The sequence below is a fragment of the Allobosea sp. GW821-FHT03A12 genome (assembly GCF_058986765.1).
This window is the reverse complement of the sequence record NZ_JBYSVZ010000004.1, coordinates 270893-326256: the sequence shown is the minus strand read 5'-3', so window position 1 is coordinate 326256 and position 55364 is coordinate 270893. Positions and strand designations below refer to the sequence as shown.

The following is a 55364-nucleotide window of genomic DNA, read 5'->3' as shown; positions in this document are numbered from 1 at the left end:
GATAGCGAACCATCGCCCTGATAGTAGCCGAGGATGCTTCGATAGTCGTGCTGGCCGAGCTCGAGCCATTTGCCGATCTCGTCGAGCGCCGAAACGGTGAAGGCGCTGCGGGCCTGGACTGCCAGTTCGGCACGCAGCTGCAACCAGCGCCGCTCGATGGCGCGGACATGGCTCTCGGCCAGCGCGTGCATGCGCTCGCGTACGGCGCCCTGCGCCCAGCTGGAGACGGCGAGATAGGCGGACGAGCCCACGGCCAAGGCGGCCAGCAGGGCCAGGGCCAGCATGGCGACCGGAAGCCTGATCCTGAGACTGAACACGAATCAGGTCTCCGCCCGATGTCGACTGGGTCGGAACAGCCAACACGAGCGCGGTTAACGTTGCTTGAAGCGCGGGATGCGCCGCAACGGCCCTACAAGACGCCGGGCAGCGGCGCCAAGGCGGCGAGCGCGGCGGCGCCGCCGAGGACGAGAGCGAGCAGCGCGACGTTGGCGGCTGCGAGCGACACCCGGCGCGGGCGCCGGGCCAGAGAGTCGAACTGCATGGGTGCTCTTTGCGAATCAGTGCGTTACCCTGCCCTCTGCATGGCGGAGGCGCCCGGCCATGCCGTGACGGAAACATGGAGAAACCATGGCCCTGCCCCAGGGGCAGCCATGACCGCTCCGGCCGATGCCGACGAATTCCCGCATCCGGCGGTTTCCAGTGACGGCGAAAGCGCGCTAAACCCCGCCCGCCATGCTGACCCTCAACGACATCACCTATCGCCTCGGCGAACGCCTGCTGCTGGACAAGGCCAGCGCCTTCCTGCCCACCGGCTCGCGCGTCGGCCTCGTCGGCCGCAACGGCACCGGCAAGACGACGCTGTTCCGCATCATCACCGGCGACCTTTCGCCCGAGGGCGGCAATGTCGCCCTGCCCAAGGGCATGCGCATCGGCGGGGTGGCGCAGGAGGCTCCGAGCGGCCCAGAAACGCTGATCGAGGTCGTGCTGGCCGCCGATACCGAGCGCGCGGCGCTGATGAAGGAAGCGCAGAGCGCGACCGATCCGATGCGGATCGCCGAGATCGAGACGCGGCTCGCCGATATCAGCGCCCATTCCGCCCCGGCGCGGGCTGCGACCGTGCTGTACGGGCTCGGCTTCGACGAGGAGGCGCAGCAGCGCCCCTGCTCCGATTTCTCCGGTGGCTGGCGCATGCGCGTCGCGCTCGCGGCCGTGCTGTTCTCCGAGCCCGATTTGTTGCTGCTCGACGAGCCGACCAATTATCTCGACCTCGAAGGCACGCTCTGGCTCTACGACTATCTCGAGCGCTACCCGCATACCGTGCTGGTCGTCAGCCACGATCGCGAGCTGCTCGACACCTGCGTCGACCACATCCTCCATCTCGACCAGGGCAAGCTGACGATCTATCGCGGCGGCTACAGCGATTTCGAGAAGCTGCGGGCCGAGAAGCAGGCCCATCTCGCCAAGGCGCGCGAGAAGCAGGAGGCCGAGCGCAAGCACCTGCAGGCCTTCGTCGACCGCTTCAAGGCCAAGGCCTCGAAGGCGAGCCAGGCGCAATCGCGCGTCAAGCGGCTGGAGAAGATGCAGGAGATCGCGGTCATCCAGGATCGCGACGTCCAGCCTTTCAACTTCCCCGCCCCGGAGCGGCCGCTCTCGCCGCCGATGATCGTGCTGGAGAGCGCCAGCGCCGGCTATGGCGAGCGCAAGGTGCTGCAGCGGCTCAACCTGTCACTGGCGCCTGACGACCGCATCGCCCTGCTTGGGGCCAACGGCAACGGCAAGTCGACCTTCTGCAAGCTGATCGGCGGGCGGATGGCGCCGCTCTCGGGCGAAATGCGGCGCTCCTCCAAGCTGGAGACCGCCTATTTCGCCCAGCACCAGCTCGACGAGTTGCGGATGGAAGACACGCCGGTCGGCCATATCCGCGAGTTGATGCCGGATGCACCGGAAGCGCGCGTCAGGGCGCGGACCGCGCAAGTCGGCTTTCCCGCCAACAAGGCCGACACGCCGGTGAAGAACCTCTCCGGAGGCGAGAAGGCGCGCCTGATGCTCGGGATCGCCACCTTCGGCGGCCCGCATCTGCTGATCTTGGACGAGCCGACCAACCATCTCGACATCGACAGCCGCACCGCGCTGGTCAAGGCGATCAACGACTATCCCGGCGCCGTCATCCTGGTCAGCCACGACCGCTTCCTGATCGAGGCCTGCGCCGACCGGCTCTGGCTGGTCGGGGACGGCACGGTGAAGAGCTTCGACGGAGACATGGACGACTATCGCGACTACGTGCTCGGTCGCGACAAGCCGGCCCAGCGCAAGGCGGAAGCGGAAGGCTCCAGCAAGGCCGAGGAGCGCAAGGGCGCGGCAGCCAAGCGCCAGGCGCAAGGACCACTCAGGCAGAAGCTCAATCTCGCCGAAGCGCGCATCGCCAAGCTGACTGGGCTGATCGAGAAGGTCGACGGCGCGCTCGCGAACGGCGCCTTCTCGCGCGAGCCCGAGAAGGCGCTCCAGCTCTCGCGCCAGCGCGGCGAATTGACCGAGGCGCTGGCCGCGGCCGAGGAGGAATGGCTGATGCTGAGCGAGGAGCTGGAGAGCGCCTGAGGCGCTCTCAGGGCAGCGGCGCGAGCTTGAGGCCGAGCTCCCTGACCTGCGTCGGAGTGAGCTTCTTGATTGCGACGCGGGTGGTGTAGCTGCCGTGCATCTGCCCGCCCGACATGTAATTCCAGTCGCTGACCATCGCGCTGCCGGCGCGGTAGCTGTCGCCCCGGTTCAGATTGTCGAGATGGACGGGATCGTTGGCGATCTTGCCGATGAAGACATCGCCTTCGACGGCGGTCAGGTTCATCCAGATATGTTCTCGCCCGCGGTCATAGGGAATCGCGACCTTCACGGCGTGACGCTCGCCGGTGCCGGCGCGATAGAGCGCGACGAAATCCGGCAGCGTCTTGCGGGCTTCCGCGATCGCGCGGTTCATCTCGCGATCGGAAGAACGAAAATCGATCACCTGGGCCGTTACAGGCAAGGCCATGAGCGCGGCGCCCAAAAGCCCCAGGCCACCGAATACCGTCCGGCTCAGCCGCTGAACCTGCATCTCGACACTCCCGTCTCTGCGCGATCGCCCGTTCCGATCACCTCATCAACGAGCCAATCGATCGAACGGTTGCCTTGGTCACGTCAGAGGCGGATTCCTCGGCCGATGGACTTCGGCGTCAGCCCTGCTGTTCGGGCTGGCCTGGCTTGACGATCCGGCCCAGGCGGTTGTCGGTGAACATGTAGATCTCGCGATTGCCCGGCTCGGAATAGAGCACCTGCACCTCGCGCTGGCCCTTGCCATTATCGCCGATCAGGACGTCGGTCGGCCGCTTGTTCTTCAGCCTGACGAGCTCGCATTCGGTGATGCCGACCGCGATCTCCTTCGGCAGTGGGCGGGTAGAGGGATCAAGCGAAACGTCGGCGCTGCACTCGCCCTCCGGCGTCAGCATCGCCTCCTGCGTCGAGACGCGGGCCGAGGCGCTGCTGGTGCGGGTGCCGCGCTCGTTCGAGACGAAGGAAAACCCGCCCATGTCGACGGAGCAGCCGGCAAGCGTCGCCGCCAAGACAGGGACGGCGACCAGGGCAACAGGAACTTTCACGCTTTCTTCTCCCAGCGGCCAGTCTCGTCCTGCTGCCAATAGGTGGCGGCAATGCCGAGCGTCCGCAGCTTTTTCCAGTCTTCACGAGCCGAGGCGAGCGCATCGGGATCGTCGCCATCGAACATCAGGATGACGCGCTCGTAGGCGTCCAATGCGTCGGGAATGCGGACACCGTCAACGCAGAAGCGCACCTGCGCGCCGTTCGGATTGTCGGCGGCCGTGGTGAGCACGATTGGATTGGCCGCCGCGTCCGGCTCTGCGGCCGTCGCATGCGGCAGGAAGGATTCGTCCGCATAGGTCCAGAGCCGGTCGTCGAGCCCGGCCAGGCGCTCGCGGCTCGACAACTCCACCACCGCCTTCCAGCCACGGGCGAGCGAACGCTCGAGCAAGGTCGGCAAGACCTGCTCGAGCGGGCGTCCCTGCAGATGGTAGAACAGAACTTCGGCCATAAGGTGAGCCAGTTCAACCCTTTGCGAGATTCGGCTGATAGGCCGAATCAGCTTTCGTAGTGATCCGCCACTAGCCGGTCGAGCAGGCGCACACCCCAGCCCGAGCCCCAGGACCGGTTGGTTTCGCTGTTCGGCGAGCCCATGCCGGTGCCGGCGATGTCGAGATGCGCCCAGGGCGTGTCGTTGACATGGCGCTGCAGGAACTGCGCCGCCGTGATCGAACCGCCATGACGGCCGGCCGAGTTTTTCATGTCGGCGAACTTGGAATCGATCATCTTATCGTAAGCCGCCGAAAGCGGCATCCGCCAGACGGTCTCGCCGGTCGCCTTGCCGGCGGCGAAGAGCCGCTCCGACAATTCGTCATTGTTGGAGAACAGGCCGGCATTCTCCTGCGCCAGCGCGACCAGGATCGCGCCGGTCAGCGTTGCCAGGTTGACCATGAAGGCCGGCTTGAAGCGCTCCTGCGTGTACCAGAGCACGTCGGCGAGAACGAGCCGGCCCTCGGCGTCGGTGTTGATGATCTCGATGGTCTGCCCGGAGAGCGAGGTGACGATGTCACCCGGCCGCTGAGCCTTGCCGTCCGGCATGTTCTCGACCAAGCCGATCACGCCGACGGCGTTGACCTTGGCCTTGCGGGCGGCCAGCGCCTGCATCAGCCCGGTGACGCAGGCAGCGCCGGCCATGTCGCCCTTCATGTCCTCCATGCCGCCGGCCGGCTTGATCGAGATGCCGCCGGTGTCGAAGGTCACGCCCTTGCCGACGAAGGCGACCGGCTTGTCGCCCTTGGCGCCGCCGTTCCAGCGCATCACCACGACGCGGCTCTCGCGATGCGAGCCCTGGCCGACGCCGAGCAGCGCCCGCATGCCGATCTTCTTCAATTCCTTCTCGTCGAGGATCTCGACCTCGACGCCGAGCTTCTCGAGCTTGCCGGCGCGTTCGGCGAACTCCTCGGGGAAGAGCACGTTCGGCGGCTCGTTCACGAGGTCGCGAGCGAGCTCGACGCCGCCGGCGATCGCCTCGCGCGCCTTCAGTGCCTTCCTGACCGCGGCCGGGTCATCGACGCGCAGCGTCACCGTCTTCGGCTCGGACTGGTCCTTGTCCCGGCTCTTGGTCTTGTAGCGGTCGAAGGCGTAGCTCCTGAGCCGCAGGCCGAGCCCGATCTCGGCGACCTCGCCCGCCGACAGTTCGCCCTCGGGCAGCGCGGCGATGACGTCGGCGCTGCGGCCATGGCCGAACCGGCCGGCAATGGCGCCACCGAGCGCGGCGAAATCGAGCTTGCTGCGCTCCGATTCCGGGCCGGTCCCGACCAGGATCAGGCGCTCATAGCCCGCATCCTCCGGGGCGAGCAGCGTCAATCCGGACAGCGCCTTGCCCTTGAAGCGCTCTGCGGCGGCTGCACGGGCGATCAAGGCATGGGCCCCCGAGCCGATCCAGTCCTCGGCTATCTTCGGCGACGACAGCCTGTCCGAGACGAGGATGACCAGATCCTCCCCGGCAATGGCGTTCAGGGCTTTGACCTCAAGCTTCAGGCGCTGCGACATCGACGGCTCACGAGTTGCGGAAAAGTGACTTGCGGGGCGCCGACCCCGGAAGGCCAGCAAAGGCCACAAACGATTCCCGTTTGCGCCATGATCGAAGCTATACCATAGGGAGTTCGAGGCGAGCCGTCCAAGGGAAGCGCCTTCTGCAAGGATCATTGGGCCCTAGGATCGTCACCCTCGTGCGCTTCGGACTTCTCGACCGCTACATCCTGAAGATCGCCGCCGGTGCGGCGGTGATTCTGCTCGTCGGCCTGACCAGCGTCATCTGGGTGACGCAGGCTCTGCGCGAGGTCGATCTGATGACCGGCAAGGGTCAGACGATCCTGATCTTCTTCACGGTCACGCTGCTCTCGCTGCCGGCGCTGATCGCCGGCATCGCGCCGGTCGCGCTGTTCATGGCGACGCTCTACACGCTCAACAAGCTCAACAGCGATTCCGAGCTGATCGTGATGAACGCGGCCGGCGTCGCGCCGCATCGGCTGACACGGCCCTTCATCGTGCTGACGCTGATCACCGCCGCACTGGTGGGCTGGATGTCGCTCGCGGTGATGCCCGCCGGCTTCCGGGCGCTGCGCGACCTGATTACCCTGATCCGCGCCGATTTCGTCGCCAACGTGGTCAAGGAAGGCCAGTTCGTCTCGCTCGATTCCGGAGTCACCTTCCATTACCGCGAGAAGCAGGGCCAGGCCCTGCTCGGCATCTTCATGCAGGACCGGCGCGACCCCAACCAGCCGGCCGTCTACATCGCCGAGCGCGGCCAGTCGGCCGAGGCCGACGGCAACAGCTTCCTGATGCTGGAGAAGGGCACGATCCAACGCGAGAGCCGCAACCAGAATTCGAGCTCGATCATCTCGTTCGAGCGTTATGCGCTCAATCTCTCGGCGCTGACCGGCGATACCGACGGCGGCGCCGGTGGCGGCGATGGCGACAAGGTGATCTACAAGCCACGCGAGCGCACGACCTGGCAATTGCTGACGCAGGACAAGAACGAGCCCTACTACAAGATCCAGGAAGGGCGTTTCCGCGCCGAACTGCACAACCGGCTGTCGGCGCCGCTCTATCCGATCGCCTTCATGCTGGTCGCCTTCGCCATCCTCGGGGAGGCGCGCACGACCCGGCAGGGGCGCGCCGCCGCGATCCAGATTGCCATCTTCCTGGTCGGCGCCATCCGGATCGGCGCCTACGCAGCCTGGACCGCCAGCGTGCGCTCTCCCATCGCGGCGGCCCTGCTCTATATCCTGCCGCTCGGGACAATCCTGCTGGCGGCCTTCGCGATCGGCTTCGGTTCGCGGACCCGTGTCCTCGTCGACAGGCTGACGGAGCCGCTGATCGCGCCCTTCGTCGCCCTCGCGGCCCGTTTCCGGCGCGCCTGATGCTGCTCTTCAAGACTTTCGGCCGCTATCTGACGCTGCGCTTCCTGCGCGCGATTCTCAGCGTATTCGGCACCTTCTTCTTCCTGATCGCGACGCTCGATTTCGTCGAGCTGATGCGCCGGGCCGGCGATTCGCCGACGGCGACGACGCCCAGCATCATCCAGCTCGCGCTCTACCGCGCGCCGTCCGTGGCGGAGCAGATCTTTCCGTTCGCGGTGCTGTTCGGCGGCATGTTCGCCCTGCTCACCCTCAGCCGGAAGCTCGAGCTGGTCGTCGCCCGCTCGGTCGGCATCTCCGCATGGCAATTCCTGCAGCCGGCCGCCCTGGTCGCCGGATTGGTCGGCCTAGTCTCGATCGGAATCTACAATCCGGTCGCCGCCGAGCTGAAACAGCGCGCCAGCGCGCTCGAAGCCTCGCTCTTCGTCAGGACGGGCCAGGTCGTCGGCAAGGAGATCTGGCTTCGCCAGCGCAGTGTCGACGGCCAGGCGATCATCCGGGCCGCCGCCGCGCTGGAGGGAGGCATCGGGCTCGCCCAGGTCGCGTTCTTCACCTTCTCGCCCGATGGCGGCTTCAGGGAGCGCATCGAGGCGAAGCAGGCGGTGCTCTATCGCGGCTATTGGGAATTGTCGGAGGTGCGCGTCACCTCGGCCACGGAAGAGCCACAGACGTACTCGACATACCTGGTCGCGACGACGCTGGAGCCCGACCAGGTGCGACAAAGTTTCACCCCACCCGACTCGGTCGGGTTCTGGTCAATGCCGGCGGTGCTCGATCGGACCCAGAAGGCGGGGCTCGACACGACGCGCTATGAATTGCGCTATGAATCCCTCAAGGCACGGCCGCTGCTGCTGATCGCCATGATCTTGGTGGCGGCATCCGTTTCCTTAAGATTTTTCCGGTTTGGTGGTGTGACCAGATTGGTGGTAGGTGGCGTCGCGGCGGGGTTCGTGCTCTATGTTGCGACACAGTTGTCTGAGGAGCTGGGCTCATCGGGGATCGTCAACGCCTCGGTGGCCGCTTGGCTGCCCGCGATCGTGGGCACGCTGCTTGGCGCGCTTGCCCTCCTCCATCAGGAAGATGGCTGAGAATACGGTGGCTATGGTTAATTTTGGATTGAGTTCATGGCTTCCGGCGTAAGACGCATCACGCGCCTTGCGGCTGCGACCGCGCTGGTGACGACGCTCGCCCCGGTCCTCGGCTGGACGAGCCTTGCCTATGCCCAAGCCCCTGCTGGCAGCAAGCCCGGGGAGCGCATGGTCGTCGACGCGCGCGAGCTCGTCTACGACAAGGACAACAACACCGTCTCGGCGGTGGGCGACGTCCAGATTCTCTACCAGGGCCGCACGATCGAAGCCGATCGCGTCGTCTACGACCGCCAGAGCAAGCGCGTGGTCGCGACCGGCAATGCCCGCATCACCGAATCCAACGGCACGGTGATCACCGGCGATCGCTTCAACCTGACCGACGATTTCCGCGACGGCTTCATCGACTCGCTGCGCGTGGTGAACACCGACAAGACCCGTTTCTCGGCGCCGCGCGCCGAGCGGACCGACGGCGAGGTCTTCGTCTTCGACAAGGGCATCTACACGGCTTGCGAGCCTTGCGTGGACCAGCCCGAGCGCCCGCCTTTCTGGCAGGTGCGCGCGGCTCGGATCATCCACAAGAAGGCCGAGCAGATGATCTACTACGAGGAGGCCCGGCTGGAGTTCGCCGGTGTCCCGATCGCCTATATTCCTTATATGTCCGGGCCGGACGCAACCGTTAAGCGCAAGACCGGTTTCCTGGCGCCGAAGTTCCTCAACACCTCGGCGTTGGGGTACGGCTTCAGCCTGCCCTACTTCATCAACCTCGCGCCGAACTACGACCTGACGCTGACGCCGACCTATCTGACGCGCCAGGGCTTTCTCGGCCAGGCCGAATGGCGGCACCGTTTCGTCAACGGCTCGTACAACATCCGCGCCGCCGGTATCTTCCAGCAAGACCAGAAGGCGTTCCTGGCAAGCCCGTTCGGCGCCGGCGACGACAAGTTCCGCGGCTCGGTCGAGACCTCCGGCAAGGTGTTCCTCAACCCGCGCTGGAATTTCAGCTGGGATGTCGCCGCCGCGACCGACCGGTTCTTCTTCAAGAACTACCGGATCCGCAGCGAGAGCATCACCGCCTCGACCTACCTGCAGGAATCGACCTCGACGGTCTCGCTCAACGGCCAGAGCGCCGATGCCTGGTTCGACATGCGCGGCTATTACTTCCAGCCGCTGACCTATTACGACTGGCAGAAGCAGCAGCCGATCGTCGGGCCGGTCGTCGACTACAACAAGCGCGTCCACAAGCCGTCGATGATCGGCGGCGAACTGTCGTTCACCGTCAACATCACCAACCTCACGCGCGAGGCGGCCTCCTTCAAGGAGTTGCCGGTCCAGAAGACCTATCAGATCGTTACGCCGAGCTACTCGCTGTTCGACGGCTGCGCGGTCTATCAGAAGGGCCAATGCCTGGTGACGGGCCTTCCCGGCTCGATCTCGCGCGCCACCGCCGAAGTCGACTGGCGGCGCAATTTCATCGATCCTATCGGCCAGGTCTGGACGCCCTACGCCTCGGTCAGGGCGGACGTGTTCTCGATCAACCCGAACACGACCAAGTACAACAACGCCAACGTCGCCACGATCGCCGACGCCTCCGACGAGGTGTTCGGGCGGGCGATGCCGGCGGTCGGCCTGATGTACCGCTTCCCCTTCGTCGCCTCGACATCGTGGGGAACGCACATCATCGAGCCCGTCGCACAGATCGTTGCACGTCCGAACGAAACCAACAGCCTGCGCGTCGCCAACGAGGACGCGCAGAGCCTGGTTTTCGACGACACCAACCTGTTCGAATGGAACAAGTTCTCCGGCTATGACCGGGTCGAGGGTGGCAGCCGCGCCAATGTCGGCCTGCGCTATAGCGGCACGTTCGGCAAGGAGTCTTATGCCAACCTGCTGGTCGGGCAATCCTACCATCTCGGCGGCCGCAACTCCTACGCCAGCGGCGATCTGGTGAATACCGGGCTCAATTCGGGACTGGATACCCGCCGCTCCGATTATGTCGCCAAGGTCCAGTTCCAGCCGTTCACGGGCCTGCTGCTGCAGGCTGGCGGGCGTTTCAACGAATCGACCTTCGAGACGCAGCGCGCCGATGCCTCGGCGGTCTTCAGCTACAAGTTCCTGTCGACCTCGGTCGGCTACAGCCGCTACGAACCGCAGCCGGATCTCGGCATTCCGCGCCGCCGTGAAGGCCTCAGCATCAGCCAGTCGATCTCGTTCGCCCAGTACTGGAGTATTCGCGGCAACGTGCTGTTCGACCTCGACAAGTACAAGTACGATCGCGAACGCTATCGCGACGCCCTGGCGCTCTACACGGCGAATCCCGCCAGCAATCCAAACCCGCTCTATCCGAACACCGGCCCGTTCCAGACGGCGGCGGCATCGGTAGGCCTGCGCTATCAGGACGAGTGCACGATCTTCGACGTGTCCTATTCGCAGTCCTATGCGGACCGGCAGGCGGGCTCGACCAAGGACACGCGGACGGTCATGTTCCGTCTGGAGCTGCGCACGCTGGGCGAGATCAGCTATTCGCAGAATCTCGGCGCGACCAGCACCGGCGACGGCGTTGCCTCCAGCAGCCGCTGAGCGGACTTGCCGCGCCTGCTCGCCCTGACGCAAGGCGACCCGGCCGGGATCGGGCCCGAACTCGCGCTGGCCGCCTGGCGGCAGCGCGAGGAGCGGGGCATTCCGCCCTTCGCCTATCTCGGCGATATCGCGATGCTCTCAAGGCTCGCGGAACAGCTTGGGCTCCCGGTTCTGCTGCGAAGCGTCGCCTGGGACGATGCGGAGGCGTGCTTTGCCGCTGCTCTGCCCGTGATCGAGCTCGACAATCGCTCGCCGGCCCAATCCGGACAGCCTGACCCCGCCAATGCTGCCGGCGTGATCGAGGCGATCGAGCGGGGGGTCGAGGCCGTCGAAGCAGGGCGGGCGGCCGCGCTCGTCACCAACCCGATTGCCAAGAGCGTGCTCTACGCCGCCGGCTTCCAGCACCCAGGCCATACCGAATTCCTGGCCGAGCTCGCCGGGCGCGGACACGAGGCGACGCCGCGGCCGGTGATGATGATCTGGTCGGAGGACCTCGCTGTCATTCCGGTGACCATCCATATCCCGCTTGAGGCCGTCCCGGGTCAGCTGACGACGGCATTGATCGTGGAGACCGCCCGGATCGCCGCCGCCGATCTCAAGCGCCGCTTCGGTGTCGCGCGACCGCGGCTGGCGCTGTGCGGCCTCAATCCGCATGCGGGCGAAGGCGGGGCGCTCGGCAAGGAGGATGGCGCGATCGTTGCGCCGGCAGTCGAGCGGCTGCGCGAGCTCGGCATCGAGGCGAGCGGCCCCTATCCGGCCGACACCCTGTTCCATGCGCGCGCCCGCGCCGGCTACGACGTGGCGCTCGGCATGTATCACGACCAGGCGCTGATCCCGATCAAGACGATCGCCTTCGACGAGGGCGTCAACGTCACGCTCGGCCTGCCCTTCATCCGGACCTCGCCTGATCACGGCACAGCCTTCGACATCGCCGGCAAGGGCATCGCCCGGCCGGACAGCCTGTGCGCGGCGCTGCGGCTGGCAGCCCGCATGGCTGCGGTCGAGCGCGGAGAGACGGTGTGAGCAACGCCACCGCCCAGGACGGATTGCCGCCGCTACGCGAGGTGGTGGAACGCCACGGGCTGATGGCGCAGAAGGCGCTCGGCCAGAACTTCCTGTTCGACCTCAATCTCACCGGCCGGATCGCCCGCGCCGCCGGCCCTTTCGAGGGCCAGACCGTCGTGGAGATCGGCCCCGGCCCGGGCGGGCTCACCCGCGCTCTGCTGGCGAACGGCGCCGGCCGTGTCATCGCCATCGAGCGCGACCGGCGCTGCATGCCGGCGCTGGCCGAGATCGCAGCCCATTATCCGGGACGGCTTGAGGTCGTCGACGGCGACGCGCTCGCGGTCGACCTGTCCAACCTGCTCGGCGGCAACTCGGCCCGCATCGTCGCCAACCTGCCCTATAATATCGGCACGCCGCTGCTGGTCGGCTGGCTCAGCGCCGAGCCCTGGCCGCCCTGGTGGAGCTCGCTGACGCTGATGTTCCAGCGCGAGGTCGCCGAGCGCATCGTCGCGACGCCGGAGCAGCGCGCCGCCTATGGCCGGCTCGCCGTGCTGGCCAATTGGCGCTGCGAGACGAAGATCCTGTTCGACGTGCCGAAGACCGCCTTCGTGCCGCAACCCAAGATCACCTCCTCGATCGTCCAGCTGGTGCCGCGCCCGCAGCCGGAGCCCTGCGACCGGCGCCTGCTCGAACGGGTAACGCTCGCCGCCTTCGGCCAGCGCCGCAAGATGCTGCGCCAGAGCCTCAAGGCCGTCCTTGCCGAGCCCGCACCAATCATCGAGGCAGCCGGACTGTCGCCGACAGCCCGGGCGGAAGAGATCCCCGTCACCGGTTTCGTGCGGCTCGCCAACGCGCTGGCTGCACATCTGTAGCGGCAGGCACCGTGCTACGCTGGGCATTCTCGACTTGGAAGGGTTCAGCATGCGCCTCGATCGCCGGCAAGTCATCGTAGCACTCGCCATTTCCGGTGCGGCCGGTCGCGAGGCCTTCGCTCAAGCCGACTATCCGGCCAAGCCGATCCGCATCATCGTCGGCTTCGCGGCCGGCGGCGCGCCCGACGCGCTCGCACGCATCTTCGCCGAGAAGCTGCAGCAGCGCTGGGGACAGCCCGTCATCGTCGAGAACCGCGTCGGCGCCCAAGGCAATACGGCGATGGCAGCCGTCGCCAAGGCGGAAGCCGACGGCTACACGCTGGCGCTGATGCCGATCGGCAATGCGGCGGTCAATCCGGCCCTCTTCCCCAGCCTGCCCTATGATCCGGTCAAGGATTTTTCCCCGATCTCCCAGCTCGCCAGCGTCGAGAACGTGCTGGTGGTGGCGGCGAGCTCGCCGATCCGGAGCATGGCCGAGCTCGTCGCGCTCGGCCGGGCGAAGACCACGCCGCTGACCTATGCCTCCCCCGGCGCGGGCAGCCTTGCCCATCTCGCCGCCGAGCTGCTGGCGCGCTCGGCCGGCTTCGAGATGACGCACGTCCCCTATCGCGGCGTCGCGCCGGCTCTGACCGACGTGCTGCGCGGCGACGTCACCATGATCGTCGCTCAGCTCTCGACGGCCAAGCCTTTGATCGACAGCGGCCAGTTGCGGGCGCTGGCCGTCGCCAGCCCCGAGCGCAGCAAGACACTGCCTGAGGTGCCGACGCTGACCGAAGCGACCGGCATTGCCGGGCTGGAGGCGGTCTCGTGGTATGCGCTGACGGCGCCGGCCGGAACCTCGGCCGCCATCGTCGCGAAGACGCAGCAGGCCATCGCCGAGGTGCTGAAGGCGCCCGACATGGTCGCGGCGCTGGAGGCCCAGGGCGCCCGCCCGATCGGCGGCACGCCCGCCGAACTCGCGGCGGTCATCGCCGCCGACATGGCGCGCTGGGGCAAGGTGGTCCGCGAAGCCGGCATCCAGCCGAACTGAGGCGACCCGGGCTTCAGCCGACCTGTTCGCCCAGCAGCGTCTCGACGAAGGCTGGCATGCCGGTGGCGCGGCTGCGCTTCAAGCGTTCAGCCGCCAGGATCGAGCGAACCGCCTCATAGGCAGCGCCGAGATCGTCGTTGATGATGACGTAGTCGTAGACGTGCCAGCGCGCGATCTCGTCGCGGGCATTGGCGAGCCGTCGCGCGATCACCTCCGGCGCATCCTCGGCGCGCCGAACCAGGCGCGAGCGCAGCTCCGCCATCGAGGGCGGCAGGATGAAGATCGCGACGACGTCCTCGCGCGCCTTCTCCAGGATCTGCTGCGTGCCCTGGTAGTCGATGTCGAACAGCACGTCGCGGCCGGCCTTCAGCGCCGCCTCGACCGGCTTGCGCGGGGTGCCGTAGCCATTGCCATGGACCTCTGCCGACTCAAGCAGGTCGTCGCGCTCGCGCAGCTGGTCGAAGGCCTCGCGTTCGATGAAGCGGTAGTGCACGCCATCGATCTCGGAGGGGCGCTTCTCGCGCGTCGTCACCGAGATCGAGAGGTCGAGATTGGTCTCCTTCTGCGACAGCGTCCGCGTCAGCGTCGACTTGCCGGCGCCCGAGGGCGAGGAGAGGATCAGCATGAGGCCGCGGCGGGCCGGGCGGATCAGATCGGCCATCGCCATCACTCCACGTTCTGGACCTGCTCGCGCAGCTGGTCGACCGTCGTGCGCAGCTCCAGTCCAATCCGCGAGAGGCCGGGATCGCCGGCCTTGGCGCAGAGCGTCGAGGCCTCGCGTCCGAACTCCTGGGCAAGGAAATCGAGCTTCCGGCCGATCGGCCCGCCTTGGGCGAGCAGCTCGCGCAACGCCGCGACATGTGCGTGGAGCCGGTCGATCTCCTCGCGGATATCGGCCTTCACCGCCAGCAGTGCCGCCTCCTGGTGCAGGCGCTGCGGCTCCAGCGCATTGCTGGCATCGAGCAGCGCGGCGACCTGCCCGGCAAGGCGGGCGCGGATGGCCTCGACGCTGCGGCCGGGATGGGCTTCAGCATCGGCAGTCAGGCGCGCGATGGTGTCGAGATGGCCGGCAATGATGGCTTCGAGCGCCCGCCCCTCGGCGAGCCGCGCCTGCTTCAGCGCGGAGATCGTGTCTGCCAGCGCTGCGAGCACCGGCTTCTCGAGCTCGGACAGCGCATCGCCGCTCTCCTCGGAAACCTCGACGACGCCGCGGATCGCCAGCAGGCCGTCGAGCGTCGCGGGGGCGATGCCGGTCGGGAGCTGCACCTGGCTCGCGGCTTCGATCAGGGCGGCGAGCGCCTCCTGGTTGATGCGCGGACGCGGGGCCGAGGCTTCGCTGGTGATGGCTAGGCTGACATGCAGGGTGCCCCGCGCGAAGGCGGCGGAGAACTGCTTGCGCGCCGCCTCGGAGAAGCTGTCGAAGCCCGTGGGGACGCGGACGCGGACATCGAGACCGCGGCCATTGACGCTGCGGACCTCCCAGGCGAAGGCGTGCGCCCCGGTCGTGTCGGCCGCGCGCGCGAACCCCGTCATGCTTTCGATCGCCATCAGCCGCCGTCTTCCTTCTCGCAACTCACATGCGGACGCGAATTCTGATCGCTCGACCGGAACGGCCGAGCGGAATGCGCGTTGCGCGCGGACCCTATTCAGGCCCGGCGAGCTCCACAAGCGCGAGATGTGGAAAGATCGATCAGGGCTTCAGTGGCGGGACCTGCTTGGGGCTGTTGAGATCGAAGCTCTTGTTCAGCAGCGGGTCGCGCGCTGTCCCTTCCGAGGCATCGAAGGCGCGCGCTCGCGTGCCGGCCGGGCCGTTCGCAGCACCGGCCTGAACCGGCTGGCCGGCGGCCGCGCGGCGATTGCCGGGAACCGGATACGTCTCGGGCTCGGACTGGTCAGCCGCCTGATTGTCGGGGCGGCCGGCGCCCGGCGCCTCGGTGCGCTGATCCGGTCCCGGCGGCGGCTCGGCCCGGTCGACGCCGCCATCCGCCGGCGGCTTGCCGGATTCGCGACGGGCCGACTCGACCTGGCGCCAGCGCACGACGTTGCGGTTGTGCTGCTCCAGGGTCTCGGCGAAGGCGTGACCGCCGCTGCCATCGGCGACGAAATAGAGATCCTTGGTCCGCGAATGGTTGACCACCGCCTCCAGAGCCGCTCGGCCCGGATTGGCGATCGGCCCCGGCGGCAGGCCGTCGATCACGTAAGTATTGTAGGGCGTCGCCTGGGTGATCTCGGGGCGGGTGATTCCGCGGCCGAGCGTGCCCTTGCCGCCGACGAGGCCGTAGACGATCGTCGGGTCCGACTGCAGCTTCATCTTGCGGTTCAGCCGGTTGATGAAGACGCCGGCGACGCGCGGCCGCTCGTCGGCGCGACCGGTCTCCTTCTCGACGATCGAGGCGAGGATCACCAGCTCCGCCGGAGTCTTGATCGGCAGGTCGGCCGGGCGCTTGGCCCAGACCTCGTTGAGGATGCGGCGCTGGTCGCGCGTCATCCGGTCGACGATGGCCTGGCGGGTCGAGCCGCGCTGGAACTTGTAGGTGTCGGGCAGGATCTGACCTTCGCGCGGCACCTGGATCACGTCGCCGGACAGCATGTCGTTCTGCTGCAGGCGGGCGATGATCTGCTCGCTGGTCAGCCCCTCGGGAATGGTGATCGAATGCTCGACCGCCTTACCCTCGGCGATGACGTCGAGGATGTCCTTCTGGCTGGCACGCGCCTTGAACAGGTATTCGCCGGCCTTGAGGCTGGCCGCCTTGCCCGAGGTATAGGCCGCGATCTTGAAGGCCCAGGGATGCTCGATCAGGCCCTCGCGCTGCAGCAGGTCGGCGATCTCGGTCACCCCGTTCTCCTTCGGGATGATCAGGACGCGATCAGCGGCGAGCGGGCCCGGTGCCTTGCTGCGGCTGTCGAGATACGCGATGCCGCCACCGACGGCGCCGGCCAGCACGAGGACCGTCGTGAACAGCCCGCTGAGCAGGGCGATGAAGGGCGAGCGCCGGCGCTTGCGCTGCTTCGGCGGCGGGGCCGGCGGCGCGACGGGCTTCAGCGCCTCGTTGGGACTCCGCGGCGCGACGCGAGGCGGCTGACTCATGATGCTTTCGCCTGATTCCCTGACATCGCGACCGGCGCTACCGGCGTCGATCCGATCTAGTGGCAATGCCGGCCGCATACTGGCACGACGGCGGCGACAGGCTAGCGAAAATTGTGGCGAAAGCGCGCTTGTCCTCAGTCGACGAGGCGGCGCATCACCAGCGAGGCGTTGGTGCCGCCAAAGCCGAACGAATTCGACAGGGCGATGTCGACCTTCCGCTTCTTGGCCTTGTGCGGCACGAGATCGAGCTCGGTCTCGACGGACGGGTTGTCGAGATTGATCGTCGGCGGCACGACCTGGTCGCGTATCGCCAGCACCGAGAAGATCGCCTCGATCGCGCCGGCAGCACCAAGCAGATGGCCGGTCGCCGACTTGGTCGAGGACATGGCCGGCCGGTTCGGCGCATTCGCGAGCAGACGCTCGACGGCGCGCAATTCGATCTCGTCACCGACCTGCGTCGAGGTGCCATGCGCGTTGATGTAGTCGACATCCGAGGCGCGCAGACCCGCGCGCTTCAGCGCCGCCTGCATGCAGCGATAGGCGCCGTCGCCATCCTCGGAGGGCGAGGTGATGTGATAGGCGTCGCCCGACATGCCGTAACCGACGATTTCGGCATAGATGCGCGCGCCGCGGGCCCTTGCGTGATCGAGCTCCTCGAGCACGACGACGCCGGCGCCCTCGCCCATGACGAAGCCGTCGCGATCCTTGTCATAGGGGCGCGAGGCCTTCTCGGGCGTCTCGTTGAAGCCGGTCGAGAGCGCGCGGCAGGCGCAGAAGCCGGCGATGCCGATGCGGTTGATCGCCGATTCGGCGCCGCCCGCCAGCATGACCTCGGCATCGCCGAGCGCGACCATGCGAGCCGCATCGCCGATGGCGTGCGCGCCAGTCGAGCAGGCGGTGACGACCGCGTGGTTCGGGCCCTTCAGCCCGTGCTCGATCGAGACATAGCCAGCGGCGAGATTGCTGAGGCGGCCGGGGATGAAGAAGGGCGAGAGCCGGCGCGGGCCGCGCTCCTTCAGCAGCAGCGAGGCCTCGTAGATGCCGCCGAGCCCGCCGATGCCGGAACCGATGGCGACGCCGGTCGCGATCTGGTCTTCGTAGCTCTCGGGTTTCCAGCCGGAATCGCGCAGCGCCTGCGTTGCCGCGGCCATGGCAAAGATGATGAAATCATCGACCTTGCGCTGCTCCTTCGGCTCCATCCAATCATCGGGATTGAAGGTGCCGTTCGAGCCGTCGCCGCGCGGGATGCTGCAGGCGATCTGCGCAGGCAGGTCGGAGACGTCGAAAGTAGTGATCGGGCCGGCGCCGCTTTCGCCAGCCAGAATGCGCGACCAGCTCGGCTCGACCCCGCATCCGAGCGGGGTCACCATGCCCAGTCCGGTGACGACGACACGCCGCATCGGTCTTCCTCAATTCAGCTCCGGCGCGCGGGAGCCTGCTCCAGCGCGCCGGGGCCAAGGCCTTGTCAGGCCGACTTCGACAGGAACTTGACCGCGTCGCCGACGGTCACGATCGTCTCGGCCGCGTCGTCCGGAATCTCGACGCCGAACTCTTCCTCGAAAGCCATGACCAGCTCGACCGTGTCGAGGCTGTCGGCGCCGAGGTCCTCGATGAAATTAGCGCCCTCGACAACCTTCTCCGGCTCAACGCCGAGGTGCTCGATCACGATCTTCTTCACGCGCTCGGCGACATCGCTCATGGGTCTTTCCCTCAAACCTCAAAAACACACCGCTGACAGCGACGCGTGGGTGAAACTGATTTCCCGGCCCGGATCCTTCGCCTATCGGCGGACCGCGCCGGGAGTTCATGGCTGCACAAACGCAACAACCGGGCCGGCGTCAAGTCCCAAGAGCACGCGCCGATCAGATTGCAATTCAATCTGATTGGATCACGCGTTCTCGAACAAGAGTTCAGAGACGGATTCACCAATCAAGTCGATTCGACCTGATCGGGTCCGGCTCTGGAACACCGATCGGCGCTTGGCCGGCTGGGTCATTAACACACTCGTAATGGGCTGGCGAGAGCGCAACCCAAACCTTTAAGTGTAACAATATTCCCAGCTAACCGGCTCAGATCATTGCCATTCCGCCATTGACGTGCAGGGTCTGCCCGGTGACGTAGCCCGCTTCCTCGCTGGCGAGATAGGCCACGGCCGCGGCGACGTCCGCTCCCTGCCCGAGCCGCCCCATCGGCACGTCGGCGAGGATGCCCTCGCGCTGCTTGTCGTTCAGCACATCGGTCATCGGCGACTCGATGAAGCCGGGGGCGACGACGTTGACAGTGATGTTGCGGCTCGCGACCTCCGCGGCCAGCGATTTCGACATGCCGATCAGCCCGGCCTTGGAGGCGGCGTAGTTGCCCTGCCCCGGATTGCCGCTGGTGCCGACGACGGAGCCGATCGAGACGATGCGGCCATAGCGCCGGCGCATCATGCTCTTCACCGCCGCGCGCGAGAGCCGGAAGGCCGCAGTAAGGTTGACGGCGAGGACGAGGTCCCAGTCCTCGTCCTTGAGGCGCATGAAGAGATTGTCGCGGGTGACGCCCGCGTTGTTGACGAGGATGTCGAGGCCGCCGAGCTTGGCCTCGGCCGCCGGCACAAGCGCCTCGACCGAGTCGCGATTCGACAGGTCGCAGGGCGTGATCTCGACCCGCTCGCCGAATTCCTTCGCCAGGGCCTCCAGCGCCTCGACGCGGGTGCCGGACAAGGCGACGGTGGCGCCCTGGGCATGGAGCCGGCGCGCGATCGCGCCGCCGAGGCCGCCGGTGGCGCCGGTGACCAGCGCCTTCTTTCCCGTCAGATCGAGCATGATGCCTCCCTTGTCCCCGGCTTTGGTGCCGGTCAGCCCTTCTGGGCCTTGTAAGCCGCGATGTCGTCGGGCGCGCCGATCGACGCCGCGGTCGTTCCCGCTGCGATGCGCTTGACCAGGCCGGCGAGCACCTTGCCCGAGCCGATCTCGTTGAACTGGGTGACGCCGGCGGCCGCCATCGCCTCGACGCATTCGCGCCAGCGCACGGTGCCGGTGACCTGGGCCACCAGCGAGGCGCGGATCGCCGCGGGATCGCTGAGCGGGGCGGCGCCGACATTGGCCATGACCGGCACGACCGGCGCCTGCATCGCGACCTCGGCGAGCGCCGCCTGCATGGCCTCGGCCGCCGGCTGCATCAGGGCGCAATGGAAGGGCGCGGAGACCGGCAGCAGCATGGCGCGGCGCACGCCACGCTCGCCAGCAAGTGCGATCGCCCGCTCGACCGCCGCCTTCGCACCGGAGAGCACGACCTGGCCGCCGCCATTATCATTGGCCGCCTGGCAGACTTGTCCTTCAGCGGCATCGGTCGCGATGGCGCGGGCCTGGTCGAGGTCGACACCGAGCAGCGCCGCCATGGCGCCCTCGCCGGCCGGCACCGCCTTCTGCATGGCGTCGCCGCGGATGCGCAGCAACCTTGCCGCGTCGCTGATCGAGAAGGTGCCGGCCGCAGCCAGCGCCGAGTATTCGCCGAGCGAATGGCCGGCGACAAAGGCCGCATCGTTCTTGAGCGAGAGCCCGGCTTCGGCCTCGAGCACGCGGATCGCGGCGAGGCTCACTGCCATCAGCGCCGGCTGGGCGTTGGCGGTCAGGGTCAGCTCCTCGCCCGGGCCTTCCCACATCAAGGAGGAGAGCTTCTGCGAGAGCGCGGCATCGACCTCGTCGAAGACGGCGCGTGCCACCGGAAAGGCTTCGGCGAGCGCCTTGCCCATGCCGACCGCCTGCGAACCCTGCCCTGGAAAGATGAAAGCCGTCGCCATGTCGCAATGGTCCTACAAAACGATGCTTGGTTAACAAGTTAGGGCGCAGTCGCACCGTGCAGCCGGCCAAGTCAAGGCGTTTACGCGACGAAAGTCGACTTGCATCAGCTTTTCGCGGTGTTTTCCGCTTGCATGATGGCCCGCCTCGCTGTAACGACCGCCTCGGTTTGTTCGGCCGGAGGCTGAACGGACGGCGAAGCGATTCCCACAAGGAAGCGTTTCGTAGGCTCCTCATCGAAGGGCCGCCGTCCCGTGTCTCCGCCTTCGAAGAAATCCTGTCGGGCCTTTATCCAGGGCTCGGAGGGCTCCGCGTCGAACGAAACCGGTGAACGAAGAAAGGCCAATCATGGCATTGTACGAGCACGTTCTGCTCGCGCGGCAGGATGTCAGCGCGCAGCAGGTCGAGGCCCTTGTCGAGCAGTTCAAGGGCATCGTCGAGGCGAATGGCGGTTCCGTCCCCAAGGTCGAGTACTGGGGCGTGAAGTCGCTGGGCTATCGCATCAAGAAGAACCGCAAGGCGCACTACTCGCTCCTGAACATCAACGCTCCCGCCGCGGCGATCGCCGAGATGGAGCGCCAGATGCGCATTAACGAGGACGTTCTCCGCTTCATGACCATCCGCGTCGAGGAGCTCGAGGAAGGTCAATCGGTCATGCTGCAGAAGCGCGACCGCGACGAGCGCAGCGATCGCTTCGACCGTGGTCCGGGCGGCGGTGACCGTTTCGACCGCGGCCCGCGCCGCGAGCGTCCGCGTCGTGACGACGAAGCGACCACCGAAACCCCCGCTGCGGAGGCCTGAGCATGTCGACTGCATCCGCCGGCGCCCGCCGCCCCTTCTTCCGCCGCCGCAAGTCCTGCCCGTTCTCGGGCGAGGGCGCGCCGAAGATCGACTACAAGGATGTGCGCCTGCTCTCGCGCTACATCTCCGAGCGCGGCAAGATCGTGCCGTCGCGCATCACGGCCGTCTCGGCCAAGAAGCAGCGCGAGCTCGCCCAGGCGATCAAGCGCGCCCGCTTCCTCGGCTTGCTGCCCTACGTCATCCGCTGAGCGGGTGAGGATTTTCCCGGCGGCGCCCAGCGCCGCCGGGTCTTCTAGAAACTGACACACGACTTAGTCGCCAGGCGGTGAAAACCCGTCTGGTATGTTGAGGCGCTCAGCCTCTCACCCTGCCGGTCTAAAAGGACCTTGCGAGCAGCGGGACAGCAGGACGGATATGCTCCCCATCGTCGGCATCGGCGCCGGGCTGGTCTCAGCCCTCCTGTTCACAGTGGTGATCACCGGATCACCGCTGGCGCTGCTGCTGTCCTATGTCGCCCCGCTGCCGGTCTTCATCGCCGCTCTCGGCTGGAACCACCGTGCCGGGCTGGTTGCGGTCGCCGCCGGCACGCTCGCCGTCACCGTCGTGCTCAAGCTCTCGCTCGGGCTCGCCTTCGCCATCGGCGCAGCCCTGCCGGCCTGGTGGATCGCCTATCTCGCCTTGCTCGCCCGCAACGACGGCGAGGGCAACAGCGAATGGTATCCGCTCGGGCGCCTGCTGGTCTGGATCGCCGCCGTCGCGACGCTGGTGACGGTCGGCGGCGCGCTCGCCATCTCCACCGATTTCGAGACCTATCACCGCGTGATGACGCATGGCCTGCAGCTCGTGCTTACGGGCGGCCAGGGCATCGGCCCAGTGGTGCGGCTGCCGAACGGCGTCGACGCCGGCGAGATCGCGGCCCGGCTCGCCGCCCTTGTGCCAGCCGCTGCCGGCGCGTCCTTCGTGCCGATGATCGTCGCCAATCTCTGGCTGGCGGCCAAGGCGGTGCGGGTCTCCGGGCGGCTGCCGCGCCCCTGGCCCGCCATCCCCTCCACTCGCCTGCCCGCGCAGGCCGTGGCCGGGCTCGTCGGCGGCATCCTGCTCAGCTTCGCCGGCGGCTTCGTCGGCCTTGCCGGCGCGGCCCTGGCGGGCGCGCTGATCGCCGCCTTCGGGCTTTCCGGGCTCGCCGCCGTGCACGATCTCAGCCGCGGCAAGGCCTGGCGGACGCCGACCCTGTTCGCGATCTATCTCGCTTTGGTGGTCATGCTGATCACCGTCTTCCCGTTCCTCGCGCTGCTCGGCATCGCCGACGCGCTGATCGACCTTCGCCGGCGCAAGCCGCCGGCGTCGCCTGCTGCCTGAACCAACGCCTATTCACGAACTCAAAGGAGAAGACCCATGGAAGTGATCCTGCTCGAACGCGTCGCCAAGCTCGGCCAGATGGGCGAGACCGTCCGCGTGCGCGACGGCTATGCCCGCAATTTCCTGCTCGCCCGTGGCAAGGCCCTGCGCGCCACCGAGGAGAACAAGAAGCGCTTCGAGACCCAGCGCGCCCAGCTCGAGACCCGCAATCTCGAGCTGAAGCGCGAGGCCGAATCGGTCGCCGAGAGCCTGAACGGCCAGACGGTCGTGATCCTGCGCCAGTCGGGTGAGTCCGGCGTGCTCTACGGCTCGGTCTCGACCCGTGACATCGCCGAGGCGCTGGGCGCCGAGGGCTTCACCGTCGACCGCAACCAGGTCACGCTCAACACCCCGATCAAGACGCTCGGCCTGCACACCGTCCCGGTCGTGCTGCACCCGGAAGTCTCGGTCACCGTGACCGTCAACGTCGCCCGCTCGGCTGAAGAGGCCCAGCGCCAGGCCGCCGGCGAGAACGTCACCGCCCGCGAAGAGTTCGACCTCGACGATCTCGGCCTCGAGGTCGGCGCGGCGCTGGCCGAGGCGGGCGACGACGACCGCTGAGCCCTTTCAGAGGCTTGCACGAGTCAATGGGCGCCGTGGCAACACGGCGCCCTTTTTGTATCGCCTGTGAACTGGGGTGGATTGCGTTCCTGACACTCGCCAAGCGCTGGCAAATGCTAGACTGAACCAGTCCCGACTCATCCTAGCGAGATTGCCTGCAGGCTATGGCCACTGCCACCGCCCTCGTCACCCGCCTCGAAACCAGTCACGAGGCGAACTTCCGCGTCCAGCCGCACAACATCGAGGCGGAGCAGGCGCTGCTGGGCGCTATCCTGGTCAACAACGACGCCTTCTACCGGGTCTCGGACTTCCTGCAGCCGGAGCACTTCTTCGAGGAGCTGCACCGGCGGATTTTCGAGCTGATGAGCAGCATGATCCGGGCAGGCAAGATCGCGACCCCGATCACGCTCAAGACCTTCGTCGGCGAGATCGACCTCGGCGGCATCACCGCGCCGCAATACCTCGCCCGGCTCGCGGCCGAGGCGACGACCGTCATCAACGCCGCCGACTATGGCCGGACCATCTACGACCTCGCCGTCCGGCGCCAGCTGATCGGCGTCGGCGAGGAGCTGGTCAACGTCGCCTATGACGCGCCGGTCGAGATGGCGCCGCGCGAGCAGATCGAGGACGCCGAGCGCAAGCTCTACGCGCTCGCCGAGAAGGGCCGGTACGAGGGCGGCTTCCAGAAATTCGACGGGGCGCTGCGGCTCGCCATCGACATGGCGGCGAGTGCATTCCAGCGCGCTGGCGGCCTCTCCGGCATCTCCTCCGGCCTGCGCGATCTCGACGCGCGGATGGGCGGCCTGCAGCGCTCCGACCTGATCGTGCTCGCCGGCCGCCCGGCCATGGGCAAGACCTCGCTCGCGACCAATATCGCCTTCAACATGGCCAAGGCCTGGCGCGGCGAGCGCCAGGAGGACGGCACGATCAAATCGGTCGACGGCGCCATCGTCGGCTTCTTCTCGCTCGAAATGTCGGCCGACCAGCTCGCCACCCGTATCGTTGCCGAGCAGTCGGGAATCTCCTCCTACAAGATCAGGCAGGGCCGCATCACCGAAGGCGATTTCGCCCGGCTGACCGATGTCGCCGCCCAGATCGAGAAACTGCCGCTCTATATCGACCAGACCGGCGGCATCTCGATCGCCCAGCTCGTCGCCCGCGCCCGCCGCCTGCAGCGCCAGAAGGGGCTCGACATCCTGTTCATCGACTACCTGCAGCTGCTCTCCGGCTCGTCGAAGGCCGGCCAGAACCGCGTGCAGGAGCTGACCGAGATCACCACCAGCCTGAAGGCGCTGGCCAAGGAGCTCAACGTCCCGATCATCGCGCTGTCCCAGCTCTCGCGTCAGGTCGAGAATCGCGACGACAAGCGCCCACAGCTCTCGGACCTGCGTGAATCCGGCTCGATCGAACAGGACGCCGACGTGGTGATGTTCGTCTATCGCGAAGAGTATTATCTCAAGGGCAAGGAGCCCCGACCGGGCACCGACGAGCACAACAAATGGGTGCTGGAGATGGAGGCCGCCCATGGGCTGGCCGAGCTGATCATCGGCAAGCAGCGCCACGGCCCGACCGGAACCGTCGCCCTGCAATTCGACGCCGATGTGACACGCTTCTCCGACCGCGCCGACGACGCACATCTACCGGAGCGCCTCGAGTGAGCCCCTTCGACACGCCTGAGAATGCCGGACACGGCGCCATCCTGACGATCGACCTCGCCGCGCTCGTCGCCAATTGGCGCATGCTGAAACAGCGCGCCGGCACGGAAGCCGCCGCCGTGGTCAAGGCCAATGCCTATGGCATCGGCATCGAGCCGGCCGTGACGGCCCTTGCCAAGGCTGGCTGCAAGACCTTCTTCGTCGCGCATCTCTCGGAAGCGGTGCGGGCCCGCGCCGTCGCGCCGGACGCGACGATCTATGTGCTCAACGGCCTCGCGCCGGAAACCGGCGGCGCTTACGCCGAGCACGATCTTTCGCCGGTGCTCGGCTCGCATGAGGAACTGCTCGAATGGGCCGGCTTCCGGCAGAGCGGCGCCAAGGTCAGGCCGGCGGCGCTGCATGTCGACACCGCCATGAACCGGCTTGGGCTCTGGCCTGGCGAAGGTCTCGACCTGGCCCGCGAGAAGAGCGGCGTGATCGCAGCGGCCGGCATCGGGCTGGTGATGAGCCATTTTGCCGCTTCGGAAGTGATCGACGATCCGGCCAATGCCCGGCAGGTATCCGCCTTCGCCGAGATCGCCGCCGCCTTCCCCGGCGTGCCCGCCTCGTTGCTGAACTCCTCCGGCCATTTCCTGCCGGGCTGCCCGTCCTATCAGCTCACCCGGCCGGGCTACGCGCTCTATGGCGGCAATCCGACGCCCGGAAAGCCGAATCCGATGCAGCCCGTGGTCGGGCTCGAAGCGCAGATCCTCCAGCTGCGCGAGGTCGAGGCCGGCATGCAGGTCGGCTATAACGGCACCTGGACGGCGAAAGGCCGGCGCAAGCTCGCGACCATCTGCCTGGGCTATGCCGACGGCTATCCGCGCAATGCGAGCTGGACCGATCGTTCGCAAGGCGGCTCGGCGCTGGTCGGCGGCGTGCGCTGCCCCTTCGTCGGCACCGTCTCGATGGACCTGATCATCGTCGACGTCTCCGACGCGCCGGCCGACGCAGCCGTACGCGGCGCCCCGGTGACGCTGATCGGCGGCGAGCTCGACCTTGAGGCGGTCGGCGCCGGCGCCAAGACGATCGGCTACGAAATCCTGACCAGCCTCGGCCGCCGCCATGCGCGGCGCTATGTCGGGCTCTAGGGCGTAAATGGCCAAGCGCGGCCCGACCTATATCTGCCAGGCCTGCGGCGCGGTCTATCACCGCTGGCAGGGCAAGTGCGACGCGTGCGGCACCTGGTCGTCGCTCTCCGAAGAGGCTCAGGCCGCGCCGGTCCCCGGTGGCGGCCGAGTGCCCTCTGGTGGGCGAGCCCGCGGCCGCATCTTCGCTCTGGAGAGCCTGAAGGGCGAGACGCAGGATGCGCCACGCATCGTCTCAGGGATCGGCGAGCTCGACCGTGTCACCGGCGGCGGCTTCGTGCCGGGCTCGGTCCTGCTGATCGGTGGCGATCCCGGCATCGGCAAGTCGACCCTGCTGATGCAGGCCTGCGCCGCCATGGCATCGAGCGGCCGGCGGGTCGTCTATGTCTCCGGCGAGGAATCGACCAGCCAGGTCCGCCTGCGGGCCCAGCGCATGGGGCTCGCAGAGGCGCCGGTCGACCTCGCCGCCGAGACCAATATCGAGGACATCATCGCGACCCTCGGGCAAGGCCAGCGCCCTGCCCTGGTGGTGATCGATTCGATCCAGACGATGTGGTCATCCGAGGTCGAGAGCGCGCCCGGAACGGTGACGCAGGTGCGCGGCTCGGCCCAGGCGCTGATCCGCTACGCCAAGACCTCCGGCGCCTGCCTGATCCTGGTCGGCCATGTCACCAAGGACGGCCAGATCGCCGGACCGCGCGTGGTCGAGCACATGGTCGATGCGGTGCTCTCATTCGAGGGTGAAGGCACCCATTCCTTCCGCATCCTGCGCGGCCAGAAGAATCGCTTCGGCGCGACCGACGAGATCGGCGTGTTCGAGATGACCGGCGCCGGCCTCTCCGAAGTCGGTAATCCTTCTGCCCTGTTCCTCGCCGGGCGCGACCAGGACGCTCCCGGAGCGGCCGTGCTCGCCAGCATCGAGGGCACCCGACCGGTGCTGGTCGAGATCCAGGCGCTGGTCGCCCCGAGCGCGCTCGGCACGCCGCGCCGGGCCGTGGTCGGCTGGGAGAACAGCCGCCTCGCCATGGTGCTGGCGGTGCTGGAGACGCATGGGGGCTTAAAGCTCGGCCAGCACGACGTCTATCTCAACGTCGCCGGCGGCCTGCGCGTCGGCGAGCCCGCGGCTGACCTTGCCGTCGCCGCTGCGCTTGTCTCCTCGCTGACCGGAGCGATCCTGCCCTCGGGGGCGGTCCATTTCGGCGAGATCGCGCTGTCTGGCGCGATCCGGCCGGTCTCGGTCGCGGCCGCAAGGCTGCGCGAGGCTGCCAAGCTAGGTTTCGAGAGCGCGGTTCTGCCTTCGGCAGGGGCCGATATCGGCGACGGCAACGGCCTGAGATTGCGGCGCCTCAGCCATGTCGGCGAGCTCGTCGCCGAAATCGCCGCGAGCGCCCCGCGGGCCCGCTCCGGTCAACGCACTCAGCAGGCCGACCGATAAAATCGTCTCGATTTCCAAGGCGAGAGACGGATTCGCCGATCAGCTTGGATAACTTGGCAGAATCCGGCTATCGCAGTGCAAAATGAGCCGACTGCATGGGTGACGCGCGGCGCGCGAGCGGGTATAGCAAAACCCGCCCGGCCCACCCATTTGTCGCGTGCCGGCCCCGATTTTGCAGCGAAGCGGCCCTGACATGCCTGTGACCATTCTCGATCTCGTCGTCATCGGCGTGGTGTTGATCTCGGCTTTGCTCGCAGCCGTGCGCGGCCTGACGCGCGAGGTGCTGGCGATCGCCTCCTGGGCCGCCGCCGCCGTCGTCGCCTGGATCTTCCACCCGCAGCTGCTGCCGCTGGCGCAGCAGCACATCCCGAACAAGACCGTCGCGCTGGTCGCGGTGATCGCGACGCTGTTCCTCGGTACGCTGATCGTCGTCTCGCTGATCACGGCGCGGATCTCGGACTTCGTGCTCGATTCGCGCATCGGCGCGCTCGACCGTACCCTCGGCTTCGTCTTCGGCGCGGCCCGTGGCCTGCTGCTCGCGGTCGTCGGCTACCTCTTCTTCACCGCGCTGGTGCCGGAGAAGATGCAGCCGGCCTGGGCGCGCGAATCGCGTTCCAAGCCCCTGCTCGAGGAAACCGGCCGCAGCCTGCTGACCATGCTGCCGCAGGATATCGATTCCGAGTTCGTGAAGAAGCTGCTGCAGCCCAAGCAGGCCGAGCCGACCGAGGCACCGGCCGAGGAGCCGCGCACGCCGGGCGCCACCCCGCCGGCCGGCGGCACCGCTCCGGCCGACCCGCAGCGTCGCACCCAGGCGCCCGCCACCGACAGGCAGGCACTGCAGCGCGTGATCGATTCGACCGCTCCGGCCACCACCGGCGCGACACCCGCTCCGGCGCAGCGCCGGCCCTGAGACTGGAACCCGAGCCCGGCCCGATCACGAAAACGGCAACCGTTCTTGTGATCAGGCCAGGCCCCAACAAGTAGTGGGCAGATTCTCTCCGTCGGCCGCTCCGGCCGATTGGAGAGCCTGTTGAAGCCGCGATGGAGCCTGCGATGAGCCTGATCCACGATGCCGACGCCGTGTTCGACCCGAACGCCGACCGCCTGCGCGAAGAGTGCGGTGTCTTCGGCATCTTCGGGCACGAGGACGCCGCGGCGCTGACGGCGCTCGGCCTGCACGCCCTGCAGCATCGCGGCCAGGAGGCGACCGGCATCGTCTCCTTCGACGGCCAGCGTTTCCATACCGAGCGCCAGCTTGGCCTGGTCGGCGACGCCTTCTCCGATGCGAGCGTGATCGAGAAGCTCAAGGGCAAGCAGGCGATCGGCCATGTCCGCTACTCGACCACCGGCGAGACCATCCTGCGCAACGTCCAGCCGCTGTTCTCCGAACTGCATGGCGGCGGCTTCGCGGTGGCGCATAACGGCAACCTCACCAACGGGCTGACGCTGCGACGCAATCTCGTCCGCGACGGCGCGATCTACCAGTCGACCTCGGATACCGAGGTCCTGCTGCATCTCGTCGCCCGCAGCCGCAAGCCGAAATTCATCGAGCGCTTCATCGATGCGCTGCGCCAGATCGAGGGCGCCTACGCCTTCGTCGGCATCACCAACAAGAAGCTGGTCGGCGCGCGCGATCCGCTCGGCATCCGCCCGCTGGTGCTCGGCGACCTCAATGGCTGCCCGATCCTGACCTCCGAGACCTGCGCGCTCGACATCATCGGCGCCAAGTTCGTGCGCGAGATCGAGAATGGCGAGGTCGTCGTCATCTCCGAGCAAGGCATCGAGAGCCACAAGCCCTTCCCGCCGGTGGCCGAGCGGCCCTGCATCTTCGAATATATCTACTTCGCCAGGCCGGATTCGATCGTGAAGGGCCGCAGCATCTATGAGCGGCGCAAGGCGATGGGCGCGCAGCTCGCGCTGGAGGCCCCGACCGAGGCCGACGTAATCGTGCCGGTGCCGGATTCCGGCGTGCCGGCGGCGCTCGGCTATGCCCAGGCGAGCGGCATCCCGTTCGAGCTCGGCATCATCCGCAACCACTATGTCGGCCGTACCTTCATCGAGCCGACGCAGAAGGTGCGCGAGCTCGGCGTGCGCCTGAAGCATTCGGCCAATCGCAGCGTGGTCGAGGGCAAGCGCATCGTGCTCGTCGACGACTCGATCGTGCGCGGCACGACCTCGCTGAAGATCGTCAAGATGATGCGCGAGGCCGGCGCCCGCGAGGTGCATTTCCGCATTTCCTCGCCGCCGATCACCCATCCCGACTACTACGGCATCGATACGCCGGACCAGGCCAAGCTGCTCGCTGCGACCCATTCGCTCGAGGAGATGCGCCAGTTCGTCGGCGCCGATTCGCTCGCCTTCATCTCGGTCGACGGCCTCTACAAGGCGATGGGCCATGAGCGGCGCGACCCGACCCGGCCGCAGTTCACCGACCATTGCTTCACCGGCGAATATCCAACCTCGCTAACCGATGTTGTCGGCGAGAGCGCCAAGCAGGAAATGTCGCTGCTGGCCGCCGGCTGAGCCTTTCGACGGGACTTCGATGACCAAGCCTCTGAAAGGGCGCATCGCGCTCGTCACCGGCGCGTCGCGCGGCATTGGCCGCGCCGCGGCGCTCGCCTTCGCCGAAGCTGGCGCGCATGTGATCGCGCTCGCCCGCACCACCGGCGCACTGGAAGAGCTCGACGACGAGATCCGTGCGATCGGCGGCAGCGCGACGCTGGTGCCGGCCGACCTCGCCGACGCCGCTGCGATCGAGAAGCTGGGGCCCGCCTTGCTGGCGCGCTGGGGCCGGCTCGACATCCTGCTCGCCAATGCCGGCATCCTCGGCCCGCTCGCCCCGCTGACCCATGTCAGCGCCAAGGAATGGGCCGATGTCTTCGACATCAATGTCAGCGCCAACTGGCGCTTGTTGAAATCGGTCGAGCCGGCGCTGAAGGCTTCCGAATCCGGCCGGGCGATCTTCCTGTCCTCCGGCGCGGCGCATAAGGGCCTGGCCTATTGGGCCCCCTACGCCGTCTCCAAGGCGGCGCTCGAAGCAATGGCGCGCAGCTATGCCGACGAGACGCGCAGCACCCCGCTGCGGGTCATGCTGGTCAATCCCGGCCCGTTGCGGACCCGCATGCGGGCCCAGGCGATGCCGGGCGAGGATCCGATGACGCTGAAGACGCCGGAGGATCTGGCGCCGCATCTGGTCGCGATCGCCGGGCCGGACTGGCACGAGACCGGCAAGATCTTCGACTTCCCGCAGGGCAAGGTACTGACGCCGCAGATGCCGGCTTAACAAAAGCCGTCGTTCTCGGCCGAAGCGAAGCGCAGAGCCGAGAATCTCAGGACCAGCAGGCGCGGATCGGAGCCTCATCCGACCAGAGATGCTCGGGTCAAGCCCGAGCATGACGCGCCGCTCACGTCGTCGCGTACTCCCGCACGACAGCGATCAGGTCCGGCACAGTCAGGTTCGGCAGGGCGGCCATCTCGTCGAGCGAGAACCAGCCGATCCGGACATGCTCGTCGGACAGGTTTTCGGCCTCGCCGCCCTCCCAGCCCGAGACGACATAGATGTGGTGCAGCGCCGCGCCGTTGCGCTCCGGGAAGCGTTCCTCGGCAGAGAGCATCAAGCGATAGGTCGACGGCGCCAGCCCGACCTCCTCACGGCATTCGCGGATGAGCGCGGCTTCGAGCGCCTCGCCTGCCTCGACCCGGCCGCCGATAGCATCCCAATGATCGGCCCAGGCGCGCTTCCAGGAAGCGCGCAGGCCAAGCAGCACCCGCCCGTCGGCGCGCAGGAAGAGCGCGCTGACGGTCTCCAGCATCAGCCCTTGCTCTTGTCGTAGGGGTTGCCGCCGCCGCGAGTATGGAGCCGGACAGGCGTGCCCGGCAATTCGAAGGCCTCGCGCAGATTGTTGGTTAGATAGCGCAGATAGGAGACCGGCAGGTGGTCGAGCTGGTTGCCGAACAGGGCGAAGGTCGGCGGCCGCGCCTTGGCCTGCGTCATGTAGCGGATCTTGATGCGCCGGCCGGCCACCGCCGGCGGCGGATGCGCCGAGAGCACGCCTTCGAGCCAGCGATTGATCCTTGCCGTGGAGACGCGGCGGTTCCAGACCTCATAGGCACGGAACACCGCCTGCATCAGCCGGTCGATGCCGTCGCCGGCGAGGCCGGAGAGCGGCACGATCTCGACGCCACGGATCTGCGCCAGCAGGTGATAGGCCTTCTCCTTGAGCTCGGCGAGCAGGCCCTGCTTGTCGGCGACGAGGTCCCATTTATTGAGTCCGATCACGACGGCGCGGCCCTCGCGCTCGGTCAGGTCGGCCAGGGTCAGGTCCTGCTTCTCGAAGGGGATGGTCGCGTCGAGTAGCACGACGACGACCTCGGCGAAGCGGATCGCACGCAGTGAATCCGCCACGGCGAGTTTTTCCAGTTTCTCGTCGATGCGGGCGCGCTTGCGCATGCCGGCGGTGTCGAACAGCTTCACCGCGCGACCACGCCATTCCCATTCGACCGAGATGGTGTCGCGGGTGATGCCGGCTTCGGGGCCGGTCAGCAGGCGCTCCTCGCCGATCATCCGGTTGACCAGGGTCGACTTGCCGGCGTTCGGGCGGCCGATGATGGTGACGCGCAGCGGCCGGTTGGGGTCGGCATCCTCGTCGGACGGCACTTCGGCGGGCACATCGGCCCAGGCCTCCTCCTCGTCCTCCTCCGGCTCGTCGGCGACATAGGGCGCGAGCGCTTCGAGCAGGTCGGCGGTGCCTTCGCCATGTTCGGCCGAGAACGGCACCGGGTCGCCGAGGCCGAGCGAATAGGCCTCCATGACGCCGTCCTTGCCCTTGTTACCCTCGGCCTTGTTGGCGAGCAGGATGACGGGCTTGCCGGAGCGGCGCACCAGGTCGGCGAAAGGCTGGTCCATCGGCGTCAGGCCGAGCCTAGCATCGATCATGAACACGATGACATCGGCCTGCTCGATCGCGGTTTCGGTCTGGGCGCGCATCCGGCCCGCAAGCGAATCCTTGTCGGCCTCTTCGAGACCGGCGGTGTCGATCACCGTGAAGCGCAGATGGCCGAGGCTGGCGTCGCCCTCGCGGCGATCGCGCGTGACGCCGGGCTGATCGTCGACGAGCGCGAGCTTCTTGCCGACGAGCCGGTTGAACAGGGTCGACTTGCCGACATTGGGCCGGCCGACGATGGCGATGGTGGCGCTCATGATCCGTCTTTAATGCAACATCGGACTCGCGCCGAAAAGTGGCACTCCACTTTCCGACGCGAATCCGATGCTTTTGTTTCGATGGCGCCGTCCGCTGCGACGGCGTCGATATCAGTTCTTGATGGTGACGGGGCCGCCGCGCACCAGCGTCAGATAGAGTTCGACGCGCTGGCGCAGCACCTGCGGCGTCTGCGGGTCGGCGACGATGGCGTCGAACCAGCGCCCGGCATCCTCGAACAGGTTGGCCTTCAGCGCGGAAATGCCAAGGAATTCGCGGGCCGAATGACGCCAGAGCCCAGTCGGCGTCGCCAACGGCTCGAGTTCCTTGCGCAGTTCGGCATAAGGCAGGGTGTCGACGCGCAGCAGGCCGGCGCGCAGGCGGGCGAGATCGCGATGGTACTGGTCGAGCGAGGCGTCGTTGGCGATCGCGTCGAAGGCGGTCGCGCCGGCAGCCGCATCGCGCTTGCCGATCTCGGAGGCGAGGCGGAAGCGCGAGAGCAGCCGATACCCCGCCGGCGCATTGGCGGCGAGCTCGGTCAGGGTCGCTTCGGCCGCGCTGGCGTTGTTGTCGCGCGAGGCACGCACCGCCTCCTCGAACTTGGCGCCGACGGCCTCGGCCTTCTTGCGCTCCTGCTGCTGCCAGAACTGCCAGCCGGCGACGCCGGCGACCGCCAGCACGGCGATGGCGATGAAGACATTGCCATATTTCTTGAAGACGGCGGCCGCCTTGTCGCGGCGGACCTCCTCGTCGATCTCGCGGAAAATATCGGACATGACGCCTCGAAACTGCTTTGGCCTGCCGGGTAGCATCTTTGCCGGCGGAATGCGAGCCGGAACGGCCACACAGAGCCGTCAGCGCGAGCTTATTGCGGTGCCGTACCCGAGGCAGCCAATCCAGCGAGCACGGTATCGATGAGCCTGCGCCATTCGCCGGGGTCAGCTCCGGCCGCGATTGCGAGGGCGGCGCGGTCGAAGGCCGCGCTCAGGAGCTGCGCGGTCGGAGCCAATGGCAGCTTCGGCAGCGCACCCGCCTGCATCGCCGCCGCGAGCCCTTCGCGCAGGGTTCGCCCGCCATGGCGGGCGTCAATGGCATCGAGTTCCTCGCGGCCAAGCACGGCGGCGGCGTCGACCAGCAGCAACTGGGTCCGGCCCGGGACCTGCATCGCCTCCAGGAAGGCCGCGCCGCCCTTGCCAAGCGCCTTCAGCGGCGAAAGGCCGGGCCGGGCAGCACTCTCGATCTCCTGCGCGACCGCGGCCGATTCCGCCTCGACCACCGCCCGGAACAGCGCCCGCTTGTCGGCGAAGTGGTGATAGAGCGCGCCGCGCGTCACGCCCGCCTCGGCGACCAGCTCCGGCGTGCTGGTCTCGGCATAACCACGGCTGACGAAAAGCTCACGCCCTGCTGCGATCAACGCGGCGCGGGTGGTATCGGACCGGTCCTTGTTGGATCGACGCCCAGCTTCTTGCATACATACAGCCTGTATGTTAATTCATATAAACATGCAGATTGTATGTTTATGATGAAAGACAGGCAAGCCTATGAAAGTCACCAGCTATTACCCGGTGATCATGACCGATAAGGTCGCAGAGACCGCCGCCTTCTATATCGCGCATTTCGGTTTCCAGGCCCTGTTCGAGGCCGACTGGTACGTCCATCTGCAATCGACGGTCGATGAGTGGGTGACGCTGGCGGTGCTGGACGGCAGCCATGCGACCATCCCCCTCCCCGGCCGCGGGCGTGTCAGTGGATTGATCCTCAACTTCGAGGTCGAGGACGTCGACGCCGAACATGCCCGGCTCAAGGCAGCCGGCCTGCCGATCCTGCAGGAGCTGCGCGACGAATGGTTCGGCCAGCGCCATTTCATCACTGCCGATCCGAGCGGCGTGCTGATCGACGTGATCAAGCCGATCCCGATGAGCGCCCCTCCGGCAGGCCATGCTTGATCGCGCGGTTCGTGGCAGGCACCTTGCTTGCGCTTCTGCCGTCGCAAGGAAGATCGCCATGAACCGGATCGCCAGCGGGCTGGGAGCAGCCCTTCTCGCCCTCGCCTCGCTCGGACCGGCAGAAGCCGCGCCGACCAAGGTCAAGGTCTTTGTCGCCTCGATGTTCGAGATCGGGGCCAATACCGGCGACCGGGCCGGCGAGTTCCAGCACTGGTATGAGCGCTACTGGCAGAAGAGCCAGCCGCATGAGGTGCGCGGCGCGCTGAAGCCGGTCTATTGCGATGCGGACGGCGTCTGCGGCGCGGTGCTCGGCATGGGCAAGGTCAACTCGTCCTCCTCGATGCAGGCGATCCTGCTCGATCCGGACTATGACTTCTCGCAGGCCTATTTCCTCATCACCGGCGTCGCCGGCACACCGCCCTCGCGCGGCACGATCGGCGACGTCTCCTGGGGCAGCTGGCTGGTCGACTATGATCTCGGTCATCGCTGGGCGCCAGAGGAAGGCAAGCCGGGCGAGCCGGTGTTCATGCCGCGCAAGGGCTATGAGGAGTACCGGGTGTTCAAGCTCAACCCGGCGCTGGTCGGGTGGGCGACGCGGCTCAGCGCTGGGGTGAACCTGCAGGATTCGGAGTCGGCGAAGCAATACCGTCAGCGCTATCCCGACGAGAAGGCGCGGGCGGCGCCCTCCGTCCAGACCGGCACGCACATGACCGGCGACACCTTCTTCCACGGCCCCGGTCTGTCGAAGGAGGCGCAATACATGGCCAAGCTCTACGGCGCCGACGACTATGTCATCACCGAGATGGAGGCGGCGGCGATCACGCTGGTGATCAAGCGCCAGTTCGGCACCGACCGGATCCTCAGCCTGCGCGGCGCGGTCAATTTCGACCAGGGCAATCCGAACGAGACGACCTTGCAGCATCTCGACCCGGCGCCGGGCCAGACGGCCGGCGGCTTCGCCGAGACCGTCGCCAATGTCGAGGCGGTCGGCTCGCGCGTCGTCGATCACATCGTCGGCAATTGGGGCGAGTGGCAGAAGGGCGTGCCGCCGCTGCCGGCGAAGTAGCTCAGGCCAGTGAACCTGCTCGGAACAGCAGGCTGCCATCGCCATAGGAGTAGAAGCGATAGCCCTCGGCGATGGCGTGGGCATAGGCGCGCTTCATCACATCGAGCCCGCTGAAGGCGCTGACCAGCATGAACAGCGTCGAGCGCGGCAGGTGGAAATTGGTCATCAGCAGGTCGACGGCGCGGAAACGATAGCCCGGCGTGATGAAGATCGCGGTGTCGCTCGAGAACGGCTTGACCACACCGTCCTCGCCGGTCGCGCTTTCGAGGAGGCGCAGCGAGGTCGTGCCGACCGCGACGATGCGGCCTCCGGCGGCCTTGACCGCATTGAGCGCATCGGCCGTCGCGGCGCTGACCGTGCCCCATTCGGCATGCATGCGGTGTTCGTCGGTGTCCTCGGCCTTGACCGGCAGGAAGGTGCCGGCGCCGACATGCAGCGTGACGAAATGGCTGGAGACGCCCCGTTGCTTGAGCGCCGCGAACAGCTCCGGCGTGAAGTGCAAACCTGCCGTTGGGGCGGCGACAGCGCCTTCCTCGCGAGCATAGGTCGTCTGGTAGTCGCGTGCGTCGGCCTGATCGGTCGCCCGCTTGCCGGCGATATAGGGCGGCAGCGGCAATTCGCCGAGCCGCGCGATCGCCTCGTCGAGATAGGGGCCGGTCAGCGAGAAGCGCAGGCCGATATCGCCACCCTCCCCCTTGTCCTCGACCTCGGCCTGCAGGCGGGCGAGCTCGCAGGCATTGCCGGCGCCGTCGCTGTCGAAGACGATCGTCTCGCCGATGGCGAGCTTCTTGGCCGGGCGGGCGAAGGCGCGCCAGCGATCATCCGACTCGCGTTTGTGCAGCATGATCTCGATGCGGGCCGAGGTCTCGCCGCGATAACGCCGCCCCCAGAGCCGCGAGGGGATGACGCGGGTATCGTTCAGCACCAGCGCATCGCCCGGCTGCAGCAGCTCGACGAGATCGCGGACGCCGCGATCCTCGAAGGGCTCGGCCGCGCCGGGGCGGACGACGAGCAGCTTCGCCGCATCGCGCGGGCTCACGGGCCGCAACGCGATGCGTTCCTCGGGCAGATCGAAATCGAAAAGGCCGACGTCCATGGACCGATCCTAAAAAGCAATCCCGGGCCGACCAAGTCGACCCGGGATGACTTTGTTCACGACGCGCTGGAACGCCTCAGGCGTCCGCCTGCACCTTCAGCGAGACGATGGAGTCGGGATCGCGCACCGGCTCGCCGCGCTTGATGTTGTCGACGTTCTCCATGCCCTCAACGACCTGGCCCCAGACCGTGTACTGCTTGTCGAGGAAACGGGCGTCGTCGAAGACGATGAAGAACTGGCTGTTGGCCGAGTTCGGGTTCTGGGCGCGGGCCATCGAGCAGATGCCGCGGACATGCGGCTCGGCGTTGAACTCCTGGGCGAGGTCCGGATAGCTCGAACCGCCGGTGCCGGTGCCGTGCGGGCAGCCGACCTGCGCCATGAAGCCGTCGATGACGCGATGGAAGACGATGCCGTCATAGAAGCCCTCGCGCGCGAGCAGCTTGATGCGCTCGACATGCTTGGGGGCGAGGTCCGGCCGCAGCTTGATCACCACGCGGCCCTTGGTGGTCTCCATGACGAGGGTGTTCTCGGGATCGAGCGACATCAGACTGATCTTTCGTTGGTCGGCACGCGGCCGAAGAAGCGGATGATGATCGGGCGGCCTGCGATACTCCCTCCAAGCCCCGGCGACAACCTCATCGGCGTGCAATCGCGCACGGCGCGCATCAGGGAATCGGTGAAACGCTCACGCAGGCCCGGAGGTGCGCGCCGCATCTCCCAGGTGACGCGCGGCTGGCCGAAGAGCGTGCCGTCGCGGCGCAGGCTGAAGCGGACGCTGGCGGCCGCACTGTCTCCCGCTTGAAGCGCAGGCGGCTTCCAGCAGCGCCGCAGGGCCGGACCGATCTGGTCGAGCCGGTCGACGGTCTCTTCGCCGAGGCCGATCGTCTCGGGATTGACGGTACCGATGACGCCGCGATCAACGCCGGGCGTAGGTGACGGCACGACCGGGCGTCGCGCGCCCTCGCCAAAGGGTCCGCCGATGCCCGGCATGTAGCGCTGGCCTGATTGCGGCGGGAGCACCGGGTTCTGCGAGCCGGAGGGCGGCGGCAGAACGGGGTTCTGGAAGCCCGAAGCGGGCGGCAGGCCGAGATCGCGCGTGTCCTGAGCCAACGCCGGGCCGCTGGCGCAGGCCAGCAGCAGAAGCGTGAGCGCAGGAACGCGCGAGCAACGCATGGGGTTACTTTGCGTCCGCGAGCAGGCGCATGCGGACGATCTTGTCGGGGCCGCTGACCGAGCCGTTATTGGCGCTGCTGCCCTTCTTGATCTTGCGCACGGCGTCCATGCCGGAGACGACCTCGCCGAACAGGGTGTACTGGCCGGTCAGCGAGCCGCAGCCCTCGAAGCAGATGAAGAACTGCGAATTGGCCGAGTTCGGGCTCTGCGAGCGCGCCATGCCGACCGAGCCGACCTTGTAGGGCGTCGGGGTGAATTCGGCCGGGATGTTCGGCAGGTCGGAGCCGCCGGTGCCGTCGCCCTTCGGATCGCCGGTCTGGGCCATGAAGCCGTCGATGACGCGGTGGAAGACGATGCCGTCATAGAAGCCGCGTTTGGTCAGGGCCTTGATCTGCTCGACATGCTTCGGCGCGAGGTCCGGCCGCAGGCGGATGGTGACGCGTCCGTCCTTGGTGTCGAGCACCAGAGTGTTCTGCGGATCGAGATTGGCCGGTGCCGGCGCCTGGGCAAAAGCTTGGGACTGAGCCAGGCCGATCGAAGCGGAAAGCGCCAGGGCGGCGAGCGTGGTGCGAAGCATCGGAAACCTCTCCTGACCGCCGGAACGGCCCGGCGCATCTGAGGCTGCGAGGTAACGACATCCTATGACTGGAACAAGGCGCTGAATCGCGTGCGGAGCACAATGTTGCACCGCACAAGAACAAACTGGAATAATTTTGCAAAAAGTTCGGGCGCGAGCTGCCTAAACAGGTGACAACATTATTGCGATCGGCTAATCACTCTGGCGCTGGGCTCGCCCGACCGTTTTCCGGGCGCCGCGGACCAGGTCTCGGGAGGAACAAACAGCCGTTCAGTATATGAGTGCGCATACATAACGGCGCGCCGATACTGCGGTAAAAAACAGACTTCCAAAGGCAAGGCGAAAGCCTTGCCTTTTGTTTTGGTCTATACACTACGCTCCACTGAACATTGTTCAGGCATCGAGCTGGGTCCAAATATACCAGACAAGGCAGAAGACAACTGCGGCGATGACCGTCGTCGCCACTGCCTTCTTGGCAAGGCCGGGCAGGACGGGGGCGCCAGGATCAGTGCCCTTCTCGACCTCGCCGCTCTCGGCCTGGCTGCGGACGCCGAACGGCAGCGTCACGAACAGCACCGTCCACCAAATCACGAAATAGACTGCGAGCCCGCCACCGATCGTCATGACGGCCTGCCCTCGTCGGCCAGGGCAATGCAGGCGAACGCGACCTTGGCCTCCGTCGGCACGCCGAAACGCGCCGTGTGCCTTGCCGGCAAGCCATTGGGGAAATGCTTCACATATTCAGCATTGCAGGCGGCGTAATCGCTGGGATCGGTGATCAGCATCGTCATCTGCACGACGCGCTCGAGACTGCTGCCGGCCTCGGCCAGGATGGCGGCAACATGCGCCAGGGCCTGCCGCACCTGCTCGGCCGGCGTCTCGCCTCGCATGATCCCCTTGGCCGGATCATGCGGCGCCGACTGGCCGGAGACGAAGACCAGACCACCCGCTCGCGTCGCAAGGCTGAAGGGGCGCAATGAGCCAGCTTCCGGTTCGCCGAAGAAGGTGATCTGCGAGGTCATGCTCAGGCCTGCTCTAGCTCGACCAGCGTGCCGCAGAAATCCTTGGGATGGAGGAAGAGCACCGGCTTGCCATGGGCGCCGATGCGCGGCTCGCCCGAGCCCAATACCCGCGCGCCCTGCGCCTTCAGCCGGTCGCGCGCCGCGAGGATGTCGTCGACCTCGTAGCAGATGTGGTGGATGCCGCCATCGGCATTGCGCTCGAGGAACTTGGCGATCGGCGAGTCGGCGCCCATCGGCTCGAGCAGCTCGATCTTGGTGTTCGGCAACTCGACGAAGACCACGGTGACGCCATGCTCCGGCTGCGGCAGTGGCTGCGAGACGCGCGCGCCAAGCGTGTCACGATAGAGCGCCGTCGAAGCAGCGAGGTCCTTCACGGCGATGGCGACGTGGTTGAGGCGTCCGATCATGCAGAATCTCCGTTCAGGCGCGGCGTTCAGCGGGCGATATGCCCGATCCTACACCGTGATCACCAGCGCGTTCACCAGCGGCTTCTTGCCCCACTCCTCGTTGACGGCGGCGCGCACGCCGCGTTCGAGCGCGTTGCGCACGGCTTCCGGATCGCGACGCTTGCCCTTGGGCAAGCCCTCGATCAGGTCCTCGACCGCATCGGCGACGATGTCGTCGAAGGAGGTGCCGTCCTTGGCGACGAGCGGCAGGCCGACCAGGGCGATCTCGGGATCGCCGGCGAGCTCGCCCTTCTCGTCGAGCGCGACCGCGACCGAGATCACGCCGACGAAGGAGAGCCGGCGGCGCTCGGGGATGGTGCGGTCGAGCGCGCCGATCAGCAGTTCGCCGTCCTGATAGAGCCGGCCATGCTGGACCTCGGTGAGCTTGCGGGCGCCATCCTCGCCGATCGCGACGACATCGCCATTGCCAGCGCGCAGCACATGCTTGACGCCGACTCCGCGGGCGAAGGCGGCGTGCTCGGTCAGGTGCAGGTCCTCGCCATGGGCGGGGATCGCGATCTGCGGCTTCAGCCAGCCATAGAGCCGGGCCAGCTCCTCGCGCCGGGGGTGGCCGGAAACGTGCACGAGGTGGGTACGGTCGGTGATGATCTCGATGCCGTCACGGGCCAGCCGGTTGAGGATGGTGCCGACCGCCTTCTCGTTGCCGGGAATGGTGCGCGAGGAGAAGATCACCCGGTCGCCCGCTGCGAGCGCGATCTCGGGATGATCGTCGGCGGCGATGCGCGAAAGCGCGGCCCGCGGCTCGCCCTGGCTGCCGGTCAGCAGCGCAACGACTTTGTCGCGCGGCAGATAGCCATAGGTGTCGACCGAGCGGAAGGCCGGGATGCCGTCGAGATAACCGCATTCGCGGGCGACATCGATAACCCGGTCCATGGCGCGGCCGACGACGACGACCTCGCGCTGATCGGCCATCGCCGCTTCCGCCACAGCCCGCAGGCGTGCGACGTTCGAGGCGAAGGTGGTGACGGCGACGCGGTTCGGCGCGGAGGCGACCAGCTCCTTGAGCTTGGCGGCGACATCGGCCTCGCTTGGGCTGATGCCGTCGCGCAGGACGTTGGTGGAGTCGCAGACCAGCGCCAGCACGCCCTCCTCGCCGAGCTCGCGCAGGCGCTTCTCGTCGGTCGGCAGGCCGACGCGCGGCGTCGGATCGATCTTCCAGTCGCCGGTGTGGACGACGAGGCCGGCCGGGGTGCGGATCGCGAGCGCGTTCGATTCCGGGATCGAGTGCGCGACGGGCACGAATTCGATGTCGAACGGGCCGAGCGTGAAGCGCCCGCCCTGGGCGACGATGTTCATCTCGACCTTGGGCGCGCCCGGCTCGGAGAGGCGGCGCGTCGCCAGCAGGCCGGCGGCGAAGCGCGTGCACCAGACCGGCACGCGCAGCGAGGGCCAGAGCGCGGCGAGCGCGCCGATATGGTCCTCATGGGCGTGGGTGATGATGATGCCGAGCAGGTTGGCCCTGTCCTCGATGATGTAGCTGAGGTCCGGCAGGACGATGTCGACGCCCGGCACCTCAGGCCCGGCGAAGGAGAGCCCGCAATCGACCAGGATCCATTTGCGCTTCTTCTCCGGCCCGAAGCCGTAGAGAGCGGCGTTCATGCCGATCTCGCCGAGGCCACCGAGCGGAACGAAGACGAGCTGGTCGCTGGAACGGGTCACTGGCTATCCTGACACAAGGCACGGGCTACGGAATTCGGCCATCGAACGGGCCGCAATGGCACGGCCAAGGCCGCTTGTCCGGAATGACGGGCCGGATGTCCGTCGAAACGGAAACCGCTCTAGCATGCCCTCGACCCTGCCTCCATAGCGGCAGGAGCGTTCATCAGCCTTGGTCCTGAGAGGCGGGCTTGGCAGCGCCGAAATAGAGATCGCCGGCATCGATCAGCCGCCGACCGCCTGCGGTTTCAAGCTCCAACCGCCCGGAGGCGTCGAGGCCAAGGAAGCGGCCGGAGACAGGGCCTTCCGGCAAGCGCATGGTGATGGTCTCGCCGAGATAGGCGGCGCGTTCCAGCCAGGCGGAGCGGGTCGGGCCGAAACCGCCTGGCAGCGACCAGGCCGAAAAGCGTCGGTGCCAGGCATCCGACAAGGCCGCCAGCAAGCGCTCGACATTCGCCTCGGCCGCATGTGCGGCGAGGTGTGTCGCGGGATAGGGCGTCCCCTCCGGCGAGGAGGCGATATTGACGCCGAAGCCGATGACGACGTTGAAGTGCCCTGCCCGGTTCTCGCCTTCGAGCAGCAGGCCCGAGGTCTTGGCCCCACCGATCAGCAGGTCGTTCGGCCATTTCAGGGCGAGCGTCGGCGCGGACAGTCCGGTCACGGCCGCCGCAGCATCGTGGAGGGCAAGGCCTGCGACAAAGCCGAGCTGCGGCGCCAGCGCCGGCTCGCAGGGCGCGACCAGCAGCAAGCTGGCGTAGAGATTGCCGGGCGGCGAGCCCCAATGCCGGCCATGCCGGCCGCGGCCGGCATTCTGGCTTTTCGCGACGATCCAGAGCCGGCCCGGATCGCCCTCGCCCAGCGCACGCCGCGCCTCCTCCATGGTGGAGGCGACCTCGTCGCGGACGATCAGGCGATAACCGGCGGTGCGTGCGGATTCGCTCAGCATGCCGCTCTCACAAGCCGTCATGCTCGGGCTTGACCCGAGCATCTCTGAATCCAGCTACTCGTCCAGAGATTCTCGGGTCTGCGCGTCGCTTCGCCCGAGAATGACGACGGAGCATCAGAACAGCGACTTCGCCGCCGCGGCAGCAGAGTCGAACAGCGGCGCCGGCAGGAGGGACAGCACCAGCACGAACAGCGCCGAGATCAGCAACACACCGCGCACACCGGCATCGCCCTTGTCGAAGGCCGGCTTGGCGTCGTCGAAATAGATCACCTTGACGAGGCGCAGATAGTAATAGGCGCCGACGACGCTGGTGACGACGCCGACGACGGCGAGGACGTAGAGCTTGGCCTCGATCGCGGCGAGGAAGACGTACCACTTCGCCCAAAAGCCGGCGAGCGGCGGGATGCCGGCGAGCGAGAACATCATCATCGACATCGCAAAAGCCATCCAGCCATTGGTGCGGGACAGGCCGGCGAGCTCGCCGATCTCCTCGACCGGCTTGCCATTGCGGTTCATCATCAGCACGCAGGCGAAGGCCGCGAGCGTGGTGGCGAGATAGATCGCCATATAGGTCATCACGCCCTGGACACCGGCCGGGGTGCCGGCGGCGAGGCCGACCAGCGCATAGCCCATGTTCGCGATCGAGGAATAGGCGAGCAGTCGCTTGATGTTGGTCTGGCCGATCGCGGCGAAGGCGCCGAGCGCCATCGAGGCGATCGCCATGAAGACGATGATCTGCTGCCAGTCATGCAGCGCGCCCGGGAAAGCGCCGACGAAGATGCGCACGGTCATCGCCATCGCCGCCATCTTCGGCGCCGAGGCGAAGAAGGCCGCGACCGGTGTCGGGGCGCCCTCATAGACGTCCGGCGTCCACATATGGAACGGCACGGCCGAGATCTTGAAGGCGACGCCGGCGGCGACGAAGACGAGGCCGATGATCAGGCCGATGCCGGGATGGCCGCCCTTCACCGCCTCGGCGATGCCGGCATAGCTCACCGTGCCGGTGAAGCCGTAGACCATCGACGAGCCGTAGAGCAGCATGCCCGAGGAGAGCGCGCCGAGGACGAAGTACTTCAGGCCGGCCTCGGTCGAGCGCGGATTGTCGCGATCGAAGGCAGCGACGACGTAAAGCGCGAGCGACTGCAGCTCCAGGCCGACATAGAGCCCGATCAGGTCGCTGGCCGAGATCATCATCATCATGCCGATGGTGGCGAGGACGACGAGGATCGGGAACTCGAAGCGCATGGCGCCATCGCGGCGCAGGAAATCGGCCGAGAGCACGATCGCTGCCGCGGCGCCGATCAGCGTCAGCACCTTCATGAAGCGGCCGAAGCCGTCGGCGATGAAGGCGCCGTTGAAGGTGACGACCTTGCCTTCGCCGCGCAGGACGAGCACCAGCGCAAGCGCAAAAAGCGCGAGCGCCGCGATCTCGAGCGTGCGCGTCGCGCGCTCGCCCTGGATCGCGCCGTAGAGCACCATGGCGATGGCGCCCAGCGCCATGACGATTTCCGGGAGCGCCGGACCGAAAGCGGGCAAGGTGGTCATCGGAGCAGCCTTACTGGACTGCCAGCATCGCCGTCTTAGCGGCGGTGATGGCGGCCTGATAGTTCTTGATGAGGGCTTCGGTCGGCGCCGCGAAGGCGTCGAGGATCGTGCCGGGCGCGATGCCGTACCAGATCGTCAGCAGGACGAGCGGGACGAAGATCGCGATCTCGCGGGCGTTGAGGTCGGTGATGTCCTTGAGCTCCGGCTTCACTAGTTCGCCGAAGACGACGCGGCGATAGAGCCAGAGCGCATAGCCCGCCGACAGGATCACGCCGGTGGTCGCCAGGAACGCCACCCAGGGATTGGCCTTGAAGGCGCCCATCAGCGTCAAGAACTCACCGACGAAGCCCGCGGTGCCCGGCAGGCCGACATTGGCCATGGTGAAGATCATGAACACCACCGCATAGAGCGGCATGCGGTTGACCAGCCCGCCATAGGCGGCGATCTCGCGGGTGTGCATGCGGTCGTAGATCACGCCGACGCAGAGGAAGAGCGCGCCCGAGACCAGACCGTGGCTGACCATCTGGAACATCGCGCCCTGGATGCCCTGCGGGGTCAAGGTGAACAGGCCCATGGTGACGAAGCCCATATGCGCCACCGAGGAGTAGGCGATCAGCTTCTTGATGTCCTCCTGCATCAGCGCCACCAGCGAGGTGTAGATGATGGCGATGACGGAGAGCGCGAAGACCAGCGGCGCGAACATCTCCGAGGCGTCCGGGAACATCGGGATCGAGAAGCGGATGAAGCCGTAGCCACCCATCTTCAGCAGGATCGCCGCCAGGATGACCGAACCCGCTGTCGGCGCCTCGACGTGCGCGTCAGGCAGCCAGGTGTGGACCGGCCACATCGGCATCTTCACCGCGAAGGAGGCGAAGAAGGCGAGCCAGAGCCAGGGCTGCATCTGGACCGGGAACTTGTGCGCCAGCAGCGTCGGGATGTCGGTGGTGCCGGCGTTCCAGTACATCGCCATGATGGCGAGCAGCATCAGCACCGAGCCGAGCAGCGTGTAGAGGAAGAACTTGTACGAGGCGTAGACCCGGCGCTTGCCGCCCCAGATCCCGATGATCAGGAACATCGGGATCAGGCCGGCTTCGAACAGCAGGTAGAACAGCACGAGGTCGAGCGCCACGAAGACGCCGATCATCAGCGTCTCGAGGATCAGGAACGCGACCATATATTCGCGCACGCGCTTCTCGACCGAGGTCCAGGACGCCAGGATGCAGAACGGCATCAGGAAGGCGGTCAGGACCACGAAGGGGAACGAGAAGCCATCGACGCCGAGCTTGAACTTGATGATGTCCGAGACCCAGGCATGGGTCTCGACCATCTGGAAGCCGGGATTGGCCGAGTCGAAGCGGCCCCAGGCGACCAGCGCCAGGATGAAGGTCGCGACCGTCGCGATCAGCGCCGCCCAGCGGGCGTTCGAGTTGACCGAGGCCTCGTCGCCGCGCTGCGCCAGGATGAAGGCGGCGCCGACCAGCGGCAGGACAAGGAGACCGGTGAGGATACCGAAGCCGAACATCATCTCACCCGCGGGCCATGAGGTACCAGGTCACCAGCCCGGCGACGCCGATCAGCATGGCGAAGGCATAGTGGTAGACATAGCCGGTCTGCAGCCGCACGACCCGGTTGGTCACGTCGACGACACGGGCCGAGACCCCATCCGGGCCGAGGCCGTCGATGACGGCGCCGTCGCCCTTCTTCCAGAGGAAGCGGCCAAGCCACATCGCCGGACGCACGAACAGGAAGTCGTAGATCTCGTCGAAATACCACTTGTTGAGCAGGAACTTGTAGAGCACCGGGTTGGCGGCGGCGAGCTTGCCGGGCACGTCCTTGCGCAGCACGTACATGTAGAACGCCAGCAGGAAGCCGATCAGCATCGCGACGAAGGGCGACCAGACCACCCATTTCGGCACTTCGTGCATGGCATGGAGGATGTGGTTGTCCTTGCCGGTGAACAGCGCCGTCTTCCAGAAGTGCTCGTAATCGTGGCCGATGAACGCCTCCTTGAAGACGTAGCCGGCGAAGAGCGCGCCGAGCGACAGCACGGCGAGCGGGATCAGCATGACGAGCGGGCTCTCATGCGGCGTATGGTCGTGACCATGGCCGTGATCGTGGTGAGCATGCGCTGCGTGGGCGTGATCATCGTGCCCATGGCCATGCGCGTGGTCGTCGTGGCCGTGCGCATCATGGCCATGGCCGCCCCAGCGCGGCGCGCCCTCGAAGGTCATGAAATAGAGCCGCCAGGAGTAGAACGAGGTCATCAGCGCGGCGACGACCAGCAGCACGAAGGCATAGGAGCTGGCGAAGCCGCCATGCGCCACCGAGGCATAGGCGCTCTCGATGATCGCGTCCTTCGAGAAGTAGCCGGCGGTCAACGGGAAGCCGGTCAGCGCGATATTGCCGATGCCCATCGCCAGCGCCGTCAGCGGAATGTACTTCCGCAGGCCGCCCATGTTCCGCATGTCCTGCTCATGGTGCATCGCGTGGATGACCGAGCCGGCGCCAAGGAACAGCAGCGCCTTGAAGAAGGCGTGGGTGAACAGGTGGAAGATGCCGGCCGAATAGGCGCCGACGCCCATCGCCACGAACATGTAGCCGAGCTGCGAGCAGGTCGAATAGGCGATGACGCGCTTGATGTCGTTCTGCACCAGGCCGACGGTCGCGGCGAAGAAAGCGGTGGTGGCGCCGATGACGACGACGACGGTCAGCGCGACCGGTGCGTATTCGAAGATCGGCGACAGGCGGGCGACCATGAAGACGCCGGCGGTGACCATGGTCGCGGCATGGATCAGGGCCGAGACCGGGGTCGGACCTTCCATCGCGTCCGGCAGCCAGGTGTGCAGCATGAACTGCGCCGACTTGCCCATGGCGCCCATGAACAGCAGCAGGCAGGTCAGCGTCAGCGCGTTCCAGTCATAGCCGAGGAAACGGAAGCTGCGCTCCGTCAGTCCGGCGATCTGCGGGAAAATGCTGTCGAAGGCGACCGATCCGGTCAGCACGAAGACCAGGAAGATGCCGAGCAGGAAGCCGAAATCGCCGACGCGGTTGACAACGAACGCCTTGATCGCCGCGGCGTTGGCCGAGGGCTTCTGGTACCAGAAGCCGATCAGGAGATAGGAGGCGAGGCCGACGCCTTCCCAGCCGAAGAACATCTGCACGAGGTTGTCGGCCGTCACCAGCATCAGCATGGCGAAGGTGAACAGCGACAGGTAGCCGAAGAAGCGCGGCCGTGACGGGTCCTCGTGCATATACCCGATCGAATAGAGGTGTACGAGCGAGGAGACGGTGTTGACCACGACCAGCATGACCGCAGTCAGCGTGTCGATCCGGAAGGCCCAGTCGACGCGCAGATCGGCCGAGGCCAGCCAGGTCGCGACCTGGACGCGGGTAGTGCCGTGCCCGAAGCCGACCTGGACGAAGGCGACCCAGGACAAGGCCGCCGAGATCAGCAGCAGCGTGGTGGTGACGATCTCCGAGGCGCGCGCGCCGATCAGCCGGCCGAAGAGGCCGGCGATCAGGAAGCCGATCAGGGGGAGGAAGACGATCGCTTGATACATGGCAGGTTACGGGCGCGTTGCCGCGCTCAGCCTTTCATCATGTTGATGTCTTCCACCGCGATCGTGCCGCGGTTGCGGAAGTAGACGACGAGAATGGCGAGCCCGATCGCGGCCTCGGCGGCGGCGACGGTCAGCACCAGCATGGCGAAGACCTGGCCGACGATGTCGTTCAGGAAGCTCGAGAAGGCGACGAAGTTGAGGTTGACCGAGAGCAGGATCAGCTCGATCGACATCAGGATGACGATGACGTTCTTGCGGTTGATGAAGATGCCGAGCACGCCGAGTGTGAACAGGATCGCGGCGACCGCCAGATAAGAGCCAAGCCCGACCATCACGCCATCTCCTCGGGAACGCCGGCGCGCGAGGGCACCTTCTTCACATCCATCGCCGCTTCCTTGGTGCGGGCGTTCTGCGTCGGGATATCCTGGCGCTTGATGCCCTTGCGGTCGCGCAGCGTCAGCACGATCGCGCCGATCATCGCGACCAGCAGCACGAGGCCGGCCGCCTGGAAGTAGTAGATGTACTTCGTGTAGAGCACCTGGCCGAGCGCGGCGGTGTTGGTGACGTTGGCGGGGATTGCCGCAACGGGGGCGCGCACGATCTGCGGGTCGATGACCCAGGCGCCGACGACCAGCAGCAACTCGACCGCGAAGATCAGGCCGATCAGGCCACCGATCGGCAGGTATTGCAGGAAGCCCTGGCGCAGCTCGGCGAAATCGACGTCGAGCATCATCACCACGAAGAGGAAGAGCACCGCGACCGCGCCGACATAGACGACGACCAGCAGCATCGCCAGGAACTCGGCCCCGAGCAGCAGGAACAGGCCCGCCGCGTTGACGAAGGCGAGGATCAGGAACAACACCGAATGCACCGGGTTGCGCGCCGAAATCACCATCAGCGCCGAGGCGATGGTGATGCCTGAGAAGAGATAGAAGAAAGCCGCTGCGGCATTCATCTTCGCCAGCCTTTCCGCCCTTGCGGGCGGCCCTCGTTTCATCAAGCGGCGGGCCCGAGTCCCGCCGCAGTTTGGAGCGTCTATAGTCAGGCCCGCCGGACGCGACAACCGCGCGACGAACCCCAGTCCTCAGCGATACGGCGCATCCATCGCGATGTTGCGCGCGATCTCGCGTTCCCAGCGGGCGCCGTTATCGAGCAGCTTGTCCTTGTCGTAGAACAGCTCCTCGCGCGTCTCGGTGGCGAACTCGAAATTCGGCCCCTCGACGATGGCATCGACCGGGCAGGCCTCCTGGCAGAAGCCGCAATAGATGCACTTGGTCATGTCGATGTCGTAGCGCGTCGTGCGGCGGGTGCCGTCATTGCGGCGCGGGCCAGCCTCGATCGTGATCGCCTGCGCCGGGCAGATCGCCTCGCAGAGCTTGCAGGCGATGCAGCGTTCCTCGCCGTTGGGATAGCGGCGCAGTGCATGTTCTCCCCGGAAGCGCGGCGAAAGCACGCCCTTCTCGAAGGGATAGTTCAGCGTCGCCTTCGGCTTGAAGAAGTAACGCATCGACAAGGCGAACGCGCCGACGAACTCCTTGAGGAGCAGTCCCTTGGCGGCTTGCGCGAGTGACATCCGTTTCGTCCTTCTCTCAATCCATCAACTGAACAGCCAAAGCCCGAAGAGCGGCGTAACGACAATCAAAAGAACAAACGTGATCGCCCGAAACAGGCCGATCCGTCGCTCGAATTCATCCCGTTCCGCCCGCGTCTTGGACGTGTCCGTCCGACGAAGAGCCTTCGTCACGACAGTCGTGACTACCTTGTATTCAATCCAACCGACGACCAGAGCAATCGCAGCAACGATCAAGCCGGTCGAACTCACCATCAGGGCGCCGGGCCCCAACCGGTAATCTGCAGCACCGCAGCCACGATCACGACGCAGGCGAGCGACAGCGGCAGAAAGACCTTCCAGCCCAGCCGCATCAGCTGGTCATAGCGGTAGCGCGGCACGAAGGCCTTCACCATGGCGAACATGAAGAAGACCAGCATGACCTTCAGCACGAACCAGACCACGCCCGGCAGCCAGGTGAAGGGCGCGATCGGGAACGGCGGCAGCCAGCCCCCGAGGAACAGGATCGTGGTCAGCGAGCACATGGTCATGATCGCCACGTATTCGCCGAGCATGAACAGCAGATACGGGGTCGAGGAGTACTCGACCATGAAGCCCGCGACGAGCTCCGATTCCGCCTCGGCCAGGTCGAAGGGCGGCCGGTTCGTCTCGGCCAGCGCCGAGACGAAGAAGACGATGAACATCGGGAAGAGCGGCAGCCAGTACCAGCCGAACAGGCCGGCTTTGGTGTTCTGCGCCTCGACGATCGCCGAGAGGTTGAGCGAGCCGACGCAGAGCAGCACGGTGACGATCACGAAGCCGATCGAGACCTCGTAGGACACCATCTGCGCCGCCGAGCGCAGCGCGCTGAGGAACGGGTACTTCGAGTTCGAAGCCCAGCCGCCCATGATGATGCCGTAGACGCCGAGCGAGGAGATCGCGAAGATGTAGAGCACGCCGACATTGATGTCGGCGATCGCCCAGCCTTCCGCCACCGGGATCACCGCCCAGGCCGCCAGCGCCAGCAGGCAGGTGACCAGCGGCGCCAGCAGGAACACGCCCTTGTTGGAGCCCGACGGGATGATCGGCTCCTTGAAGACGAACTTCAAAAGGTCAGCGAAGCTCTGAAGCAGGCCGAAGGGGCCGACCACGTTCGGGCCGCGGCGCAGCTGCACCGCCGCCCAGACCTTGCGGTCGGCCAGCAGCATGAAGGCGATGAAGACCAGCAGTGCCACCAGGAGCAGCAGGCTCTTGCCGGCGATGATCGCGAGATCGAGGACGAGGTCCCAGTTCATCGAGGCTTACTCCGCCGCCTGGCGCATGCGGCCGGAGGCCAGCGCCGAGCATTCCGCCATCACCGCCGAAGCGCGGGCGATGGGGTTCGTGGTGTAGAAATCGGCAACCGCCGGAACGAAGCCTGCCTTGTCGGTCGCGCCGCCCTGCCCCGCCAGCTTCACCAGCCCGGCGCGATCGCTCTCAGCGACCGTGTCGACCGCGGCGAAATGCGGATGGGCGGCATAGAGTTCGCGGCGCAGCGCCGATAGCGAGTCGAAGGGCAGCGGCTTGCCGAGCGAGGCGGAAAGTGCCCGCAGGATCGCCCAGTCCTCCTTGGCATCGCCCGGCGGGAAGGTGGCGCGCGCCGCCATCTGCACGCGGCCCTCGGTGTTGACGAAGGTGCCGGACTTCTCGGTATAGGCCGCGCCCGGCAGGATCACGTCGGCGCGGTGAGCGCCCTTGTCGCCATGGCTGCCCTGGTAGATCACGAAAGCACCGGCCGGCACCTCGATCTCGTCGGCGCCGAGCAGGAAGAGCACGTCGAGCGCGCCCTCCCTGGTCATGCGGGCGACGTCGTGACCGCCCTCGCCCGGCACGAAGCCGAGATCGAGGCCACCGACGCGGGCCGCCGCGGTGTGCAGCACGCCGAAGCCGTTCCAGCCGTCCTTGACCGCGCCGAGAACCTCGGCCGCCTTGGCCGCGAGCGAGAGCACGGCGGCGCCGTCGCTGCGGGTGAGAGCGCCCTGCCCGACCAGCACCATCGGCCGCTCGCCGGCGGCACCGGCGCGCTTGACCAGATCGGCCAGCGTCTCGGCGCCGGCGCCGAGATAATCATAGGCATAGGTCAGGTCGACCTTCTCGCCGATCAGCGAGACCTTGAAGTCGCCGCGCAGCCAGCGCTTGCGGATGCGGGCGTTGACGATCGGCGCCTCGCGACGCGGGTTCGAGCCGATGATCAGCAGCGAGGTCGCATCCTCGATACCGGCGATGCCGGTGTTTAGGACGTAGCTGGCGCGGCCGAAGGCCGGATCGAGCTTCGCGCCGTCCTGACGGCAGTCGAGATTGGTCGAGCCGAGGCCGGAGATCAGCGCCTTCAGCGCATACATCTCCTCGACCGCGGCGAGATCGCCGGCGATCGCGCCGATGCGCTCCGGCTTGGCGGCCTTGAGCTTGGAGGCGACCAGCGCGAGCGCCTCGGTCCAGCTCGCGGGGCGCAGCGCACCGTTCTCGCGAATGTAAGGACGGTCGAGCCGCTGGGTCCGGAGGCCGTCGGCGATGTGGCGGGTCTTGTCGGAGATCCACTCCTCGTTCACCGCCTCGTTGATGCGCGGCAGCACGCGCATCACCTCACGGCCACGCGAGTCGACGCGGATCGCCGAGCCGACCGCGTCCATCACGTCGATGGATTCGGTCTTGGTCAGCTCCCAGGGCCGGGCCTTGTTCTGGTAGGGCTTGGAGGTCAGGGCGCCGACCGGGCAGAGGTCGACGACATTGCCCTGCAGCTCCGAGCTCATCGCGTGCTCGAGGTAGGTGGTGATCTCCATGTCCTCGCCGCGGCCGATCGCGCCGAGGTCGGAGGCGCCGGCGACCTCGGTGGTGAAGCGGACGCAGCGCGTGCACTGGATGCAGCGCGTCATCGAGGTCTTGACCAGCGGGCCGATATACTTGTCCTCGACGGCGCGCTTGTTCTCGGCATAGCGCGAGGTGTCGACGCCGTAGGCCATGGCCTGGTCCTGCAGGTCGCACTCGCCGCCCTGGTCGCAGATCGGGCAGTCGAGCGGATGGTTGATGAGCAGGAACTCCATCACCCCTTCGCGCGCCTTCTTGACCATGGGCGACTTGGTCGAGACGACCGGCGGCTCGCCGTTCGGACCGGGGCGCAGATCGCGCACGCCGATGGCACAGGAGGCCTGGGGCTTCGGCGGGCCGCCCTTCACCTCGACCAGGCACATGCGGCAATTGCCGGCGATCGAGAGCCGCTCGTGGAAGCAGAAGCGCGGCACCTCGGCGCCAGCCGCCTCGCAGGCCTGGAGCACGGTGTACTCTGGCGGGACGTCGACCTCGATGCCGTCGATCAGAAGCTTGGTCATGGTCTCACTCCGCCGCCATGAGCCTGACCGGCTCGCCATGCGGGTTGGCGGCATAGTCGTCGATGCGCTGCTCGATCTCGTGACGGAAATGGTTGATCAGGCCCTGGATCGGCCAGGCGGCAGCATCGCCCAGCGCGCAGATGGTGTGGCCCTCGATCTGCTTGGAAACGTCGAGCAGCATGTCGATCTCGCGCTTCTGGGCACGGCCCTCGGCCATGCGGTTGACGACGCGCCACATCCAGCCGGTGCCCTCGCGGCAGGGCGTGCACTGGCCACAGCTCTCATGCTTGTAGAAATAGCTGATGCGGGCGATGGCGCGGATGATGTCGGTGGACTTGTCCATCACGATCACCGCCGCCGTGCCGAGGCCCGACTTCAGCTTGGAGAGCGAGTCGAAATCCATCGGCGTATCGATGATCTGCTCGGCCGGCACCATGCGCACCGACGAGCCGCCGGGGATGACCGCCTTGAGATTGTCCCAGCCGCCGCGGATGCCGCCGCAATGGCGGTCGATCAGCTCGCGGAAGGTCAGCCCCATCGCCTCTTCGACGTTGCAGGGCTTGTTCACATGGCCGGAGACGCAGAACAGCTTGGTGCCGACATTGTTCGGCGTGCCGATCGAGGAGAACCAGCTGGCGCCGCGGCGCAGGATGGTCGGCGCGACCGCGATCGACTCGACGTTGTTGACGGTGGTCGGGCAGCCATAGAGGCCGACATTGGCCGGGAAAGGCGGCTTCAGCCGCGGCATGCCCTTCTTGCCCTCGAGGCTCTCCAGCAGCGCCGTCTCTTCGCCGCAGATATAGGCGCCGGCGCCGTGATGCACGTAGAGATCAAAGGGATAGCCGTGCTTGTTGTTCTTGCCGATGAGGTTCGCCTCATAGGCCTCGTCGACGGCGCGCTGCAGCGCCTCGCGTTCGCGGACGTATTCGCCGCGGATGTAGATGTAGGCCGCATGCGCGCCCATGGCGAAGGAGGCGATCAGGCAGCCCTCGACCAGCGTATGCGGGTCGTTGCGCATGATCTCGCGATCCTTGCAGGTGCCCGGCTCCGACTCGTCGGCGTTGACGACGAGATAGTGCGGGCGCCCGTCGCTCTGCTTGGGCATGAACGACCACTTCAGGCCGGTCGGGAAGCCGGCGCCGCCGCGCCCGCGCAGGCCCGACTTCTTCATCTCGTCGATGATCCAGTCGCGGCCCTGCTCGAGCAGGAACTTGGTGCCGTCCCAGGCGCCGCGTTGCATGGCGCCCTTCAGCGACAGGTCGTGAAGCCCGTAGAGATTGGTGAAGATGCGGTCGCGATCAGCAAGCATCGTTGTTCGCCTCAGTTCGCCGGCTTGTCGCCGAGCTTGCTCTCCGGCCGCCAGCCGGTAGCGAGCTTCTTCGCCTGCGAGATCCAGTCGTCACGCACCGCCCTGCCCTTGAAGCCGGTCAGCCGGGCATCGACCCAGGCGAGCTCGGCGGGGGTCCAGGCGGCAACCTGGTCGAAGTGCCAGATGCCCATCTCGTTGAGCATCTTGCCGAGCTTGGGACCGACGCCCCAGATCAGCTCGAGATCATCGCCCTTGCCGCCGCGGGCCGCGGTCAGCAGCTCGGGCTTGGATTCGGCGACGGCAGAGACAGGTTCGGCAGTCGGAGCAGCCTTGGCGGCCGGCGCCTTCGGGGCATCGACGTTGGCAGTGTCCTTGATCGCCTTGCTGGTCGCGGACGGGGTGTCCTGCGCGGCGCTCGCCGGCTGGTTCGGCTCCGACGGCTTGGGACGAGCCGGCGCAGCGGCCTCGGGGGCCGGCGCGGTCTTGACGTCGGTCGGGCCGGCCTTGGCCGCCGCGGCAGCCACTTCGGCTTCCGCCTTGGCCTTGGCCTCGGCCGCAGCCTTCTCGCTGGCGACCTTGATCGCTTCCTCGCGCTGCCTAGTGATGCGCTTCTGCCAGTCGCCGGCGCCGATCACCGAGCCGTCGAACAGGGCCGGATCCTTCAGCGTGTCGCCGCCACCGAGCGGTTCGGAGCAGGAGCGATCGACCTGCGGGCCCGGCTTGGTCGGCCGACCCTCGCGCAGATCGCCGAGCAGCTTGCGGAAATTCTCTGGGGTCAGGTCTTCGTAGTAGTCGAAATTGATCTGCGCCATCGGGGCATTGCAGCAGGCGCCGAGGCACTCGACCTCGAGCCAGGACAGCTTGCCGTCTGCGGTGACGGTCGATTGCGGGCCGATGACGTCCTCGCAGACCTTCTTCAGCGCCTCGGCGCCGCGCAGCGCGCAAGGCGTCGTGCCGCAGAGCTGGACGAAATGCGTGCCCACCGGCTGCAGGTTGAACATGGTGTAGAAGGTTGCGACCTCCAGCACCCGCATCGGCGCCATGCCGAGCTTGTGGGCGACCGCTTCGATCGCGGCGCGCGGCAGCCAGCCATGATGCTGCTCCTGCGCCTTCCACAGCAGCGGGATCACGGCCGAGGCCTGGCGGCCTTCCGGGTACTTTGCAATCTGCTGATCGGCCCAGTTCTCGTTCGCCGCATTGAAGGCGAAGGAAGCCGGCTGAACGTGATCGGGCGCGAGACGACGGACGGACATCAGCGGTCCACCTCACCAAAGACGATATCGAGGGAGCCGAGGATCGCGGAGACGTCGGCGAGCATGTGCTTGCGGCACATGAAATCCATGGCCTGGAGATGGGCGAAGCCCGGCGCCTTGATCTTGCAGCGATAGGGCTTGTTGGTGCCGTCGGAGACGAGATAGACGCCGAATTCGCCCTTGGGCGCCTCGACGGCGGCGTAGACCTCGCCCTCGGGCACCTTGTAGCCC

57 protein-coding genes (2 of these 57 running past the window's edge) are annotated in these 55364 nt (G+C 67.0%); 19 read left to right on the top strand and 38 right to left on the bottom strand.

Annotated features, from left to right (window positions below; all coding sequences use genetic code 11):
* On the bottom strand, positions 1-317 hold the beginning of the coding sequence (locus AC3WLC_RS15815; RefSeq protein WP_493684876.1) for a methyl-accepting chemotaxis protein. It extends 1822 nt beyond the left edge of the window; only the first 317 of its 2139 coding nucleotides appear in the window; it begins with the start codon at positions 315-317; its stop codon lies beyond the left edge, outside the window.
* A 92-nt stretch (positions 318-409) separates the two neighbouring features.
* Entirely contained in the window at positions 410-541 is a 132-nt protein-coding gene (locus AC3WLC_RS15810; protein WP_493684875.1) for a hypothetical protein, read from the bottom strand.
* Between the two features lie 191 nt (positions 542-732).
* Here AC3WLC_RS15810 and abc-f point away from each other — a divergent pair, with 191 nt between their 5' ends.
* Positions 733-2595 carry a ribosomal protection-like ABC-F family protein gene (abc-f, locus tag AC3WLC_RS15805; protein WP_493684874.1) on the top strand — a complete coding sequence of 621 codons (1863 nt, stop codon included), beginning with the start codon at positions 733-735 and terminating at the stop codon, positions 2593-2595.
* Between the two features lie 7 nt (positions 2596-2602).
* On the opposite strand, the gene AC3WLC_RS15800 is transcribed toward abc-f, so the two are convergent.
* The 4 genes from AC3WLC_RS15800 to AC3WLC_RS15785 form a co-directional block, all read right to left on the bottom strand.
* Positions 2603-2968: a DUF2314 domain-containing protein gene (locus AC3WLC_RS15800; RefSeq protein WP_493684873.1), complete on the bottom strand. Its 366-nt coding sequence runs from the start codon at positions 2966-2968 to the stop codon at positions 2603-2605.
* Between the two features lie 235 nt (positions 2969-3203).
* On the bottom strand, positions 3204-3626 hold the full coding sequence (locus AC3WLC_RS15795) for a hypothetical protein (RefSeq protein WP_493684872.1): 423 nt from the start codon (positions 3624-3626) through the stop codon (positions 3204-3206).
* Positions 3623-4075 (bottom strand): DNA polymerase III subunit chi, encoded by a 453-nt coding sequence (locus AC3WLC_RS15790; RefSeq protein ID WP_346360244.1) that lies wholly within the window; start codon positions 4073-4075, stop codon positions 3623-3625. Before AC3WLC_RS15790 ends, AC3WLC_RS15795 begins: the two co-directional genes overlap by 4 nt.
* Before the next feature lie 47 nt (positions 4076-4122).
* Positions 4123-5616 carry a leucyl aminopeptidase gene (locus tag AC3WLC_RS15785; protein ID WP_493684871.1) on the bottom strand — a complete coding sequence of 498 codons (1494 nt, stop codon included), beginning with the start codon at positions 5614-5616 and terminating at the stop codon, positions 4123-4125.
* A 179-nt stretch (positions 5617-5795) separates the two neighbouring features.
* Between AC3WLC_RS15785 and lptF the strand changes: the two genes are divergently transcribed.
* From lptF to AC3WLC_RS15755, 6 genes are all read left to right on the top strand, one after another.
* Entirely contained in the window at positions 5796-6989 is a 1194-nt protein-coding gene (gene lptF / locus AC3WLC_RS15780; RefSeq protein ID WP_493684870.1) for an LPS export ABC transporter permease LptF, read from the top strand.
* The gene (gene lptG / locus AC3WLC_RS15775) at positions 6989-8074 is read left to right on the top strand and encodes an LPS export ABC transporter permease LptG (protein ID WP_493684869.1); all 1086 of its coding nucleotides are present in this window, start codon (positions 6989-6991) and stop codon (positions 8072-8074) included. Before lptF ends, lptG begins: the two co-directional genes overlap by 1 nt.
* Positions 8075-8110: 36 nt before the next feature.
* The gene (locus tag AC3WLC_RS15770) at positions 8111-10651 is read left to right on the top strand and encodes an LPS-assembly protein LptD (protein WP_493684868.1); all 2541 of its coding nucleotides are present in this window, start codon (positions 8111-8113) and stop codon (positions 10649-10651) included.
* A gap of 6 nt (positions 10652-10657) precedes the next feature.
* Positions 10658-11674 carry a 4-hydroxythreonine-4-phosphate dehydrogenase PdxA gene (pdxA, locus tag AC3WLC_RS15765; RefSeq protein ID WP_493684867.1) on the top strand — a complete coding sequence of 339 codons (1017 nt, stop codon included), beginning with the start codon at positions 10658-10660 and terminating at the stop codon, positions 11672-11674.
* Positions 11675-11736: 62 nt separating this feature from the next.
* Complete coding sequence (gene rsmA, locus AC3WLC_RS15760; protein ID WP_493685393.1) at positions 11737-12528, top strand: 16S rRNA (adenine(1518)-N(6)/adenine(1519)-N(6))-dimethyltransferase RsmA; 792 nt, start codon at positions 11737-11739, stop codon at positions 12526-12528.
* Between the two features lie 49 nt (positions 12529-12577).
* Positions 12578-13558 (top strand): Bug family tripartite tricarboxylate transporter substrate binding protein, encoded by a 981-nt coding sequence (locus AC3WLC_RS15755; RefSeq protein WP_493684866.1) that lies wholly within the window; start codon positions 12578-12580, stop codon positions 13556-13558.
* Positions 13559-13571: 13 nt separating this feature from the next.
* Here the strand turns inward: AC3WLC_RS15755 and gmk are convergent, their stop codons facing one another.
* The 7 genes from gmk to fabD all read right to left on the bottom strand — a co-directional run bounded on the left by gmk (position 13572) and on the right by fabD (position 20430).
* Positions 13572-14225 carry a guanylate kinase gene (gmk, locus tag AC3WLC_RS15750; RefSeq protein ID WP_493684865.1) on the bottom strand — a complete coding sequence of 218 codons (654 nt, stop codon included), beginning with the start codon at positions 14223-14225 and terminating at the stop codon, positions 13572-13574.
* A complete protein-coding gene (locus AC3WLC_RS15745) occupies positions 14225-15106 on the bottom strand; it encodes a YicC/YloC family endoribonuclease (protein WP_493684864.1) in 882 nt (293 codons plus the stop codon). Before AC3WLC_RS15745 ends, gmk begins: the two co-directional genes overlap by 1 nt.
* Positions 15107-15248: 142 nt before the next feature.
* Positions 15249-16646 (bottom strand): endolytic transglycosylase MltG, encoded by a 1398-nt coding sequence (gene mltG, locus AC3WLC_RS15740; protein ID WP_493684863.1) that lies wholly within the window; start codon positions 16644-16646, stop codon positions 15249-15251.
* A 134-nt stretch (positions 16647-16780) separates the two neighbouring features.
* Entirely contained in the window at positions 16781-18046 is a 1266-nt protein-coding gene (gene fabF / locus AC3WLC_RS15735; RefSeq protein WP_493684862.1) for a beta-ketoacyl-ACP synthase II, read from the bottom strand.
* Positions 18047-18111: 65 nt separating this feature from the next.
* A complete protein-coding gene (locus AC3WLC_RS15730) occupies positions 18112-18345 on the bottom strand; it encodes an acyl carrier protein (RefSeq protein ID WP_043236751.1) in 234 nt (77 codons plus the stop codon).
* Between the two features lie 370 nt (positions 18346-18715).
* A complete protein-coding gene (gene fabG, locus AC3WLC_RS15725; protein WP_493684861.1) occupies positions 18716-19453 on the bottom strand; it encodes a 3-oxoacyl-[acyl-carrier-protein] reductase in 738 nt (245 codons plus the stop codon).
* 32 nt (positions 19454-19485) lie between these two features.
* The gene (gene fabD, locus AC3WLC_RS15720) at positions 19486-20430 is read right to left on the bottom strand and encodes an ACP S-malonyltransferase (RefSeq protein ID WP_493684860.1); all 945 of its coding nucleotides are present in this window, start codon (positions 20428-20430) and stop codon (positions 19486-19488) included.
* 346 nt (positions 20431-20776) lie between these two features.
* On the opposite strand from fabD, the gene rpsF reads away from it, so the two are divergent.
* The 10 genes from rpsF (at position 20777) to AC3WLC_RS15670 (ending at position 30688) form a co-directional block, all read left to right on the top strand.
* Positions 20777-21229, top strand: coding sequence for a 30S ribosomal protein S6 (gene rpsF / locus AC3WLC_RS15715; RefSeq protein ID WP_493684859.1), 453 nt, complete (start codon positions 20777-20779; stop codon positions 21227-21229).
* Between the two features lie 2 nt (positions 21230-21231).
* Positions 21232-21477 carry a 30S ribosomal protein S18 gene (gene rpsR, locus AC3WLC_RS15710; RefSeq protein WP_038367644.1) on the top strand — a complete coding sequence of 82 codons (246 nt, stop codon included), beginning with the start codon at positions 21232-21234 and terminating at the stop codon, positions 21475-21477.
* 166 nt (positions 21478-21643) lie between these two features.
* Entirely contained in the window at positions 21644-22588 is a 945-nt protein-coding gene (locus AC3WLC_RS15705) for a DUF2232 domain-containing protein (RefSeq protein ID WP_493684858.1), read from the top strand.
* Between the two features lie 36 nt (positions 22589-22624).
* Positions 22625-23188, top strand: a complete 564-nt coding sequence (rplI, locus tag AC3WLC_RS15700) for a 50S ribosomal protein L9 (protein WP_493684857.1) — start codon at positions 22625-22627, stop codon at positions 23186-23188.
* 164 nt (positions 23189-23352) lie between these two features.
* Complete coding sequence (locus tag AC3WLC_RS15695) at positions 23353-24846, top strand: replicative DNA helicase (RefSeq protein ID WP_493684856.1); 1494 nt, start codon at positions 23353-23355, stop codon at positions 24844-24846.
* The gene (gene alr / locus AC3WLC_RS15690) at positions 24843-25973 is read left to right on the top strand and encodes an alanine racemase (protein ID WP_493684855.1); all 1131 of its coding nucleotides are present in this window, start codon (positions 24843-24845) and stop codon (positions 25971-25973) included. Before AC3WLC_RS15695 ends, alr begins: the two co-directional genes overlap by 4 nt.
* A gap of 7 nt (positions 25974-25980) precedes the next feature.
* Positions 25981-27405, top strand: coding sequence for a DNA repair protein RadA (radA, locus tag AC3WLC_RS15685; RefSeq protein WP_493684854.1), 1425 nt, complete (start codon positions 25981-25983; stop codon positions 27403-27405).
* A 193-nt stretch (positions 27406-27598) separates the two neighbouring features.
* Positions 27599-28315 (top strand): CvpA family protein, encoded by a 717-nt coding sequence (locus tag AC3WLC_RS15680; protein ID WP_493684853.1) that lies wholly within the window; start codon positions 27599-27601, stop codon positions 28313-28315.
* A gap of 143 nt (positions 28316-28458) precedes the next feature.
* Positions 28459-29928 (top strand): amidophosphoribosyltransferase, encoded by a 1470-nt coding sequence (purF, locus tag AC3WLC_RS15675; protein ID WP_493684852.1) that lies wholly within the window; start codon positions 28459-28461, stop codon positions 29926-29928.
* A gap of 19 nt (positions 29929-29947) precedes the next feature.
* On the top strand, positions 29948-30688 hold the full coding sequence (locus tag AC3WLC_RS15670; RefSeq protein WP_493684851.1) for an SDR family NAD(P)-dependent oxidoreductase: 741 nt from the start codon (positions 29948-29950) through the stop codon (positions 30686-30688).
* A 121-nt stretch (positions 30689-30809) separates the two neighbouring features.
* Here AC3WLC_RS15670 and AC3WLC_RS15665 read toward each other — a convergent pair whose 3' ends face one another.
* The 4 genes from AC3WLC_RS15665 to AC3WLC_RS15650 form a co-directional block, all read right to left on the bottom strand.
* Positions 30810-31217 carry an NUDIX hydrolase gene (locus tag AC3WLC_RS15665; protein WP_493684850.1) on the bottom strand — a complete coding sequence of 136 codons (408 nt, stop codon included), beginning with the start codon at positions 31215-31217 and terminating at the stop codon, positions 30810-30812.
* Positions 31217-32605 (bottom strand): ribosome biogenesis GTPase Der, encoded by a 1389-nt coding sequence (gene der, locus AC3WLC_RS15660; RefSeq protein ID WP_493684849.1) that lies wholly within the window; start codon positions 32603-32605, stop codon positions 31217-31219. Before der ends, AC3WLC_RS15665 begins: the two co-directional genes overlap by 1 nt.
* Before the next feature lie 111 nt (positions 32606-32716).
* The gene (locus AC3WLC_RS15655; protein ID WP_493684848.1) at positions 32717-33379 is read right to left on the bottom strand and encodes a tetratricopeptide repeat protein; all 663 of its coding nucleotides are present in this window, start codon (positions 33377-33379) and stop codon (positions 32717-32719) included.
* Positions 33380-33468: 89 nt separating this feature from the next.
* A complete protein-coding gene (locus AC3WLC_RS15650; protein WP_493684847.1) occupies positions 33469-34074 on the bottom strand; it encodes a TetR/AcrR family transcriptional regulator in 606 nt (201 codons plus the stop codon).
* A 70-nt stretch (positions 34075-34144) separates the two neighbouring features.
* On the opposite strand from AC3WLC_RS15650, the gene AC3WLC_RS15645 reads away from it, so the two are divergent.
* Together AC3WLC_RS15645 and AC3WLC_RS15640 are read left to right on the top strand one after the other, a co-directional pair.
* The gene (locus tag AC3WLC_RS15645; RefSeq protein ID WP_493684846.1) at positions 34145-34549 is read left to right on the top strand and encodes a VOC family protein; all 405 of its coding nucleotides are present in this window, start codon (positions 34145-34147) and stop codon (positions 34547-34549) included.
* Positions 34550-34607: 58 nt separating this feature from the next.
* Entirely contained in the window at positions 34608-35615 is a 1008-nt protein-coding gene (locus AC3WLC_RS15640) for a purine-nucleoside phosphorylase (protein WP_493684845.1), read from the top strand.
* Between the two features lies 1 nt (position 35616).
* On the opposite strand, the gene queA is transcribed toward AC3WLC_RS15640, so the two are convergent.
* From queA to AC3WLC_RS15535, 21 genes are all read right to left on the bottom strand, one after another.
* Positions 35617-36711, bottom strand: a complete 1095-nt coding sequence (queA, locus tag AC3WLC_RS15635) for a tRNA preQ1(34) S-adenosylmethionine ribosyltransferase-isomerase QueA (protein WP_493684844.1) — start codon at positions 36709-36711, stop codon at positions 35617-35619.
* Between the two features lie 76 nt (positions 36712-36787).
* Entirely contained in the window at positions 36788-37255 is a 468-nt protein-coding gene (locus AC3WLC_RS15630) for a peptidylprolyl isomerase (protein WP_493684843.1), read from the bottom strand.
* A complete protein-coding gene (locus tag AC3WLC_RS15625) occupies positions 37255-37884 on the bottom strand; it encodes a UCP034077 family protein (RefSeq protein ID WP_493684842.1) in 630 nt (209 codons plus the stop codon). The genes AC3WLC_RS15630 and AC3WLC_RS15625 overlap by 1 nt, the downstream gene beginning before the upstream one ends.
* Positions 37885-37888: 4 nt before the next feature.
* Complete coding sequence (locus AC3WLC_RS15620; RefSeq protein WP_493684841.1) at positions 37889-38461, bottom strand: peptidylprolyl isomerase; 573 nt, start codon at positions 38459-38461, stop codon at positions 37889-37891.
* Positions 38462-38854: 393 nt separating this feature from the next.
* Positions 38855-39085 (bottom strand): DUF1467 family protein, encoded by a 231-nt coding sequence (locus tag AC3WLC_RS15615; RefSeq protein WP_493684840.1) that lies wholly within the window; start codon positions 39083-39085, stop codon positions 38855-38857.
* Entirely contained in the window at positions 39082-39483 is a 402-nt protein-coding gene (locus AC3WLC_RS15610) for a RidA family protein (RefSeq protein WP_493684839.1), read from the bottom strand. Before AC3WLC_RS15610 ends, AC3WLC_RS15615 begins: the two co-directional genes overlap by 4 nt.
* Before the next feature lie 2 nt (positions 39484-39485).
* Positions 39486-39890, bottom strand: a complete 405-nt coding sequence (mce, locus tag AC3WLC_RS15605; protein WP_092154233.1) for a methylmalonyl-CoA epimerase — start codon at positions 39888-39890, stop codon at positions 39486-39488.
* Positions 39891-39938: 48 nt separating this feature from the next.
* A complete protein-coding gene (locus AC3WLC_RS15600; protein ID WP_493684838.1) occupies positions 39939-41609 on the bottom strand; it encodes a ribonuclease J in 1671 nt (556 codons plus the stop codon).
* 163 nt (positions 41610-41772) lie between these two features.
* A complete protein-coding gene (locus AC3WLC_RS15595; RefSeq protein WP_493684837.1) occupies positions 41773-42552 on the bottom strand; it encodes a biotin--[acetyl-CoA-carboxylase] ligase in 780 nt (259 codons plus the stop codon).
* Between the two features lie 114 nt (positions 42553-42666).
* Positions 42667-44097, bottom strand: coding sequence for an NADH-quinone oxidoreductase subunit NuoN (gene nuoN, locus AC3WLC_RS15590; protein ID WP_493684836.1), 1431 nt, complete (start codon positions 44095-44097; stop codon positions 42667-42669).
* Between the two features lie 10 nt (positions 44098-44107).
* Positions 44108-45619 (bottom strand): NADH-quinone oxidoreductase subunit M, encoded by a 1512-nt coding sequence (locus tag AC3WLC_RS15585; protein WP_493684835.1) that lies wholly within the window; start codon positions 45617-45619, stop codon positions 44108-44110.
* Between the two features lie 4 nt (positions 45620-45623).
* Positions 45624-47657, bottom strand: coding sequence for an NADH-quinone oxidoreductase subunit L (nuoL, locus tag AC3WLC_RS15580; RefSeq protein ID WP_493684834.1), 2034 nt, complete (start codon positions 47655-47657; stop codon positions 45624-45626).
* Between the two features lie 26 nt (positions 47658-47683).
* Entirely contained in the window at positions 47684-47992 is a 309-nt protein-coding gene (nuoK, locus tag AC3WLC_RS15575; protein ID WP_091829440.1) for an NADH-quinone oxidoreductase subunit NuoK, read from the bottom strand.
* Positions 47989-48612: an NADH-quinone oxidoreductase subunit J gene (locus AC3WLC_RS15570; RefSeq protein WP_493684833.1), complete on the bottom strand. Its 624-nt coding sequence runs from the start codon at positions 48610-48612 to the stop codon at positions 47989-47991. The genes nuoK and AC3WLC_RS15570 overlap by 4 nt, the downstream gene beginning before the upstream one ends.
* 129 nt (positions 48613-48741) lie before the next feature.
* Positions 48742-49230: an NADH-quinone oxidoreductase subunit NuoI gene (nuoI, locus tag AC3WLC_RS15565; protein ID WP_057192642.1), complete on the bottom strand. Its 489-nt coding sequence runs from the start codon at positions 49228-49230 to the stop codon at positions 48742-48744.
* 24 nt (positions 49231-49254) lie between these two features.
* Positions 49255-49482 (bottom strand): mechanosensitive ion channel family protein, encoded by a 228-nt coding sequence (locus AC3WLC_RS15560; protein ID WP_493684832.1) that lies wholly within the window; start codon positions 49480-49482, stop codon positions 49255-49257.
* Entirely contained in the window at positions 49482-50501 is a 1020-nt protein-coding gene (nuoH, locus tag AC3WLC_RS15555) for an NADH-quinone oxidoreductase subunit NuoH (protein WP_291671758.1), read from the bottom strand. The genes AC3WLC_RS15560 and nuoH overlap by 1 nt, the downstream gene beginning before the upstream one ends.
* A 6-nt stretch (positions 50502-50507) precedes the next feature.
* Positions 50508-52571 carry an NADH-quinone oxidoreductase subunit NuoG gene (gene nuoG, locus AC3WLC_RS15550; RefSeq protein ID WP_493684831.1) on the bottom strand — a complete coding sequence of 688 codons (2064 nt, stop codon included), beginning with the start codon at positions 52569-52571 and terminating at the stop codon, positions 50508-50510.
* Between the two features lie 4 nt (positions 52572-52575).
* Complete coding sequence (gene nuoF, locus AC3WLC_RS15545; RefSeq protein ID WP_092154251.1) at positions 52576-53880, bottom strand: NADH-quinone oxidoreductase subunit NuoF; 1305 nt, start codon at positions 53878-53880, stop codon at positions 52576-52578.
* 11 nt (positions 53881-53891) lie between these two features.
* Positions 53892-55133, bottom strand: coding sequence for an NADH-quinone oxidoreductase subunit NuoE (gene nuoE, locus AC3WLC_RS15540; RefSeq protein WP_493684830.1), 1242 nt, complete (start codon positions 55131-55133; stop codon positions 53892-53894).
* Positions 55133-55364: the final stretch of an NADH-quinone oxidoreductase subunit D gene (locus tag AC3WLC_RS15535; RefSeq protein WP_092154256.1), read on the bottom strand. Its footprint extends 959 nt past the window's final position; only the last 232 of its 1191 coding nucleotides appear in the window; its start codon lies beyond the right edge, outside the window; its stop codon occupies positions 55133-55135. The genes nuoE and AC3WLC_RS15535 overlap by 1 nt, the downstream gene beginning before the upstream one ends.

Excerpts from the sequence above, each read along its gene's own strand:
- AC3WLC_RS15810 (WP_493684875.1), bottom strand. The coding sequence starts at position 541 with ATGCAGTTCGACTCTCTGGCCCGGCGCCCGCGCCGGGTGTCGCTCGCA.
- abc-f (WP_493684874.1), top strand. The coding sequence starts at position 733 with ATGCTGACCCTCAACGACATCACCTATCGCCTCGGCGAACGCCTGCTG.
- AC3WLC_RS15800 (WP_493684873.1), bottom strand. The coding sequence starts at position 2,968 with ATGAACCGCGCGATCGCGGAAGCCCGCAAGACGCTGCCGGATTTCGTC.
- AC3WLC_RS15790 (WP_346360244.1), bottom strand. The coding sequence starts at position 4,075 with ATGGCCGAAGTTCTGTTCTACCATCTGCAGGGACGCCCGCTCGAGCAG.
- AC3WLC_RS15785 (WP_493684871.1), bottom strand. The coding sequence starts at position 5,616 with ATGTCGCAGCGCCTGAAGCTTGAGGTCAAAGCCCTGAACGCCATTGCC.
- lptG (WP_493684869.1), top strand. The coding sequence starts at position 6,989 with ATGCTGCTCTTCAAGACTTTCGGCCGCTATCTGACGCTGCGCTTCCTG.
- AC3WLC_RS15770 (WP_493684868.1), top strand. The coding sequence starts at position 8,111 with ATGGCTTCCGGCGTAAGACGCATCACGCGCCTTGCGGCTGCGACCGCG.
- rsmA (WP_493685393.1), top strand. The coding sequence starts at position 11,737 with ATGGCGCAGAAGGCGCTCGGCCAGAACTTCCTGTTCGACCTCAATCTC.
- AC3WLC_RS15755 (WP_493684866.1), top strand. The coding sequence starts at position 12,578 with ATGCGCCTCGATCGCCGGCAAGTCATCGTAGCACTCGCCATTTCCGGT.
- gmk (WP_493684865.1), bottom strand. The coding sequence starts at position 14,225 with ATGGCGATGGCCGATCTGATCCGCCCGGCCCGCCGCGGCCTCATGCTG.
- AC3WLC_RS15745 (WP_493684864.1), bottom strand. The coding sequence starts at position 15,106 with ATGGCGATCGAAAGCATGACGGGGTTCGCGCGCGCGGCCGACACGACC.
- mltG (WP_493684863.1), bottom strand. The coding sequence starts at position 16,646 with ATGAGTCAGCCGCCTCGCGTCGCGCCGCGGAGTCCCAACGAGGCGCTG.
- fabF (WP_493684862.1), bottom strand. The coding sequence starts at position 18,046 with ATGCGGCGTGTCGTCGTCACCGGACTGGGCATGGTGACCCCGCTCGGA.
- AC3WLC_RS15730 (WP_043236751.1), bottom strand. The coding sequence starts at position 18,345 with ATGAGCGATGTCGCCGAGCGCGTGAAGAAGATCGTGATCGAGCACCTC.
- fabG (WP_493684861.1), bottom strand. The coding sequence starts at position 19,453 with ATGCTCGATCTGACGGGAAAGAAGGCGCTGGTCACCGGCGCCACCGGC.
- fabD (WP_493684860.1), bottom strand. The coding sequence starts at position 20,430 with ATGGCGACGGCTTTCATCTTTCCAGGGCAGGGTTCGCAGGCGGTCGGC.
- rpsF (WP_493684859.1), top strand. The coding sequence starts at position 20,777 with ATGGCATTGTACGAGCACGTTCTGCTCGCGCGGCAGGATGTCAGCGCG.
- rpsR (WP_038367644.1), top strand. The coding sequence starts at position 21,232 with ATGTCGACTGCATCCGCCGGCGCCCGCCGCCCCTTCTTCCGCCGCCGC.
- AC3WLC_RS15705 (WP_493684858.1), top strand. The coding sequence starts at position 21,644 with ATGCTCCCCATCGTCGGCATCGGCGCCGGGCTGGTCTCAGCCCTCCTG.
- rplI (WP_493684857.1), top strand. The coding sequence starts at position 22,625 with ATGGAAGTGATCCTGCTCGAACGCGTCGCCAAGCTCGGCCAGATGGGC.
- AC3WLC_RS15695 (WP_493684856.1), top strand. The coding sequence starts at position 23,353 with ATGGCCACTGCCACCGCCCTCGTCACCCGCCTCGAAACCAGTCACGAG.
- radA (WP_493684854.1), top strand. The coding sequence starts at position 25,981 with ATGGCCAAGCGCGGCCCGACCTATATCTGCCAGGCCTGCGGCGCGGTC.
- AC3WLC_RS15680 (WP_493684853.1), top strand. The coding sequence starts at position 27,599 with ATGCCTGTGACCATTCTCGATCTCGTCGTCATCGGCGTGGTGTTGATC.
- purF (WP_493684852.1), top strand. The coding sequence starts at position 28,459 with ATGAGCCTGATCCACGATGCCGACGCCGTGTTCGACCCGAACGCCGAC.
- AC3WLC_RS15670 (WP_493684851.1), top strand. The coding sequence starts at position 29,948 with ATGACCAAGCCTCTGAAAGGGCGCATCGCGCTCGTCACCGGCGCGTCG.
- AC3WLC_RS15665 (WP_493684850.1), bottom strand. The coding sequence starts at position 31,217 with ATGCTGGAGACCGTCAGCGCGCTCTTCCTGCGCGCCGACGGGCGGGTG.
- der (WP_493684849.1), bottom strand. The coding sequence starts at position 32,605 with ATGAGCGCCACCATCGCCATCGTCGGCCGGCCCAATGTCGGCAAGTCG.
- AC3WLC_RS15655 (WP_493684848.1), bottom strand. The coding sequence starts at position 33,379 with ATGTCCGATATTTTCCGCGAGATCGACGAGGAGGTCCGCCGCGACAAG.
- AC3WLC_RS15650 (WP_493684847.1), bottom strand. The coding sequence starts at position 34,074 with ATGCAAGAAGCTGGGCGTCGATCCAACAAGGACCGGTCCGATACCACC.
- AC3WLC_RS15645 (WP_493684846.1), top strand. The coding sequence starts at position 34,145 with ATGAAAGTCACCAGCTATTACCCGGTGATCATGACCGATAAGGTCGCA.
- AC3WLC_RS15640 (WP_493684845.1), top strand. The coding sequence starts at position 34,608 with ATGAACCGGATCGCCAGCGGGCTGGGAGCAGCCCTTCTCGCCCTCGCC.
- queA (WP_493684844.1), bottom strand. The coding sequence starts at position 36,711 with ATGGACGTCGGCCTTTTCGATTTCGATCTGCCCGAGGAACGCATCGCG.
- AC3WLC_RS15630 (WP_493684843.1), bottom strand. The coding sequence starts at position 37,255 with ATGTCGCTCGATCCCGAGAACACCCTCGTCATGGAGACCACCAAGGGC.
- AC3WLC_RS15625 (WP_493684842.1), bottom strand. The coding sequence starts at position 37,884 with ATGCGTTGCTCGCGCGTTCCTGCGCTCACGCTTCTGCTGCTGGCCTGC.
- AC3WLC_RS15620 (WP_493684841.1), bottom strand. The coding sequence starts at position 38,461 with ATGCTTCGCACCACGCTCGCCGCCCTGGCGCTTTCCGCTTCGATCGGC.
- AC3WLC_RS15615 (WP_493684840.1), bottom strand. The coding sequence starts at position 39,085 with ATGACGATCGGTGGCGGGCTCGCAGTCTATTTCGTGATTTGGTGGACG.
- AC3WLC_RS15610 (WP_493684839.1), bottom strand. The coding sequence starts at position 39,483 with ATGACCTCGCAGATCACCTTCTTCGGCGAACCGGAAGCTGGCTCATTG.
- mce (WP_092154233.1), bottom strand. The coding sequence starts at position 39,890 with ATGATCGGACGCCTCAACCACGTCGCCATCGCCGTGAAGGACCTCGCT.
- AC3WLC_RS15595 (WP_493684837.1), bottom strand. The coding sequence starts at position 42,552 with ATGCTGAGCGAATCCGCACGCACCGCCGGTTATCGCCTGATCGTCCGC.
- nuoN (WP_493684836.1), bottom strand. The coding sequence starts at position 44,097 with ATGACCACCTTGCCCGCTTTCGGTCCGGCGCTCCCGGAAATCGTCATG.
- AC3WLC_RS15585 (WP_493684835.1), bottom strand. The coding sequence starts at position 45,619 with ATGTTCGGCTTCGGTATCCTCACCGGTCTCCTTGTCCTGCCGCTGGTC.
- nuoL (WP_493684834.1), bottom strand. The coding sequence starts at position 47,657 with ATGTATCAAGCGATCGTCTTCCTCCCCCTGATCGGCTTCCTGATCGCC.
- AC3WLC_RS15570 (WP_493684833.1), bottom strand. The coding sequence starts at position 48,612 with ATGAATGCCGCAGCGGCTTTCTTCTATCTCTTCTCAGGCATCACCATC.
- nuoI (WP_057192642.1), bottom strand. The coding sequence starts at position 49,230 with ATGTCACTCGCGCAAGCCGCCAAGGGACTGCTCCTCAAGGAGTTCGTC.
- AC3WLC_RS15560 (WP_493684832.1), bottom strand. The coding sequence starts at position 49,482 with ATGGTGAGTTCGACCGGCTTGATCGTTGCTGCGATTGCTCTGGTCGTC.
- nuoH (WP_291671758.1), bottom strand. The coding sequence starts at position 50,501 with ATGAACTGGGACCTCGTCCTCGATCTCGCGATCATCGCCGGCAAGAGC.
- nuoG (WP_493684831.1), bottom strand. The coding sequence starts at position 52,571 with ATGACCAAGCTTCTGATCGACGGCATCGAGGTCGACGTCCCGCCAGAG.
- nuoF (WP_092154251.1), bottom strand. The coding sequence starts at position 53,880 with ATGCTTGCTGATCGCGACCGCATCTTCACCAATCTCTACGGGCTTCAC.
- nuoE (WP_493684830.1), bottom strand. The coding sequence starts at position 55,133 with ATGTCCGTCCGTCGTCTCGCGCCCGATCACGTTCAGCCGGCTTCCTTC.